The organism is Megasphaera sp. SW808, from assembly GCF_012027795.1.
Taxonomy (GTDB): Bacteria; Bacillota; Negativicutes; order Veillonellales; family Megasphaeraceae; genus Megasphaera; species Megasphaera stantonii.
Genome location: NZ_SJOT01000007.1, coordinates 56,303 through 106,535 on the forward strand (window position 1 = coordinate 56,303; position 50,233 = coordinate 106,535).

The 50,233-nt window shown below is 55.6% G+C and carries 48 protein-coding genes (1 of these 48 only partly in view); 11 read left to right on the forward strand and 37 right to left on the reverse strand.

Annotated elements, in window-relative coordinates:
• The 4 genes from E0L13_RS04315 to E0L13_RS04330 form a co-directional block, all read left to right on the forward strand.
• Positions 1-1,016, forward strand: the 3' portion of a protein-coding gene (locus E0L13_RS04315; RefSeq protein WP_095629077.1) for an MFS transporter. It extends 334 nt beyond the left edge of the window; the window shows 1,016 of its 1,350 coding nt (coding positions 335-1,350); its start codon lies beyond the left edge, outside the window; the stop codon is at positions 1,014-1,016.
• A gap of 189 nt (positions 1,017-1,205) precedes the next feature.
• Positions 1,206-2,144 (forward strand): phosphate/phosphite/phosphonate ABC transporter substrate-binding protein, encoded by a 939-nt coding sequence (gene phnD / locus E0L13_RS04320; RefSeq protein ID WP_095629076.1) that lies wholly within the window; start codon positions 1,206-1,208, stop codon positions 2,142-2,144.
• Between the two features lie 2 nt (positions 2,145-2,146).
• A complete protein-coding gene (locus E0L13_RS04325; RefSeq protein WP_168060580.1) occupies positions 2,147-3,595 on the forward strand; it encodes an ATP-binding protein in 1,449 nt (482 codons plus the stop codon).
• Positions 3,579-4,214 carry a response regulator transcription factor gene (locus tag E0L13_RS04330; RefSeq protein WP_168060583.1) on the forward strand — a complete coding sequence of 212 codons (636 nt, stop codon included), beginning with the start codon at positions 3,579-3,581 and terminating at the stop codon, positions 4,212-4,214. The genes E0L13_RS04325 and E0L13_RS04330 overlap by 17 nt, the downstream gene beginning before the upstream one ends.
• An 81-nt stretch (positions 4,215-4,295) precedes the next feature.
• Here the strand turns inward: E0L13_RS04330 and E0L13_RS04335 are convergent, their stop codons facing one another.
• The 4 genes from E0L13_RS04335 to E0L13_RS04350 form a co-directional block, all read right to left on the reverse strand.
• The gene (locus E0L13_RS04335) at positions 4,296-5,231 is read right to left on the reverse strand and encodes a peptidoglycan-binding protein (RefSeq protein ID WP_233127871.1); all 936 of its coding nucleotides are present in this window, start codon (positions 5,229-5,231) and stop codon (positions 4,296-4,298) included.
• Between the two features lie 285 nt (positions 5,232-5,516).
• Positions 5,517-6,527, reverse strand: coding sequence for a GGGtGRT protein (locus E0L13_RS04340; protein ID WP_087478588.1), 1,011 nt, complete (start codon positions 6,525-6,527; stop codon positions 5,517-5,519).
• Between the two features lie 12 nt (positions 6,528-6,539).
• Positions 6,540-7,232: a hypothetical protein gene (locus tag E0L13_RS04345; RefSeq protein WP_095629074.1), complete on the reverse strand. Its 693-nt coding sequence runs from the start codon at positions 7,230-7,232 to the stop codon at positions 6,540-6,542.
• A gap of 57 nt (positions 7,233-7,289) precedes the next feature.
• Positions 7,290-8,165 carry a LysR family transcriptional regulator gene (locus tag E0L13_RS04350; RefSeq protein WP_168060585.1) on the reverse strand — a complete coding sequence of 292 codons (876 nt, stop codon included), beginning with the start codon at positions 8,163-8,165 and terminating at the stop codon, positions 7,290-7,292.
• A gap of 344 nt (positions 8,166-8,509) precedes the next feature.
• Between E0L13_RS04350 and E0L13_RS04355 the strand changes: the two genes are divergently transcribed.
• The 4 genes from E0L13_RS04355 (at position 8,510) to E0L13_RS04370 (ending at position 12,454) form a co-directional block, all read left to right on the forward strand.
• Positions 8,510-8,989 (forward strand): hypothetical protein, encoded by a 480-nt coding sequence (locus E0L13_RS04355; RefSeq protein WP_087478585.1) that lies wholly within the window; start codon positions 8,510-8,512, stop codon positions 8,987-8,989.
• Positions 8,990-9,129: 140 nt separating this feature from the next.
• Positions 9,130-9,927: a hypothetical protein gene (locus tag E0L13_RS04360; protein ID WP_168060587.1), complete on the forward strand. Its 798-nt coding sequence runs from the start codon at positions 9,130-9,132 to the stop codon at positions 9,925-9,927.
• A gap of 9 nt (positions 9,928-9,936) precedes the next feature.
• On the forward strand, positions 9,937-11,043 hold the full coding sequence (locus E0L13_RS04365; protein ID WP_168060589.1) for an AAA family ATPase: 1,107 nt from the start codon (positions 9,937-9,939) through the stop codon (positions 11,041-11,043).
• 4 nt (positions 11,044-11,047) lie between these two features.
• Positions 11,048-12,454, forward strand: coding sequence for a VWA-like domain-containing protein (locus tag E0L13_RS04370; protein WP_168060591.1), 1,407 nt, complete (start codon positions 11,048-11,050; stop codon positions 12,452-12,454).
• Positions 12,455-12,535: 81 nt separating this feature from the next.
• On the opposite strand, the gene E0L13_RS04375 is transcribed toward E0L13_RS04370, so the two are convergent.
• The 9 genes from E0L13_RS04375 to E0L13_RS04415 form a co-directional block, all read right to left on the reverse strand.
• Complete coding sequence (locus tag E0L13_RS04375) at positions 12,536-13,684, reverse strand: iron-containing alcohol dehydrogenase (RefSeq protein ID WP_107195626.1); 1,149 nt, start codon at positions 13,682-13,684, stop codon at positions 12,536-12,538.
• 11 nt (positions 13,685-13,695) lie between these two features.
• Positions 13,696-14,979: a dicarboxylate/amino acid:cation symporter gene (locus E0L13_RS04380; protein ID WP_168060593.1), complete on the reverse strand. Its 1,284-nt coding sequence runs from the start codon at positions 14,977-14,979 to the stop codon at positions 13,696-13,698.
• A gap of 20 nt (positions 14,980-14,999) precedes the next feature.
• Positions 15,000-16,208, reverse strand: coding sequence for a PLP-dependent aminotransferase family protein (locus E0L13_RS04385; protein WP_168060595.1), 1,209 nt, complete (start codon positions 16,206-16,208; stop codon positions 15,000-15,002).
• 13 nt (positions 16,209-16,221) lie between these two features.
• Positions 16,222-17,103 (reverse strand): 4-hydroxy-tetrahydrodipicolinate synthase, encoded by an 882-nt coding sequence (dapA, locus tag E0L13_RS04390; protein WP_107195623.1) that lies wholly within the window; start codon positions 17,101-17,103, stop codon positions 16,222-16,224.
• A 24-nt stretch (positions 17,104-17,127) separates the two neighbouring features.
• A complete protein-coding gene (gene pdxA / locus E0L13_RS04395; RefSeq protein WP_168060597.1) occupies positions 17,128-18,111 on the reverse strand; it encodes a 4-hydroxythreonine-4-phosphate dehydrogenase PdxA in 984 nt (327 codons plus the stop codon).
• 343 nt (positions 18,112-18,454) lie between these two features.
• Positions 18,455-19,663: a four-carbon acid sugar kinase family protein gene (locus E0L13_RS04400; RefSeq protein WP_168060599.1), complete on the reverse strand. Its 1,209-nt coding sequence runs from the start codon at positions 19,661-19,663 to the stop codon at positions 18,455-18,457.
• A 12-nt stretch (positions 19,664-19,675) separates the two neighbouring features.
• On the reverse strand, positions 19,676-20,443 hold the full coding sequence (locus tag E0L13_RS04405; RefSeq protein WP_087478579.1) for a DeoR/GlpR family DNA-binding transcription regulator: 768 nt from the start codon (positions 20,441-20,443) through the stop codon (positions 19,676-19,678).
• A 170-nt stretch (positions 20,444-20,613) separates the two neighbouring features.
• On the reverse strand, positions 20,614-22,020 hold the full coding sequence (locus E0L13_RS04410; RefSeq protein ID WP_168060601.1) for a Na+/H+ antiporter NhaC family protein: 1,407 nt from the start codon (positions 22,018-22,020) through the stop codon (positions 20,614-20,616).
• A gap of 176 nt (positions 22,021-22,196) precedes the next feature.
• Positions 22,197-23,129: a LysR family transcriptional regulator gene (locus E0L13_RS04415; RefSeq protein WP_168060603.1), complete on the reverse strand. Its 933-nt coding sequence runs from the start codon at positions 23,127-23,129 to the stop codon at positions 22,197-22,199.
• A 173-nt stretch (positions 23,130-23,302) separates the two neighbouring features.
• On the opposite strand from E0L13_RS04415, the gene megL reads away from it, so the two are divergent.
• Complete coding sequence (megL, locus tag E0L13_RS04420) at positions 23,303-24,505, forward strand: methionine gamma-lyase (RefSeq protein ID WP_168060605.1); 1,203 nt, start codon at positions 23,303-23,305, stop codon at positions 24,503-24,505.
• A 62-nt stretch (positions 24,506-24,567) separates the two neighbouring features.
• Here the strand turns inward: megL and E0L13_RS04425 are convergent, their stop codons facing one another.
• The 11 genes from E0L13_RS04425 to E0L13_RS04475 all read right to left on the reverse strand — a co-directional run bounded on the left by E0L13_RS04425 (position 24,568) and on the right by E0L13_RS04475 (position 34,784).
• Positions 24,568-25,551, reverse strand: coding sequence for an MBL fold metallo-hydrolase (locus tag E0L13_RS04425; RefSeq protein ID WP_168060607.1), 984 nt, complete (start codon positions 25,549-25,551; stop codon positions 24,568-24,570).
• An 87-nt stretch (positions 25,552-25,638) separates the two neighbouring features.
• Entirely contained in the window at positions 25,639-25,902 is a 264-nt protein-coding gene (locus E0L13_RS04430) for a TIGR04076 family protein (protein ID WP_168060609.1), read from the reverse strand.
• Positions 25,899-26,678 carry a TatD family hydrolase gene (locus tag E0L13_RS04435; protein ID WP_168060611.1) on the reverse strand — a complete coding sequence of 260 codons (780 nt, stop codon included), beginning with the start codon at positions 26,676-26,678 and terminating at the stop codon, positions 25,899-25,901. Before E0L13_RS04435 ends, E0L13_RS04430 begins: the two co-directional genes overlap by 4 nt.
• Positions 26,678-28,615 carry a methionine--tRNA ligase gene (gene metG / locus E0L13_RS04440; RefSeq protein WP_168060613.1) on the reverse strand — a complete coding sequence of 646 codons (1,938 nt, stop codon included), beginning with the start codon at positions 28,613-28,615 and terminating at the stop codon, positions 26,678-26,680. Before metG ends, E0L13_RS04435 begins: the two co-directional genes overlap by 1 nt.
• 36 nt (positions 28,616-28,651) lie before the next feature.
• Positions 28,652-29,497: a 16S rRNA (cytidine(1402)-2'-O)-methyltransferase gene (gene rsmI, locus E0L13_RS04445; protein ID WP_168060615.1), complete on the reverse strand. Its 846-nt coding sequence runs from the start codon at positions 29,495-29,497 to the stop codon at positions 28,652-28,654.
• Between the two features lie 15 nt (positions 29,498-29,512).
• Positions 29,513-30,247: a methyltransferase domain-containing protein gene (locus tag E0L13_RS04450; RefSeq protein ID WP_168060616.1), complete on the reverse strand. Its 735-nt coding sequence runs from the start codon at positions 30,245-30,247 to the stop codon at positions 29,513-29,515.
• On the reverse strand, positions 30,240-31,079 hold the full coding sequence (locus tag E0L13_RS04455; protein WP_087478570.1) for a stage 0 sporulation family protein: 840 nt from the start codon (positions 31,077-31,079) through the stop codon (positions 30,240-30,242). The genes E0L13_RS04450 and E0L13_RS04455 overlap by 8 nt, the downstream gene beginning before the upstream one ends.
• A complete protein-coding gene (locus E0L13_RS04460; RefSeq protein ID WP_168060618.1) occupies positions 31,080-32,069 on the reverse strand; it encodes an AAA family ATPase in 990 nt (329 codons plus the stop codon). It abuts the gene before it with no gap.
• 102 nt (positions 32,070-32,171) lie between these two features.
• Positions 32,172-32,846 (reverse strand): thymidylate kinase, encoded by a 675-nt coding sequence (locus E0L13_RS04465; RefSeq protein WP_168060620.1) that lies wholly within the window; start codon positions 32,844-32,846, stop codon positions 32,172-32,174.
• Between the two features lie 5 nt (positions 32,847-32,851).
• The gene (locus E0L13_RS04470) at positions 32,852-34,318 is read right to left on the reverse strand and encodes an aminotransferase class I/II-fold pyridoxal phosphate-dependent enzyme (RefSeq protein WP_168060622.1); all 1,467 of its coding nucleotides are present in this window, start codon (positions 34,316-34,318) and stop codon (positions 32,852-32,854) included.
• Positions 34,319-34,328: 10 nt separating this feature from the next.
• The gene (locus E0L13_RS04475; RefSeq protein WP_168060624.1) at positions 34,329-34,784 is read right to left on the reverse strand and encodes an NUDIX hydrolase; all 456 of its coding nucleotides are present in this window, start codon (positions 34,782-34,784) and stop codon (positions 34,329-34,331) included.
• Between the two features lie 171 nt (positions 34,785-34,955).
• Here E0L13_RS04475 and E0L13_RS04480 point away from each other — a divergent pair, with 171 nt between their 5' ends.
• Positions 34,956-35,786, forward strand: coding sequence for a pyridoxamine kinase (locus E0L13_RS04480; RefSeq protein WP_168060626.1), 831 nt, complete (start codon positions 34,956-34,958; stop codon positions 35,784-35,786).
• A gap of 856 nt (positions 35,787-36,642) precedes the next feature.
• Here the strand turns inward: E0L13_RS04480 and E0L13_RS04485 are convergent.
• The 5 genes from E0L13_RS04485 to E0L13_RS04505 form a co-directional block, all read right to left on the reverse strand.
• A complete protein-coding gene (locus E0L13_RS04485; protein WP_168060628.1) occupies positions 36,643-36,879 on the reverse strand; it encodes a hypothetical protein in 237 nt (78 codons plus the stop codon).
• 806 nt (positions 36,880-37,685) lie between these two features.
• Positions 37,686-38,993 (reverse strand): L-serine ammonia-lyase, iron-sulfur-dependent, subunit alpha, encoded by a 1,308-nt coding sequence (locus E0L13_RS04490; protein ID WP_168060631.1) that lies wholly within the window; start codon positions 38,991-38,993, stop codon positions 37,686-37,688.
• Between the two features lie 18 nt (positions 38,994-39,011).
• Positions 39,012-40,310: an amino acid permease gene (locus tag E0L13_RS04495; RefSeq protein ID WP_239386347.1), complete on the reverse strand. Its 1,299-nt coding sequence runs from the start codon at positions 40,308-40,310 to the stop codon at positions 39,012-39,014.
• A gap of 112 nt (positions 40,311-40,422) precedes the next feature.
• A complete protein-coding gene (locus E0L13_RS04500; protein ID WP_095629054.1) occupies positions 40,423-41,097 on the reverse strand; it encodes a helix-turn-helix transcriptional regulator in 675 nt (224 codons plus the stop codon).
• A 318-nt stretch (positions 41,098-41,415) separates the two neighbouring features.
• Positions 41,416-43,029: a gamma-glutamyltransferase family protein gene (locus tag E0L13_RS04505; RefSeq protein ID WP_240924656.1), complete on the reverse strand. Its 1,614-nt coding sequence runs from the start codon at positions 43,027-43,029 to the stop codon at positions 41,416-41,418.
• Between the two features lie 231 nt (positions 43,030-43,260).
• Here E0L13_RS04505 and E0L13_RS04510 point away from each other — a divergent pair, with 231 nt between their 5' ends.
• Positions 43,261-44,205: a diacylglycerol kinase family protein gene (locus tag E0L13_RS04510; RefSeq protein ID WP_168060633.1), complete on the forward strand. Its 945-nt coding sequence runs from the start codon at positions 43,261-43,263 to the stop codon at positions 44,203-44,205.
• 458 nt (positions 44,206-44,663) lie between these two features.
• Here the strand turns inward: E0L13_RS04510 and E0L13_RS04515 are convergent, their stop codons facing one another.
• The 8 genes from E0L13_RS04515 to E0L13_RS04545 form a co-directional block, all read right to left on the reverse strand.
• On the reverse strand, positions 44,664-44,903 hold the full coding sequence (locus E0L13_RS04515) for a hypothetical protein (RefSeq protein ID WP_168060635.1): 240 nt from the start codon (positions 44,901-44,903) through the stop codon (positions 44,664-44,666).
• A gap of 151 nt (positions 44,904-45,054) precedes the next feature.
• Complete coding sequence (locus E0L13_RS04520) at positions 45,055-45,390, reverse strand: hypothetical protein (RefSeq protein ID WP_168060637.1); 336 nt, start codon at positions 45,388-45,390, stop codon at positions 45,055-45,057.
• 79 nt (positions 45,391-45,469) lie between these two features.
• Positions 45,470-45,718, reverse strand: a complete 249-nt coding sequence (locus tag E0L13_RS11760; RefSeq protein WP_206081516.1) for a hypothetical protein — start codon at positions 45,716-45,718, stop codon at positions 45,470-45,472.
• 30 nt (positions 45,719-45,748) lie between these two features.
• Positions 45,749-46,285: an Rpn family recombination-promoting nuclease/putative transposase gene (locus E0L13_RS11765; protein WP_346766162.1), complete on the reverse strand. Its 537-nt coding sequence runs from the start codon at positions 46,283-46,285 to the stop codon at positions 45,749-45,751.
• Positions 46,286-46,446: 161 nt separating this feature from the next.
• Complete coding sequence (locus E0L13_RS04530; RefSeq protein ID WP_168060639.1) at positions 46,447-47,043, reverse strand: sigma-70 family RNA polymerase sigma factor; 597 nt, start codon at positions 47,041-47,043, stop codon at positions 46,447-46,449.
• Positions 47,044-47,130: 87 nt separating this feature from the next.
• Entirely contained in the window at positions 47,131-47,358 is a 228-nt protein-coding gene (locus E0L13_RS04535) for a DUF2922 domain-containing protein (RefSeq protein WP_107195605.1), read from the reverse strand.
• Between the two features lie 35 nt (positions 47,359-47,393).
• Positions 47,394-47,609, reverse strand: a complete 216-nt coding sequence (locus E0L13_RS04540; protein WP_087478557.1) for a DUF1659 domain-containing protein — start codon at positions 47,607-47,609, stop codon at positions 47,394-47,396.
• Positions 47,610-47,970: 361 nt separating this feature from the next.
• Positions 47,971-50,233, reverse strand: a 2,263-nt coding sequence (locus tag E0L13_RS04545) for a YadA-like family protein (protein ID WP_206081518.1), incomplete at its 5' end; no start/stop codon positions are given.

Consider the following 50,233-nt stretch of genomic DNA (forward strand, 5'->3'; position numbering starts at 1 on the left):
CGATGGTCGGCATGGGCCTGGTAAACTCCTTCGTCCCCTTAGCCGTATTATGGGGCCTCAACGGCTGGTTCCAGTCCTACGGCGCCGGCCCGTCCATCGTCGCCCTGAACCAGTGGTTCAGCAATAAGCAGCGCGGCACCTTGTACGGCGTATGGTTTACGAGCCATAACCTCGGTTCTTCCTTTGCCTATTTCGCCATCGCCGCCATCGTATCGGCCTACAACTGGTCCATGGGCTTCGTCGCCGCCGGTATCATTTCCCTGATCGGCACGATCTTCATTTACTTCGGCATGAGCGACCGTCCTGAAACGATGGGTCTTCCCAACGGCGCCGTCTACTACGGCGAAAAGACGCAGGAACAGGTCGACGCGGAAAAGAAAAAATCCGTCAGCTCCCAGCAGTGGAACGCCGTCGTCAAAAACCCGGCCGTCTGGATTCTCGGCTTGTCTTCCCTTTGCGTATACATCGCCCGCTACGCCGTCGAAAGCTGGGGCGTCATCTACCTCACGACGGAAAAGGGCTACGACATCATGGGCGCAGCCGGCGTCATGGCCTACATGCAGGTTGCCGGTATCTTCGGCGCTCTCCTGTGCGGCCTCATTTCCGACAAGTTCTTCAACCACAAGCGCAATAAACCGGCCCTGCTGTACGGCATCTTGTACTCCCTGTCCATCGCCGGCTTCGTCTGGGCTCCCCATTCCTTTACAGTCGACATGCTCTGCATGACCTTCTACGGATTTACGATGGGCGCTCTGGTCTGCTACATGGGCGGCCTCATGGCTGTCGACATCGTGCCGAAGCGCGTTACCGGCGCGGCTATGGGCATGATCGGCCTCCTGAGCTATGCCGGCGCGGCCATTCAGGAATTCGTCACGGGCAAGCTCATGACCATCACCGTCGTTGGCGGCGAAAAGGTATACGACTTCGGCTACGCTACGGAATTCTGGGTAGGCGCAGCTGTCGCCTCGACGCTCCTGGCTCTCCTCGTTTGGAACGCCAAGCCGCAGGAAGATTAATCCCTCTTGCTTTCTCTCTTTCATATACATCTCAAAACTCTTCTAGGGAACTGCTCCGGCAGTTAGAAAAAGAAGCGAAGACATCGTTCTTTGCTTCTTTTTTTATACGGCGCCGTCAGTTTCTCTCTCTGTCATTTCATGATATGATACATATAAAGACTACGTATCATTCTGTGAAGGAGCTATGCTATGAAACGGAGCAAAACCTGGCTTCGCCTGCTCGCTGCGGCGGCGGCAGCCGTCCTGATGTGCTGCGCCGGCTGCGACCGGCCGGCGGGAAACATCGACTTTACCCAGACTCAGCCGCAGACGGCCCCGGCGGCGACGGCGTCGTCCGTCCAGCCCCTGCGCATCGCCTTCGCCTCGGTCATGTCGCCTAAGGAAACGCGCCAGTCGTACCAGCAGTTTGTCAACCACATTTCCCAGGAGCGGCAGAAGCCGGCCGTCCTCCTGCAAAAGCGGACCTACGAGGAGCTGAACAAGCTCATGGACAACGGCGGCGCCGACATCGCCTTTTTCTCCACCGGGGCCTACTCGGCCTACCGGGGCAAAACGCCGATCGAGCTGCTGGCCATGACCCAGACCAACGGGTCCGTACTGTACCAGACCTATCTCATCGCCGCCTCGGACAGCGACATTACCGACTTCAGCCAGCTGCAGGGCCGGGTCTTCGCCTTTACGGATCCCCTCAGCTATTCGGGCCGGCAGGCCATCGACTTTCTTCTGCTGGACATGAATACGTCGGCTTCGGCCTATTTCAAATCGACCTTTTACACCTATAACCACGATAAATCCATTTGGGCCGTCGCCAACCACCTGGCCGACGCGGCCAGCGTCGACAGCCAGATTTACGACTTCGTAAACCGGCGGAATCCCCAGCTGTGCGAAAAGGTCCGGGTCTTCGCCGTCCTGCCGGCAGCTCCGACAGGGCCCGTCGTGATGCGCAGCGATTTGCCCGATGCCGAAAAGGCCGAGCTGCGCCGCATCTTCTACAGCATGGATCAGGACCCGGCGCTGCACGAGGCCATGCAGCGCACCCTCATCGACAAGTTCGTGCCGCCTGAGCCGGAATTGTACGCCGCCCTCCGCCATAAATACAGTATCCGCAACAACGTACCTGGAGAATAACCATGAGAAATTACAGCTTGTACGTAAAATTTAACGCCCTCATCGTCGGCACCATCTTCATCTGCGGCCTGCTCATCGGCAGCCTCCTGCTGTACACGACGAGCTCCGAAATGGAGCGGGAGCTCGACAAGTCGGGCGTCGAAATCGGCCAGACCATGAGCGCCGTCATCAGCAGCGACATTCTCCTGGACGACCGGTTTTCCATGACGGAGCGGCTCATGCAGATCCAGTCCCTGAACGACCAGATCCGCTACATCATCGTCTTTCATCCTAACGGACAGATTTTAGCCAGCACCTTCACGAACGGCATCCCCAAAGGCCTGCCCCTGGTGCGGGAGCCGAAACCCGGCGTCGCCGTAGATACAGTGACCTTTGACAGCAACGAAGGGTATATCCGCGAGGTGCTCTGCCCCATCGACAACGGCCTGGTCGGCTATTTCCGCATCGGCCTGTCGGAAAAGACGATGATGCAGGTCATGCAGCGCCGCTTTCTGGAAATGATCATCCTCATCATCCTCATCTGCCTCGCCTCTTCGTGGCTGGCCACGCGCTACGCCCGCAGCTTCCTCAAGCCCATCCAGCAGATGGCCGCCGCCGTGCGCCAGCTGGGACGGGGCAATTATCAGGTAAAGGTGCCGGAAAAGACGCCTGACGACGTAGGCCGTCTGGCCCGGGCCTTCAACACCCTGTCGTCGCGCCTGTCCGCCCGCGAGCAGGAAAACTCGCGACTCCTCCAGGCCCTGCAGGAAAAGGAAAAGATGCGGATGTGGCTCATCAGCCAGCTCTTTTCGGCCCGCGAAGACGAGCGGCGGCGCATTTCCCGGGAGCTCCACGATGAGACGAGCCAGTCCATGGTCACCATGCTGGCCTACCTGCGCATCATCATGGACAAGACGAGCGACGCCGATGCCAAAGAGCTCCTGTGCGGCGTCCGCGACCTGATGAAGGATACTCTGGAAGGGCTGCGCCACCTGGCCGTCAACCTGCACCCGCCCCTGCTCGACGACCTGGGACTCATCGTCGCTATGGAAAAATACCTCGACACGTTCCGCCGCGCCCAGCCGCACATTCACATTTCCTTTTCCCAAAGCGGCGATTTTTCCCACCTGTCCCATCCGATTTCCCTCTTGTGCTACCGCCTGATGCAGGAAGCCCTGACCAACATCGTCCGCCATTCCCAGGCCGATGCGGTAGATATTACCATCAAAACCGACGACGAGACCCTGACCCTGTCTATTACGGACAACGGCGTCGGCTTCAGCGAAGATACGCTGGAGCAGGCCCGCCTCGACAACCACCTGGGCATCGTCAGCATGCGCGAACGGGCGGAGCTGCTCAACGGCCATTTTTATATCGACAGCTACCCCAACGACGGCACGTGCATCGTCATTACCTTGCCGCTGAAAGATTCATCTGACGAAGGAGGCGTCTCCCATGATCAAACCGATTAACATACTGCTCGCCGACGACCACCGCATCCTGCGCACGGGCCTCAAGCTGCTCCTGTCGTCCCAAGGCGATTTTCACGTCGCCGCCGAGGCCTCCAACGGCCGCGAGGTACTGGACATCTTAAAAACGACGCCTGTCGACGTCGTCCTGCTCGATCTGTCCATGCCGGTCATGAGCGGCCTCGACTGCCTGAAGGAAATCAAACGGCGCGGCCTGGCCGTCAAAATACTGGTCCTCACCATGTACAGCGAGCAGCAGTACATCAAGGAGGTCATGACCCAGGGAGCCGACGGCTACATCTGCAAGGACGCCATCGACACGGAGCTGTTCCAGGCCCTGCGCACCGTCATGGACGGCCGCCGTTACCTCAGCGATGAAGACGCCCACACCCTCTTGAACAGCCTCATCGACCCGCCGAAAGACCCCGTCGACCTGTCGGCCCGCGAGCGGGAAGTCTTGACCTACCTCGTCCACGGCTATTCCCTGGCGGCCATCGCCGATACGCTCCACATTTCCATCAAGACCGTATCGACGTACAAGTCGCGGCTCATGCAGAAGCTGGGCTGCACGACGAAATCAGAGCTCGTCGACTACGCCTTAGCCCATAAACTGCTGAAATGACAAAACGCGCCCTTCTGTACCAGATATCTCTATCTGACACAGAAGGGCGCGCTGTATGTTGCCATATGAAATTCGTGCGGTTTATCCGTTGATGACCCGTTTGGCTCCTACGTAGCGGGACGCCCAGTAGCGGCTGTTGAGGTCGGCTACGCTGACGCCGTCGTTGGAGGCGTTGATAAACTGGCTGTCGCCGATGTAGATGCCTACGTGGGAAATGCCCGGTTCGTACGTCGAGAAGAATACCAGGTCGCCGGGCTGGAGGTTGGACATGGATACGTCGCTGCCGACGCTGTACTGTTCGTCGGCGCAGCGGGGCAGGCTGATGCCTACGGCCGAATAAACATAGCGCGTAAAGCCTGAGCAGTCGAAGCCCGACGGCGTAGAGCCGCCGAAGACGTAGGGCACGCCCTTATACTGGTTGGCGATACCCAGGAGCTGCTTGGCGAGGCGGGAGTTGGCCGTGCCCGTCGCGCTGCCGTAGCCGCCGTTTCCGAAGCGGCGCAGGGGGCCGCCGGGCAGCGCTTCCCCTGTCAGGGCATAGAACGTCGCCTTGCCGACGACGCCGTCTACGTCGAGGCCGTTGTCAGCCTGGAATTTGCGGACGGCCTGTTCCGTGCCGACGCCGAAGACGCCGTCTACGTCGAGGTTATAGCCCTTATTGGCCAAGGCCTGCTGGACGACGCTGATGGCGTTATCCGCCGTGACCAGAGGAAACATGAGGTTTTCTTTCCCCTTGTTTTTAATCGCTTTTTTTTCAATAAAGTGGCTGCTCACGTTTTCCGGCATAGCCGCTCCCATGAGCGCTTCGTAGGTCTGGGCGCCGACAATGCCGTCTACGTCCAGGCCGTGCCGTTCCTGAAAGGCCTTGACGGCTTCCTGCGTCCCCGTGCCGTAATCGCCGTCGACGGCGATGTCGCTGCCGTTGCGGACTAAGGCGTTTTGAATCGCCACGATCTGATCGCCCCGGTCACCGGGATGAAACGTCGCGCCGACAACCGATACAGAAGTCATCATCATGAAACATATCATAGCTGCAATTTTTTTTCTCGTCTTCATCGAATACCCCATTTCACTACTACGTCATTACCGTTTACATCTTGTCTTATTAGCAGGTTATATATGATTTCACAAGAAACAAGCTATCCGCAACAGACCGAAACGCATCTTGCCGGATAGCCTTTTGTCGTTTTATATATTTTTGTCGGGATATATTATATCACAATACTACAGGAGCGTCAAAAAACGCAGCTTCCCGATTGGGAAACTGCGTTTTGCACTTTGCGAATACGAAGCAATGCCGAATTAGAATTTGCCTTCCTTAGCCGCGCCTTCTACGGCTACGGCGACAGCGACGGACGCGCCGACCATGGGGTTGTTGCCCATGCCGAGGAAGCCCATCATTTCTACGTGAGCCGGTACGGAAGACGAGCCGGCAAACTGAGCGTCAGAGTGCATGCGGCCCATCGTATCGGTCATGCCGTACGAAGCCGGACCGGCAGCCATGTTGTCCGGATGGAGCGTGCGGCCCGTACCGCCGCCGGAAGCGACGGAGAAGTACTTCTTGCCCATTTCGACGCATTCTTTCTTGTACGTGCCGGCAACGGGATGCTGGAAGCGGGTCGGGTTCGTCGAGTTGCCCGTAATGGATACGTCGACGCCTTCGTGATGCATGATAGCCACGCCTTCGCGGACGTCGTCGGCGCCGAAGCAGCGGACGTTGGCCCGTTCACCCTTGGAATAGGGGATTTCGCGGACGATGTGGAGTTCGCCCGTTCCGTAATCAAACTGGGTCTGTACGTACGTAAAGCCGTTGATGCGGGAAATAATCTGGGCGGCGTCCTTGCCGAGGCCGTTCAGGATAACGCGCAGGGGCACCTTGCGGGCCTTGTTGGCGTTGCGGACGATGCCGATAGCGCCTTCAGCGGCGGCGAAGGATTCGTGGCCGGCAAGGAAGCAGAAGCACTGCGTTTCGTCCTGGAGCAGCATAGCCGCCAGGTTGCCGTGGCCGAGGCCTACCTTGCGGTCGTCGGCGACGGAGCCGGGGATGCAGAATGCCTGCAGGCCTTCGCCGATGGCTTTCGCCGCTTCTACAGCCGTGCGGGCGTTCTTCTTGATGGCGATGGCCGCGCCTACCGTATAGGCCCAGCCGGCGTTTTCAAAGGCGATGGGCTGAACGGTCTTTACGATCTGGTACGGGTCAATGCCTGCGGCGGCGCAGATGTCGCGGCATTCTTCCACGCTGCCGATGCCGTATTCTTTCAGCACGCCGAGGATTTTATCTATTCTTCTGTCGTAGCTTTCAAACAATTCCATGATGAGCCCTCCTTATTCTTTTCTCGGATCGATATACGAAGCTGCTTCGTCAAAGCGGCCGTAATGGCCTTTGGCGTCTTCCATGGCCTGGGCCGGTTCTACGCCTTTTTTGATAGCGTCCATCATCTTGCCGAGGTGGATGAATTCATAGCCGATGACCTGGTTTTCTTCGTCGAGAGCCATGCGGGTGACATAGCCTTCGGTCATTTCCAGATAGCGCGTGCCCTTAGCTTTTGTGCCGAGCATCGTGCCGACCTGGCTGCGCAGGCCCTTGCCCAGGTCTTCCAAGCTGGCGCCGATGGGAAGGCCGCCTTCGGAGAAGGCCGTCTGCGTGCGGCCGTATACGATCTGCAGGAAGAGCTGGCGCATAGCTACGTTGATAGCGTCGCATACCAAGTCGGTATTCAGCGCTTCGAGGAGCGTCTTGCCCGGCAGGATTTCCGAAGCCATCGCTGCCGAATGGGTCATGCCGGAGCAGCCGAGGGTTTCTACGAGGGCTTCTTCGATGATGCCGTCCTTTACGTTCAGCGTCAGCTTGCAGGCGCCCTGCTGAGGAGCGCACCAGCCTACGCCGTGAGTCAGACCGCTGATATCCTTAATTTCTTTGACCTGCACCCATTTGCCTTCTTCAGGAATCGGTGCCGGGCCGTGATACGCGCCCTTTTTTACGGGACACATATTCTTTACTTCTGTCGAATATAACATGATATTTCACCCTTTCAGAAAACATAACTACTACATCATGAATCAGCGACGCGTCCCTCAGCCTTTGAGCTGATTGTACATCTGCCGGAACATCGCGCTGTACATACTGCCTTTACGCCACAAAAACGTCACGGCGTGGGTAACGGAAAAATCGCGGATGGCGATTTCTTTGAGCCGTCCGTCGTTTACTTCCTGCCGCACGGACTTTTCATATAAAAAGGCGACGCCGCAGTTGCGGCACGTCAGTCCCTTTACGGCCTGGGGGCTTCCCACTTCATGCCGGAAGGGAAAATCGGAAATCGTCAGGCTGTGCTCGGCCAGGCTCCGTTCCAGAAGCTCCCGGGTACCGGCGCTTTTTTCCCTGACGATGAGCCGATAGCGCATCAAGTCGGCCAAAGACATTTCCGACGGCGCGTCGTAATCGGGCCCGCATACGGCGATGAGCGGCTCGTTGGAAAACAGCAGCGTTTCGTACTGATCCTGGTCGAAGAACCCTTCGACGATGGCGAAATCAATAATCCCCTCGTCGACGGCTTTCAGCAGCTTGTCCGTATCGGCGATCTTCATCCGGATGTTCACGTCGGCGTGCTCGTGGAGGAAATCGGCCAGGCGGTCGATGATCTCGAATTCGCCGATCGTATGGGTCGCCCCAAAGGCGACGGATTTATTGTTTTGCTGCAGGTCCTGCAGGCGCTGCTTGAGCATGACGTTGTCATGGCTGATCGTCGTCGCCGCGTTGAGCAGAATTTGACCGGCCTGGGTCAGTTCCAGCCGCTTGCCCGTGTAGTCGAACAATTTAGTCTGGTACTCTTTTTCCAAATGCCGGATATGCTGCGATACGGCAGGCTGCGTAATCTGCAATTCGGCGGCAGCCTTCGTATAATTCATGTGGCGGCAAACGCATAAAAATGTATGGATACGAAAATCTAACATATGAACCAATCCTTTCCCGTATACTACAATATGGTCATCAAGAACTCCATTCAACATTACGGATTTACGTTTTCCATAGGAGTATTTTATGATATTTTCCTTGATTCCGCAAGTGGAATACGGCTGAAAACGCCTTAGTTATCGGGACTGATGCGTTCCCACGAAGACGTTTACAATACCTTGCCATTATATCTATTCTTTATATATTTTTCAATATATTTCTTCCATTTTCCCGCCGGGCTCTGCCATGTCCCGACCGTTTCCGACGTTGCGTTTCTCCGGGAGTATGGTACAATATGTACAATTCACTTATACTATACACTGCGAAGAAAGGATGAAGCTCTATGAAAAAACTTCTCTCCCTCCTGTCCCTGTCATTTCTGCTCCTGGCCGGCTCCGCCGCGTCCCAAGCCATGGATTCGGACACGCTGCTCCAGTCGCCCGACCGCTACCGCGTCGTCAGCGCCCAGAACGACAGCGTCGTCTACGTCGATATCAATACCATTCAGGCCATTCAGACCATGGATTATCCCAACAGCCTCGAAAACCTGTCCTGCACCCTCTACGTCGAAACGTATGCCGACCCCTTAGACGCCGAAGCCTATCAATCGGGCCGGCTGATTCGCCAGATCAACGAATACAAGGCGTCGTTCCACGCCAATAAGCGGGAGCAGTCCTATTCCTTCGACAGCACCCTGACCGGCGTATACGCGCCGGACGGCCAATCTTTTTACGTCAATACATCGGCCGATCCCCTCCGCCTCCGCGACGTCATGGGAACGTTCATCAACATCCATCGCGCAGCGGCGCTGATACGGAAATAAGCCGCCCTTGACAGCAGGCCCAACGCATTTTTCAAAATGTAGTTGCAGGCCTGTTTTTTTTTGTTTAATATAATCATGTATGGGCCTTACCATACGCCCATTGTATTGTTTTATAGTATATGAAGAAAAGGAAGCGTTCTATGGAAACTGAAAAATACATGAAGATGATACGAAACAACCCGTACGTCATCGCCCGCATAGAAAACCCGACCGACGCCATGAAGCTCCTCGCCGTCCAGACCAACGGCCTGGCCCTCCAGTACATCGACAACCCGACGCGGGAGATGGAAGAAGCGGCCATTGCCAACACGGCGCGGGCTATCCAGTTCATCGACAATCCGCCGGAAGACCTGCTGCTCCATGCCGTGCAGAGCGGCTGGAACAACCTGGCCTACGTGAACAACCCGTCGCCGGCCCTCATTCAGGCGGCTCTCTCCCAGTCGGGCTGGGCTATCCGCTACATCCCCAACCCCAGCGAAGAGCTGCAGCTGCAGGCTGTGCGCAAGAATTACGACGCCGTAAAATACATCAAGAACCCCAGCGCGGCCGTACAGGAAGCGGCCGTCGCCGAAAACTATGAGGCCCTGCGCTATATCGAGTCCCCGGCCCCGTCGGCAGTCTTCGCCGCCGTCCAGAAGGCCGAGCAGGCCGTCCTGCTCCTCTCCCATCCGACGAAGGAACAAATGCTGTCCTTCTTCGCCCTCAACCCGATGGTCATGAAATACGTGCCCAAGGACTGCGTTATCAGCCGGGACGAGCTCAAAGAGGTGCTGCGGCGCGTCCTGTCTCAAGACGACGTATCGGAGCCGTACGTCCGCGCCTTTATCAACTGCAGCGCCCTGGACATGAGCCCTGTCGACAAGGTCCTGTTCGTCGACCAGTGGGGCAGCGCCAAGGCCAAAAAAATCACCGTAGACGAAAAATTAACCATAAAATAGGAGACTATCATGAATTTTATCGACACCTTACGAAGCGTAGAATTAGTCCTGGCCGCCGGCGAAGTGCCCCTTCTCGTCGGCGAGACCGGCATCGGCAAGACCTCCCTGGCTCATCAGCTGGCGGAAAAACACGGCTGGACCCTCATCAATATCGACGGCAACCTCCTGAAGGAGGGGGAAATCGGCGGCCTGCCGACGATTGAAACCTACACGCGACGCGACGACGCGGGACAGACCGTCGAAGAAAAGACGACGGTCTACGCCGTCCATTATAAGCTGCGGGCCATTGACGAAGTCATCGCCGGCGGCGGCACCGTACTGCTGTTTATCGACGAAATCAACCGCTGCGAGCACGCCGTGCAGCAGGAATTGATGAACCTCATCCTCAACAGGGAAATCAACGGCTACGTCCTGTCGAAGGACGTGCGCATCGTCGCCGCCATGAACCCGGCAGACTCATACGACTACGAAGCCGTCGCCATGGATGCCGCCCAAGAAAACCGCTTCGTCTGGCTGTATATGGAAGCGGACTACCTGCAGTGGCTGGACTGGGCCGCCGACGCCGGCATCGACCCGAAGGTCATGGAATTTATTTCCACCTTCCCGGAATACCTGGATAAACACAACGACGGCGACATCAACGCCACGCCGCGCAGCTACGAGCGCATTTCCGACCTGTATAAGCTCTACACGCAGCAGGGCGACGTGCCGAAGGCCGTATTCTTCAACGTCATCCGCGGCAACGTAGGCAAGCTCATCGCCGAAGAATTCGTAAACTTCATCGAATCGGACGCCCAGCCCCTCATCAGCTACGACGACGTGTTCTCCGGCCCGGCCCTGAACCCATCCCTGGCAGAGCGCGTCGCCGGCGAAAGCCACACGCGCCTGTACCTGGCGGCCAAGAATATCCTCCGCCGCCTGGACGATGTCATAGACGACGGCCGGGCCGACGAAGCCGTCGACCGCCTCATGGAATATCTGTCCCTCTATCCCGTCGATCTCCTCATCGGCATCATGAAGGACATCAAGGCGACGAACGAGCGGGTCTACGCCTACGCTATCGAAAACGCCAATTTTGTAGACGCCTACTTCAAGGCGTACCGCCCTATCAGGTGATCCTATGGAACACAATCTGACCGTCGAAGCCATCCTGCTGTACCAAAAGGCCTCCCTCGTCGCCGACGACCTGCGGAAGCAGCAAAACCAGGGAAACAGGCCTCCCGTCCCAACAGCCTTCGCCAGGGAATTTTTCACCTTCATCGACAGGCTGAACCTGCGCCTCATGGAGGACAAGGACAATTTCTTCGGCTACTTCCTGTTTCAAATGGGCAAGGAAATCCGCTTCAGCATCGCCGACGCCACCAGCGTCACCTTTAAAGGCACGCGGTATATCCTCTATTTTAACCCCCTCATCTTCCTCGCCCTGTCGCCGGAGCAGATGGAAACGTCCATCAAGCACCAGATCCTGCACGTCGTCTCCATGCACCTCGTCCGGGCCAAAGAGCTGAAGGGCAGCTACAGCAAGCAGGCCATTAACCTGGCCATGGACGTCGTCGTCAATACCTACCTGGACCATTTGCCGCCCTTTGCCACGACTATCGACTGGGTCAACATCAACTTCGACCTCCTGCTGACGCCGTTCGAGTCCTTCGAATACTACGTGGAAAAAATACAGACGGCCCTGGACCTGCGGACGGATAAAAAGGACGCCCCCGAAGAAGGGAGCCGCCGCGACGAAACCATCGCAGTGTCCTACAGCCCCGACCAAACCCACGACACCTGGGACGAATCGGACGACATAGACGAACAAACCCTGCGGAAGTTTACGGCCAAATACATCGATTCGGCCCACAAGGGCCAGCTCTCCAACTACTTGGAAAGCATGATTTCCGCCCTGAAAGCCGAAGACGAAGACCTGCCCTGGCACTGGTACCTGAAAAAGCTGGTCGGCTCCATCGCCAGCGGCAAGAAAAAAACGACGGCCCGGCGAAACCGCCGCCAGCCAGAGCGGCTGGATCTGCCCGGCCACCTGCGGGCCCACGTGGCCAGGCTCATCGTCGCCGTCGACATCAGCGGCAGCATCAGCGACAGCGAGTTCAAGCAGGCCATGCAGGAAGTCTTCCACATCGTCCGCAACTATAAGCACGACATCACCCTCATCGAATGCGACGACGAAATCCGCCGCGTCTATCAGGTCCGCGAGCTGGCCGACATCAAAAACCGCCTCGACGTCCGCGGCGGCACGTCCTACTCGCCGGTCTTCCAGTACGCCAACGAGGCTAAGGACACCGACCTCCTCATCTACTTCACCGACGGCAAAGGCGAAACCAAGCTCGCCGAACCGCCGCGCGGCTACAAGGTCCTGTGGGTCCTCTCCGGCCGCGGCGAAACCCTGTCCGTACAGGAGCCCTGGGGCCTCGTAAAAAAACTAAAAGCCATCAAAGCAGAATACGACCCGGCCCTGGACTTCGACAACGTAGAACGGGGCGGCTTCTCCATGAACAATCAGGAGAGCATGCATTTGTAACAAAAAACGGTAATTCCATGTCACAGGAATTACCGTTTTTTACTGTATCATCGCTTGGGAGGCTATGATATTAAAGTCTTTTTAAAATAGCTTATTATACAAGTATCGGATGTCGTCCAGGCTTAGTTCCTTGCAGTTGTTTACCAAAAGGCGCTGCTGCTGGCTGCCGGCCTCTACGAGGAAATCAATATCTTCCTTTTTTACACCTAATTCTTCCAGATTCGTTGGAATCTGTACTTTAGCGACGATGTCCTTGATTTCCGAAATGATGTAATCCGCCTTCGCTTCGACCGTTTCGGCATATTTTTCCGGGTACACGGCGTCGCAGAGAAGAGCCAGGCGGTCGGCGCAGGCGTCCTTATTGAACTCCATGACGTGGGCGAAGAGGATGGCGTTCGACACGCCGTGGGGAATGTGATATTTCCCGCCCAGCGGGTAGGACAAGGCGTGAACAGCTGTCGTGCCGGAACCGGTAATGGCGATGCCGCCGTAATAGGCGCCGATGAGCAGCTCCGTCTTCGCCTTCATATTATCGGCGTCGGCATAGGCTTCGCGAATGTTGCGGAATATCTTGCGCGCCCCTTCCTTCGCATAGGTATCGCTGAGAATCGTCGCCTTTTTAGACGTAAAGCATTCTACAACGTGAGCCAGGGCGTCTACGCCCGTAGAGGCCACGATCTTCGGCGGCAGCCCGTGAATCATGGCCGCGTCCAAAATAACGTAGTCGGGAATCATGCAGGTATTGACGATGCCCTGCTTGGACTGCTGTTCCGGCACGGCGACGATAGAATTGCACGTCGCTTCCGAGCCAGTGCCGCAAGTCGTAGGAATCATGAGCGACTTGATGTACTTCTTAGCAATCGTCGGGTCCTTTAAGAGATCGCGGACGCCGTAGTCGGCGCCGATGACGATGCTGGCCAATTTCGCCGCATCCATGACGCTGCCGCCGCCGACGCCGATAATCAGGTCAATACGGCTGTCTTCGACTTCGGCGATGACCCGCTCTACATCCTGATAGGAAGGCTCCGTCGCCAAATCGTCGATGACAGTCAAGGCCACGTCTGCACAAAGAGCTTCAATCGGAGCCGTCAAGCCCGTACTGCGAATCCCTTTATCCGTAAACAATAAGACGGAAGAAACCCCTTCTTTTTCTATAATCTCCGAAATTTTTTCAATACTTCCCGGACCGGCATACGTAACGCCGGGAATCGTTAACTGGCATTGATTCATCGTGTTCCTCCTTAATTGAAGTCAATTTTCTTACTCATGTCATAATAAACCGCTTCGTTTAATTCGCCTTCAGAACGACCTACAACGCAAGTGCAAACAGAATCCCCCATGACGTTTAGTACGGTTTTGAACATATCGGTAAAGCGGTCAATACCAACAATGATAGCAATCGCATCCAACGGAAAGCCTACCGACGAAAGCACGGTCAGCAGCGTAACCATAACTACGCCAGGCATACCGGGCGAACCGATTGTCCCTAACGTAGCCGTAATAACAATGGTAATAATCATAGAGGCCGTCAGTTCAATTCCATATAACTGCGCCACAAACATCGCTGTCATCCCCTGCATAATAGCGCTGCCATCCATATTTACCGTAGCACCAAGAGGAATAGTAAAGGAAGATATCTTATTCGACACGCCCAAATTATCACATAGCTTTAAGGAATAAGGGATACTGATATTAGACGACGTAGTGGAAAAGGGAATAATTGCCATTTGAGAGAATTTTCTCAAATAGGGGATAGGACTGACTTTTGCTCCAAACTTTAACAGCGGAATATAAACGATAATCCCAAATAGAACAAATAAGAAAATTTCACAAACAGCATACTTAGCCAAGGCAAAAATGACTGCATATCCCGCCGTTACAACCGTCTTAGCCATCAGGCAAAAAACGCCGATAGGAGTTAACTGCATGACGATATCAACAACTTTGGTCATGATAGCATAAGACGAATCAACGACGTCTTTTACAGGTTTAGCCTTTTCTTGAACTAAGCTGATGACAACACCAATGAGTGTCGCAAATAAGACAACATGTATCATATCGCCTTTAGCCAAGGATTCAAAAATGTTAGAAGGCAACATGTTCAATAAAACGTTTATAAAGGAGATAGACGTAGCTTTAGCCGCAGCAGTTTCTTCCAGAGCAATCGTCCCCATGTCGACGCCGCTACCGGGCTGCAATACGATGCCGCCGAAAATACCAAAAGCAGAAGCTACGATTTCAAAGACAACGTATAACATTAATATTTTAGAGCCGACGCGGCCTACCTGTTTTACATCAGTTGCCGACGACATTCCCACAATCAACGAGCAAAATACGAAGGGAATAATGGTCATCTTTAATAACGTTAAATACGCTTTCCCAATAAATTCGAATACCCCATTGACCAAGAATTCGTCTCGAATCATTCCCGGCGGAATTTGTACTAATACCGCGCCTAATAATAACCCTAATCCTACGCCAATCAAAGATTTAGTCCCAAGGGACATTTTCTTTTTACTAGTCATCAGTCACACCCTCTTTTCCCCTATTTACGGGCTTCCATATAAGATTTTATCAGCGTTCCTAATTCGGCAATTTTCGTTTCGATAACATCCGTATCCAGTGTTGCAAAATTCAGCCGCATTGTATTGAGTCCCTTTTCACCTACGCAAAAGAACGTTCCCGGCACATATGCAATATTTTTGCTAAAAACATAATCAAACATTTGCAGCGTATCAATAGACGGATTTAATTCCAACCACATGAATAATCCGCCTTCCGGCACGACCACTTTCGTATCTTCAGGGAAATAGGTTTTAACAGCCTGCAACATGCAGTCTCTGCGTTCTTTGTATATGCCTTGAATCGTAGCTAAATGCTCATCAAAATTATAGTTGTGCAGATATCCGTATACTTGTCTTTGCGCAATATTGTTAACCTGCAAGTCATCCCTCATTTTCATATATACTAATTTTGTAATGCTTTCTTCGTCTGCAACGATCCAACCTACACGAAGTCCCGGAGCAATCGTTTTAGAAAAAGATCCCGCATATATCACTCTGTTATATTTATCGAAGGATTTGACAGCTGGCATAATGTTACCAGTAAACGAAATGAGACTGTACGGCGCATCTTCATAAATATATGTATCGTATTTTTCTGCCAGTTCTACAATTTGTTTGCGTTTTTCGACCGACATACTGCGGCCGCTGGGATTTTGAAAGTCGGGAATCAGATAAATAAATTTTACGGTATTTCCTCTTAAAACGGCTTCTAATTCCTCTAAATTAATACCGTCGTCATCCATATGAACGCCGATTACAGTCGGGTTATAAGCTTTTATACTGTCAATGGCTCCTACATATGTCGGTGTCTCACATACAACGCAATCTCCGTCTTCAATCAGCCCTTTGGATATATAGTTGAGGCCCTGTTGAGACCCGCAAGTAATGAAGACATTTTTAAAAGTAATATTCGTTACATCAAATTTCTCTTTCATCAAGCGGGCAATCTCTTCTCGTAAAGGAGTATATCCATCTGATGCCGCATATTGAATTACTTCTCCACCTTCTTCTTGGAAGGCTTTAACTGTAATTTCTTCCAATTCCTTTACAGGGAATAAATCCGGCGCCGGCAATCCCCCGGCAAAAGAATCAATTTTGATTCCTTGGCTTGCCTTATCTCTAATTTTTGCAGTAATACTGCGAATTGCCGACGGAGTTAAAGAATCGAGATACGTGCTGGAAATAGACATGATGAATCACTCCTTACTCATACAGTTTGAATACTTCTTTAAGCGCTTGTACTATACTGGGATCCGTACAATTTAACGGTTGCCGGGCCGGCCCTACGTTGTAGCCTCTCATGTTGACGGCTAATTTAACGACCGAGTTGGGATTGCCCATCTGCATGACGTTGCGGAAGGCGCGGATTTTCTTCTGCGATTCGTTCGCTTTTTCCATGTCGCCTGCTTCCCAATAGTTGTAAATGCTGACCATCAATTCGGGGAAGACGTTGGAGCAGCCCGAGATGGCTCCCGTACCGCCAGCCATGAGGGTCCACAGGATGAGAGAATCGCTGCCGGCTAATACACACAAGCGCGGATCCGTATTTTCGATATATTTGAGCATGTTGTCGAAGTTGCCGCTCGAGTCCTTAATGCCGATGATGTTTTCATATGCCGCCAGCTGCTTCACCGTTTTATATTCGATAGAATTTCCCGTCCGGGCTGGAATATTGTACAGGAGAATAGGCATATCTACGCTCTTGGCAATGGCGCTGTAGTGCTCGATGAGATCGCCCTGAGAGGCCTTTGCGAAGTACGGCGTGATGATGGACAAACAGTCTACGCCGCCCATAGCCTGTACAGCTTTGGACAATTCAATCGTTTCTTTCGTCGTCACGCAGCCCGTACCGGCGTAAACGGGAACGCGGCCGTCGACGGCTTCTACAGCAGCTTCGATGATTTCCAATTTTTCTTTGGCCGTAAAGGCGTAAAATTCACCGTTCGTCCCCAAAGGGAAAATACCGTGAACTCCCGCTTCAATCAAATGGTTAATAAAAGATTGATATTCTAATTTATTAAACGCTTCTGCCTCTGTCAATGCAGTAACTACCGGTGTAATAAGCCCTTTCGCTTTAAACGCCATTCTATCCCCTCCCTCAAGATCATCTTATTGTGTAATAAAGTTTTTTCCTAAATCCAAGGCGTACAGCATGCTTTCTTCGTTGGCGATTCCCTTTCCGGCAATATCGAAGGCCGTGCCGTGGTCGACGGACGTGCGGATGATCGGCAGGCCCAGGGTAACGTTGACGCCCGAATCAAAGGCCATCATCTTCATGGGGATATGTCCCTGGTCATGGTACATGGCCACGACGATGTCGTACACGCCCTTATGGGCCTTCAAGAATACCGTGTCCGGCGATACGGGGCCGTCTACGCAAAGGCCTTCCTGCTTCGCCGCTTCAATGGCCGGCGTGATTTCTTCAATTTCTTCCCGGCCGAAGATACCTGCTTCCCCGCTGTGCGGATTGAGCCCGGCGACGGCGATTCGCGGCGACGGTTTTCCCAGCCGCTTCATGGCGTCGTCGGCTAAATGGATGCATTCGAGGACGCGGGCCTTCGTCGCCCTGTCGCAGGCTTCCCGCAGGGAACAGTGCGTCGAAACGTGGACGACGGACATCGTTTCGCACCAGAGCATCATCGTATACGTCTGAGTGCCGGTCAGCGTCGCGAATATTTCCGTGTGGCCGTCGAAGTTATGGCCGCCCTTGTGAAGGGCTTCCTTATTGAGCGGCGCCGTCGTGACGACGCTGATATCGCCTTTCATGGCGTCGTCGATAGCCCGGGCGATATACTGATACGCGCCGTCGCCGGCGGCGGCGGAAACCTGGCCGATTTCAAAATCCTTTCCCACTTCCAGCTCTGCGACGGAAATGACGTTGATGCAGCCCGGTTTAAAATCTCCCACATTGTCGATGCGCGCCAAGGGCGTCTTCATCTTCAGCGCGTCATGATAGTATTTCAACACGCCGTAGCTGCCGTAAATCACCGTAGATTGCTGATATTCCTGATGATATTCCAGAGCTTTTAACGATATTTCAGGGCCGATACCGGCAGGATCGCCCATCGTAATGCCGACAAATTTTGCTGCCAAGACAGCTCCCCCTTTCACAAAGCAACAGATATGCAAGTTTCATGTTGTTTTGTTTTGTTTGTTTTTGTTGCTTTTATTATAAATTTCAACGCCCTATAAGTCAATACAAAGAGCATATCTTTGACATGCTTTTTTGTCATGTGCCGGAACGGCCGATACGCCGCAATAGTTCTGCTCTCCCGGCGATTTTAGTTCACGATTTTGAACTGTCGAAGATAGCTGGGTTATGCGATTTTAATATGAATAAAACATAAATAAACATATTCAAACAAAAACAGGCTGCGAAATGAAGAGTATCTCTCCATTCCGCAGCCTGTTTCGTTCATTTAAGCGTTATGTGCTGTTACAGCATCCGCAAGCGCTGCATGCAGTCCCATATATCCGCCTTGCTGCCGAAGGCCCCGGCTTTCGTGACGACGGCCATGCCGTCCCATGGGCCGCCGCAAAGGCGTCCCTGCACAAATCCCGGCAGGATTTCCTGCTGAATCTGTGAGCCAGCGCACTGCAGGGCCTGAATGACAGCAATCGCCGTGTCTCCGCCGGTCAGGAACAATCCCGCCGCGTCGGCCTCCTGCAATAACTGCGGGACGGCCTCGCTCAGGGTGCGCTTCGTACATTCGGCCAAGGCATCTGTCGACAAGCCGATCTGCTGTCCATAGGCAACGAAATCTTCATAGTCCTGCCGGCAGGCCGCCGCCGTAATGACGACATCCGTACCGCTCTGCAGGAGCGCCGCCGCCTGAGCAATCTCTTCCCGTATGCTGCCGGTCTGATGAGCCTTCGCCATGTCGATGCGAACGACAGGCATGCCCTGGGCCCGGCAATAGGCGATTTGCTCCATCGTCTTGCCGCTGATGCTGCCGACGACGGCGACGGCCGGTTTCGGCGGATACAGGACGTTCAACAAAGCTTCCGCCAAGCCGGCGGAACCAATCCACAGAATCCGGCGGCCTGAATCTACGGCCTGCCGGGCGATATACGTCAAATGCTCCGGCGACACGGCGTCAAACGTATAGGCTCCCGCGCCAATGCCCACGGTCTCTCCCTCTACATCGGACACGGCATAATGGTGAACCGGTCCCGTACAGGGCTCCAGCAGCTCGGCAATATTATCGCACTGCAGCGGATTGCGCGGGTCCTTGGCGATTTCCGTATCCAGCAGCGCCGTTCCCTGCACATACAGCCGCTTTCCCTGTACCCATCGTCCCTGGGCCGGATAGGACGGCGCGAAAAGAATCGTTTCCGGCTCATAGGCGTCCATAGCGGCCCGGACTTCTTCCCGTATATGGCCGCGCAGGGTAGAATCCACCTTTTTGTACAAATAGCGGCAGCCGCCGGAGGCCATGACGGCCTTTACGGCGCCAAAGACCTTGTCGTACGCTTCCTGGGGCGATACGACGCGGCTCTCCGTATCGATGACGAGGCTGTCTTCGCTGCCGGCAACCTGCGCCGCATCCAATACTACCTGCACGGGAATCCCCTTCTTACAGATCTGGACGCCCGTATCGTTCGCGCCGGTAAAATCGTCGGCAATTACAACAAATTCATGCATGATATCCCTCCGTTACACGTGTATAAACGTCACGTTATGCTCTTGAAACAGCTTTTCTTCCTCCGGCTCCAGAACGTAATCGCTGATGACGACGTCCATGGCCCAGATGTCAAAAATATAATGCAGCTTGTGCTTTTTGAACTTGGAATGATCTGCCGCCAGCACGGTCTTGTCGGCAGCTTCTACGCAGGCCCGCTTCAAATCAATTTTCTGGGCGTTGGCCGTCATGACCCGCCAATCGGGCGTCACGGCCTGGGTCCCCAGGAAGTTCAAGTCGAAATGCATCTGCCGGACCATGTTCGTAGCCAAGGCGCCGCAGGTCGACCCCGATTCTTCGTCGACGTAGCCGCCCAGCATAATCACGTCCAGCCCCGCCGCCGGCATCAATACCTGGGCGATGGCCAGGTCGTTCGTGACGACGGTCAGCCCGTCCCAGCGCTTCTTGGCGATCAATTCGGCCAATTCGTAATTCGTCGTCCCGGCGTCCAGATAAATGCTCATGGACGACTCGATGAGCGGCAGGGCCGCTTCTGCAATCTGCCGCTTTTCTTGTATCCGCACCAGCTTGCGGTTGTGATACGTCGCTTCCTTGACCAGCGATTCCGTCAGCACGGCCCCGCCGTGGCTCTTTTCCACCAATCCGTTGTCTTCCAGCAGCTGCAAGTCCCTTCGTATGGTCATCGTCGTGACGCCGAGCTGCTGCGCCAGCTCATTTACTGCCACGGCCTTGTTCTTATACAGTTCGTCCAGAATGAACTGCCGTCGTTCTACAGGCAGCATGGGTACTCCTCCTTTAGGGTATATAGCCTAGATTTCTAAATTTTATGTTTTTATTTGTTCTTTTATGTTACTCATTATAGCAAAGTATTCTTTTTTCGGTCAACTGGTTCACACAGAAAAAACCTGCCCCCGGCAATACGAGGGCAGGTCTGCACGAACGTCCTATGAAATTACAGAGCCGACTTGCTCTGCGGCTTCCCCGTTTCAAAGTTCCACGGGTCTTTCTTGATAAAGCCGTCGGAAAAGGGAATGAAGACCGAAACGATAGCTGAAATGGCTAAGAGGTAAATAAACCAGGCGTAAGGGATGACTTCCAGCGGCGAGACTCTGCCGGCGGCGAAGCTGGTCACGATGAGCATCTGGGCGCCGTAGGGAATGAGGCCCTGGAAGATGGAGGAAAAGGTGCTGAGCAGGGCGGCGCTGCGGCGCGGGTCGACGTGGAAGGTATAACAGATTCCCTTGGCGACTTCGCCGTTGATGATGATGGCCACGGTATTGTTGGCCAGGGCGATGTCCGTAATGGACACGAGGGCCGAAATCCCCAGCTCGGCCGAATTCTTCCCGTGGATAAAGCGCTGCACCCGGTCCAGCAGGAAGGCGATGCCGCCGGCGCGGCTGACCATTTCCGCCAGGCCGCCGGTGAATAAGGACAGGAGGAAAATGTCGCTCATGCTGAGAAAGCCCTTATAAATGGCCTGGGCAAAGGACAATGGAGCCAGCGCGCCGTACCACAGGCCGATGGCTCCGGCCAGGAAAATGCCGCCTACGAGGACGACGAACACATTCACGCCCATGACGGCCGTCACCAATACGGCAATATACGGCAAGACCTTGATCCAGTCGAATTCGTAAGGCCCCGACGTCGCGCCGGCTCCCGATTCGCCGAAGGCGATGAGCAAGATGACCGTAATGACTGCCGGCGCTAAGGTCAGCCAGAAATTCAGCTTGAACTTGTCCTTCATTTCGCAGCCCTGCGTCCGCGTCGACGCGATGGTCGTGTCGGAAATAATGGACAGGTTGTCGCCCAGCATGATGCCGCCGATAACGCAGCCCATGATAAAGGGCAGGGAAATACCCGCCTTGTCGGCGACAGCAATGGCGATGGGCCCGACGGCGGCGGCGCTGCCGCAGGACGTGCCCGTAGCCGTCGCGATGAAGCCGGAAATGATAAAAATCCCTGCGGCCAGGTATTCTGCCGGAATGTAGGTCAGGCCCAGGTTGACCGTCGAGTCCAGGCAGCCGCTGGCGCTGCACACGGCGGCAAAGCCCCCGGCCAGCAGGTAGATAATGCACATGATGAGGATGTTCGAATCGCCGCAGCCCCGGACGAAGGTCTCAAACTTCTCGTCAAAGCTCCCGGCCAGAAGGATAAAGGCGGCCATGACGCCGATAATCGCTGCCAGCGGCGCCGGGAACTGATAAAAGGCCATTTCCGCCCCCTGATATTCCAAGATGACGCCGCAGCCTAAATACACGATGACAAAAATAGCAAATGGAATCAGAGCCTTTCCGCTCGGCTCGACGGCGGACTGGCGAAGCAGCTTTTTCCCCATTTTGATTTCTTCTTTAATATCCATGTATTCGCTCCTTTCTGCATAAAAATAACTTTCTTACCTACGTAGGATACACATACGTCCACTGCACATGTATTTTTCTTCATGATATCATCAAAAGCCCGAAACGAAAAATATATATAAATGACAATATTACATAGATATTTTATATGGATATGACAGGTGTCCCAAAACATAGCTTATGTCCGGACATGGGCTACCTGGCACAGCGATTCCCGCAGGAGGCGGATGTATTCTTCCATTTCCGCGCTGAGGGACATGTTCTTGAGCTGTATCCAGCCAATAGTCATGCCGCCGAATTCCCCCTTGAGGGGAATAGCCGTAATGTCGTCGCTGGCAACGGAAGGAATCAGGCAGCCCGTGCCCAGGTTGTAAGCATCCGTATGGGACAAGATGCTGAACATGGTCGAGCGGTCCGTCACGTAAACGACTTTTTGGGAGCAGATTTCCGGTATGACGAATTCTTCGGAAAACTGATAGGGATCGCCGCCCTGCTCATACCGCACATAGGGATAGCGGGCCAGCTTCTGCACGGTCAGCGATTTCTGCCCCGCCAGGGGATGACCTTTGCTGAGATAGACGTAGGGCGGGAATTTATAAAAGGGGATAAACTCCAAGTTGTTTTTCTCAAACAGCCGGTGCATATACGAGGCGATGAGGTCGGACACATATAAAATCCCGATCTGGCTGTCCTGCACGAGGACGTCCTGTACGACCTGCAGCGTCTTGACCTCCCGAATGCGCGCGACGTAGCCCGCCGCGCCGGCCTTCCGCTGCATGAACCGGATCAGCGCGTCGACGGGGAACATGTAGTGCTGCGACGATACGGACAGATAGATATCCTTTTCCTTGGGCTGGTCCTGGGAGAAATACTCGTAGATGTCGTCGGACGCGTCCAGGACCCGGTGGGCAAACTGGAGAAATTTCATGCCGTCCTCCGTAAACGACGCGCCGTGACGGCCCCGCTTCAAAATCGTAATGTGAAATTCGTCCTCTACGTCCTTAATGGCCTTGCTCAGGCTCGGCTGGGCAATAAACAGCCGATGTGCCGCCTCCGTAATGGACCCGCACTTATACACCTCTACGATGTACCTAAGCTGCTGCAGCGTCATATCTTGTCGCCTCCTCGTTATTCCATAGTTTTTATCTATGGTTTATTTGTATTACCCGATATTATTCAAGTCAAAGTATAGCTGATATACTGGGAGATAGCAAGAGGTCCCGATACGCCCTCGCCATTCGGATGTATATACGCGCAGACACCATGACAAGGAGGCTGGTACTTATGAAACGAGAAGAATTGATGAAGTTAGGATTTGCTACGCGGGCCATTCACGGCGGAGCCGCACCCAATACGTTCGGAGCCTTATCCGCCCCGATCTATCAGACGTCGACCTTCGTGTTCGACTCGGCCGCCCAGGGCGGCAGCCGCTTCGCCCTGCAGGAAGACGGCTACATTTACAGCCGCCTGGGAAACCCGACCTGCGCCGTCGCCGAAGAAAAAATCGCCCTGCTGGAAGGCACGGAAGCCTGCGTGTCTGCCGGCTCGGGCATGGGCGCTATTTCCTCGGCCCTGTGGACCCTTCTGGAGCAGGGCGGCCACCTCGTAGCCAGCGAAACGCTGTACGGCTGCACCTTCGCTCTCATGAACCACGGCCTGACCCGCTACGGCGTCGACGTGACCTTTGTCGACATGACCGATCTGGACGCCGTGCAGAAGGCCCTGCGCCCTGACACGAAGGCTGTCTACCTGGAAACGCCGGCCAATCCGACGCTGAAAATCATGGACATTGAAAGCATCAGCGCCATGGCCCACCAGATCGAGGGATGCCAGGTCGTCGTCGACAACACCTTCTGCACGCCCTACATCCAGCGGCCCGTCGAATTGGGCGCCGATATCGTCGTCCACTCGGCGACGAAGTACCTGAACGGCCACGGCGACGTCATCGCCGGCTTCGTCTGCGGCCGCAAGGACTACATCGACCAGGTCCGCCTCTTCGGCATTAAAGACATGACGGGCTCCGTCCTGAGCCCCTTCGACGCCTTCCTCATCGCCCGCGGCCTGAAAACGCTGGAAATCCGCATGGAACGGCACTGCGCCAACGCCATGAAGGTCGCTGCGTTCCTGGAAGGCCACCCGGCCGTAGCCTCGGTCAGCTATCCCGGACTCAAGAGCTTCCCTCAGTACGACCTGGCTAAGAAGCAGATGTCCCTGCCCGGCGGCATGATTTCCTTCGAGCTCAAGGGCGGCAAGGCCGAAGGGGCCGTCGTCATGGACAACGTCAAGCTCTGCAAGCTGGCCGTGTCCTTAGGCGACGCCGAAACCCTCATCGAGCACGCCGCATCCATGACCCATTCGACCTACACGCCGGACGAATTAAAAATGGCCGGCATCAGCGAAGGGCTGGTCCGCCTGTCCGTAGGCCTGGAAAACGCAGAAGACATCATTGCCGACCTGGAACAAGCCCTGAACTTGATTGCTAAATAAATGTCCCCTCTTCATAAAAAGACTCGTACGCTTCCGTGCAGTACGAGTCTTTTTGCATTCCCTTATACGGGATAATAGCGGAACACTCCGCCCTGCTCTTCCCGGCGCAGCCGGCCGTGATGGAGCAGGTATTCGATGTGGGCTAGGGTCTCGCCCATGGCGAACCATTTCTGCGTCGGCGGGAATTCATGCCATTTCTTGCCGCGCATGGACCAGGTCATATGAGGGGCGATGTCGTAGGCCGTCGAGCCCGGCCGGGCGGCGGCGATGGACAGGACCTCGTTCAGGCGGCGGCGGTGGTGTTCCTTGATTTCGTCGATGCGCCCGACGATGGACGTATTTCCCTTGCGGTGTCCCGGCAGGGCCATTTTGACCGGCAGGCTCCGCACCTTTTCCAGGCTTTCCAGGTAATGGTCCAGGGAATCGCTCATGTTGGGCCACACCTGGATGTTCGGCGTAATGTCGAAGAGGATGTGGTCGCTGGTGAAGAAGATTTCCTGCTCCGGTAGGTAGAGGCAGCAGATGCCCTTCGTGTGTCCCGGCGTGTGAATGATGTGAAAGTCGATGTCGGCCAGGCGCACAACATCGCCGTCGGCTACGGCATGGATGGGAAAATCGATGCGCGGCGAGTAGCGGCGGGCCTGATTGGTGAACTGGCTCTTGATGTCCTCCGGCGGCATGCCTTCCTTCATGTACGTGTCTTCGATGAACTGCCAGGCTTGTCCGGCGTGTTCGTCGCACAAATAGGTATAGTCTATTTCATTCATGTATACGGGGCAGCCGGCGGCGGTAAACAAGCCGACGAGGCCGCTGTGGTCGCCGTGGAGGTGGGTCAGAAACAAGTCCGTCCGGCTCAGGTCGACGTCCAGCTCGCGCAGGCCGCCGCACAAGGCCGCCTGGCATTCGGGCCGGTTGAACCCCGTGTCGATGACCAGGTGGCGCGTCGGCCCCTTGACGACGTACGAGTTCAGGTATTTCAGGGGGTTGTCCGGCAAATCTACGTGAATCTGGTAGATGTCGGGGTTGTGATACAGCTGTTGGATCATGCCGATTCGCTCCTTTGCAGCAAATGAATGGTACAGGATACAGCAGAGCAGCAGGCTGCCCCGCGGGACCGGCCTGCTGCTTCGTTGTTATTCCGTTACGATTTCCGCCTTGAATACGTTGATGACGTCGGCGTCGGGGCAGCAGAACACAGCTGTGCCCTCAGGCTGTCCCGGAATGGCGCCGCCGTAGCGCAGGATATCGACGTAGGGAAAGGCGACGTGCATCGCCATGGGGCAGAGCCTGCCCCGCTCCGTGTCGTAGTCAAAGGTATCGCCGACGCGGTGGCCCCGATGACATCCGCAGGGGCCCTTTTTATCGATGAGCGTCAGCCTGATCTTCGGCCGCGTCATCCTTCGTCACCGGTGATGCCGAAGATGCGCTTGCCGTTTTCCAGGGTAATCTGCCGCACTTCCTCCGTCGTCATGCCGCGCAGGCGGGCGATTTCGTCGGCAACGTACTGGACGTAGGCCGGCTCGTTCCGCTTGCCCCGGTACGGCGGCGGCGTGAGGTACGGGCAGTCCGTTTCGATGAGGATGCGGTCGATGGGGAGCTCAGCGGCGATGCGCTTGAGCTTCGTCGACTTCGGGAAGACCATGGTGCCCGTAAAGCCGATGTAATAGCCCATCTTGATGAGCTCCTCGGCCATTTCGAGGCTCCCCGAATAGCAGTGGAAGACGCCCCGCGTCCCCTTGCCGTATTTGCGCAGGAGATCCATCGTGTCGCCGTGGGCTTCCCTGTCGTGAATGTCCAAAGGTATATCAAACTCAAGGGCCATCTTGATCTGCTCGATAAATACTTCCTGCTGGATTTCATGGGACGGCTCAGGCCAGTAGTAGTCGAGGCCGACTTCGCCGATAGCTACGACCTTCGGCTCCGTCTTGAGCCACTGGCGAATCTGCTCGAAGCCTTCGGGAGTCGCCGATGCCGCGTCTTCGGGATGGATGCCGACGGCGGCGTAGACCTCCTTGTACTGATGGCTCAGGGCGACGGCCGCCGCAGACGACGGCACGTCCGTGCCGGGGCACATCATATATTTCATGCCGGCGTCAAAGGCCCGCTGGATCATGTCTTCCCGGTCTTTGTTATACGAGCCCGACGTAATGTGGCAGTGCGTATCGAATAACATCAGCGCACCCGGCTTCCCGGCGCCATGCCGTCGGCGAAGACGACCTGCAGATTGCCGTTGCCGTCGGAGGCTGCCAAAATCATGCCCTTCGATTCGACGCCGCACAGCTTCACGGGCTTTAAGTTCGTCACGACGACGACGCTCTTGCCGACGAGGTCCTGCGGTTCGTAGTATTGGGAAATGCCGCTGACGACTTGGCGCGTTTCCGTGCCGAGGTCGATCTGCAGCTTCAGGAGTTTCTTGGCCTTAGGGATTTTTTCGCAGGCGACGACCTTGCCGACGCGGAGGTCCACGGCGCCGAAATCGTCGATGGAGATTTCCGGCTTCGTCGGTTCCTGAGCAGCCGGGCAGGCCTGAGCCGCCTTCTTGGCCGCTTCGTCTTCGGCAATTTCTTCCTTCAGGTCGTACCGCGGGAAGAGGGCATTGCCCTTGCAGACCTTCGTCCCTGCCGGATAGCCGCCCCAGGTCTGGCCGTCGGAAAGGAGGGCCTTGTCGAAATCGGACAGGCCGAGCTGCTTCCACATGTCGGCGGCGCTGACGGGGATGAAGGGGCTGACGAGGAGGGCGATGACCCGCAGCGATTCGAGGAGGTTGTACAAGACGGTCTGGAGACGTTCGGCCTTGGCTTCGTCTTTGGCCAGGACCCACGGCGTCGTTTCGTCGATGTATTTATTGCTGCGGCGGATGAGGCCCCAGACGTCGTTGATGGCGTCGTTGATCTTCATGTCGTCCATGAGTTCTTCAAACCGTTTGGCCGTTTCGACGGCGCAGGCTGCCAATTCGTCGTCGACAGGCTCTTTCACCGTCGGGCCGGCGGCGACGCCGCCTTCGTATTTTTCGACCATGGCCAGGGTACGCTGTAGGAGGTTGCCCAGGTCGTTGGCCAGGTCGGAGTTGATGCGGTTGATGAACGACGGCAGGGAGAAGTTGCCGTCCTGGCCGAGGCGCACTTCCTTGAGCAGGTAGTAGCGCAGGGCGTCGGCACCGTACCGTTCGATGAGGGGAATGGGGTCGACGACGTTGCCCAGGGACTTGCTCATCTTCGTGCCGTCGACGATGAGCCAGCCGTGGCCGAAGACCTTCTTCGGCAGGGGCAGGCCGCAGCTCATGAGCATGATCGGCCAGATGATCGTATGGAAGCGGACGATTTCCTTGCCGACGAGGTGCAGGTTGGCCGGCCAGAATTTTTCAAATTTTTCCGGGTCGTCGATGTAGCCCGCCGCCGTCAGGTAGTTTGCCAGGGCGTCGAACCAGACGTATACGACATGCTTCGGATCCCAGGGCACCTTGATGCCCCAGTCGAAGGACGTGCGGGATACGCACAGGTCTTCGAGGCCGCTCTTGACGAAGGCGATCATTTCGTTGCGCCGCGATTCGGGCTGGATGAAATCGGGATTTTCTTCGATGAATTTCAGCCAGCGGTCGGCGTATTTATTCATTTTCAGGAAGTAGGCTTCTTCCTTGACCAATTCGAGGGGACGGCCGCAGTCCGGGCAGATGTGCTGTCCTTCAGGCAGCTTGTTTTCCGGCCAGAAGGATTCGCAGGGCGTGCAGTACCAGCCGGCGTATTCGCCCTTGTAGATGTCGCCGTTGTCGTAGGAAATCTGCATGAGCTTCTGTACGACCTTTTCGTGCCGTTCTTCCGTCGTGCGGATGAAGTCGTCGTTGGAAATGTTGAGCTTTTTCCAGAGCTGCTGGAAGAGGGCGACGATTTCGTCGACGTATTCGATAGGTTTGACGCCTTTCGCTTCGGCGGCACGCTGGATTTTCTGGCCGTGTTCGTCCGAGCCGGTCAGGAAAAAGACGTCGTCGCCGCGGAGGCGGTGAAAACGGGCCAGCGAGTCGGCGATGGTCGTGCAGTACGTATGCCCGATGTGCAGCTTGGCGCTGGGGTAGTAGATGGGAGTCGTAATGTAATAGGTCTTCTTTTCAGCCATGAGTTCTTTTCCTCCTATGCCGGCAAATGAGCCGGCTTATGATAACGTGAGCGCAGCCTGATAGACGCTGCGTTTCGGCGCGCCGCAGCGCTTGGCTACGATGCGGACAGCTTCTTTTTTATCGACGCCCTGATCCATGAGCTCCCGGACCTGGGCGGCGTAATCGCCGTCGCCGGCAGGCGTATCTTCCGAATCGGTCGCCCCGGCGACGAGAATGACAAATTCTCCGCGCGCCCCCTGTTCGGCCAGCTCCTGCGTCACCTGGCTCAGGGGGCCGCGCATATATTGTTCGTACCGTTTAGTCAGTTCCCGGCAGATGACGGCCTGCCGGTCTCCCAGGACGTCGATGAGCTCCCGGAGCACCGTCTGGATGCGATGGGGCGCTTCGTAAAAGATGAGCGTCCCGCCGTAGCTCTTCACGCGCTCCAGCACGGGCCGGCGATGCTTCTGCGTCTTGGGCAGAAAGCCGATAAAGGTAAACTGCGTCGTGTCCATGCCCGACGCGATGAGGCCCGTCAGGCCGGCGTTGGCCCCGGGCAGGGGCACGATGGGGATATCGGCCTCGATAGCCAGCCGCACGAGGTCGCTGCCGGGGTCGCAGATGGCCGGCATGCCGGCGTCGCTGACCAGGGCCACCATCTGCCCCTGGCGGAGCAGGTCGATGAGCTGGGGCCCCTTTTCAGCCTTGTTATGCTCATGATAGCTCGTCAGGGGCGTATCGATACCGTAGGCCGCCAGAAGCTGCTTCGTATGGCGCGTGTCTTCGGCGGCGACGACGTCGGCCTCGCGCAGGCAGCGGACGACGCGGTACGTAATATCTTCCAAATTTCCTATGGGCGTCGCGCACAAATAGAGCGTTCCCTTTTGAAAAACTTCAGCCATCGTATCTCCTTTCCCCTATTCCTTTCCGTACATATCCAATACGGCCCGGCTGTACGAGCCGTCTGCTTCGTGGACGATGAGGGGCGGCCATATTTCTAAGCCGGCGCTGCCGCCGCGGACGCCTTCGACGAGAAAGAGCTTGGCCTTTTTATCGGGCCGTCCGTGAATCATCTGCAGCGCCTTGGGCTCTACGCCGTGGCGGCGCATGGATTCCAGTATGTCCGTCAGCCGTTCCGTAATGTGGACCATGCGGAACCGCCCCCGGTATTTCAAGGCGTATTTGACGGCTTCCATCACGTCGTCCAAGGTAGCCGTCTCTTCGTGGCGGGCCCGGCGTATGCCGTCGGTCTCGCTGTAGGCGCCGCGGCTCTTTTCCCGGTACGGCGGGTTGGCGTAGACGACGCTGTAATAGCCGCTGGGCGACCATTCCTTAATGCGGCGGTAGTCGCCTTCGACGATGCGTATCCTGTCGTCCCGCCCGTTGAGGGCCGCGTTGCGGCGGGCGATGTCGGCCATGACCGGATTGAGCTCTACGCCCGTCACGTCCGTCGCCCCGCGGGCCGTCAGGATGAGGGGGATGGCCGCCGTCCCCGTCCCCAGGTCGAGAGCCGGGCCGCGCAGGACCGGGCCGAAATGGGCCAGGAGCACCGTATCGATGGAGAAGCAGAACTGGTCGTCCCGCTGGATGAGCTTCATGCCGTCCAATACGAGGTCGTCGAGGCGCTCGTGGGGCCGCAGTATATCAGTCATGTTCCACTTCCGCTACGTCGGACCAGGACACGTTGATGGTATGGCCGTTTTCCAGCTGTACCTTGACGGTGTGGTCCTTCATGTGGACCCGCAGGACCGTGCCCGTCCCTTCGTCGGTAATGACCTTGCGGCCTACGGCCGGCGGCTTCTGCTGCTCCGCTTTCTGCTGGCAGCTTGCGCATTTCAGCTCGCCCGACGTGTACAGGGAGTTTTCATAGCGCAGGCAGCACATGAGGCGGCCGCAGATACCGGAAATCTTCGTGGGATTCAGGCTCATGCCCTGGCTCTTGGCCATGCGGATCGACACGGGCTTGAAATCGCCCAGGAAGGTGGCGCAGCACAGGGGCCGGCCGCAGCAGCCGATGCCGCCGACCATCTTCGCTTCGTCGCGCAGGCCTATCTGGCGCAGCTCGATGCGGGTGCGGAACACGGCGGCCAAATCGCGGACCAGCTCGCGGAAGTCGATGCGCCCGTCGGCCGTAAAAAAGAATATGATCTTGCCCATGTCGAAGGTGTAGTCCACGTCGATGAGCTTCATGGGCAGCTTATGCTTGGCAATTTTTTCCTGGCAGATGCCGAAGGCTTTCTTTTCCCGCTCTTTGTTGCGTTCCACCTGGCGCAGGTCCTTGGCCGTGGCCTTCCGGATGATCGGCTTCAAGGGCTGCACCACCTCGGCCGAGTCGACGCTGCGCGGGGCGATGACGACGGAGCCGTATTCCATGCCCCGGGCCGTCTCGACGATGACGCCGTCTTCCAAATCCAGGGGAATGCCCGTCGGATCGAAATAATATATCTTACCAGCAGGTTTAAATCGTATACCTACTACTATCAACTAAATACCTCCTTTGGCCTGTATGCACTGTATACAGACGTAATCCCATACAAGGCGCGTATTGACGTGGCGGCCTGCCGCTTCCATGCCTTCGTCGAAGGCCCGGAGCATGGCGAATATGGCCTCGTCTGTCCAATAGGTCATGAGCTTCATCATGTCTTCGGTATGCCGTTTCAGCCGCAGCAAGGACGGCTCGGCGCCGCTGCGCAGCACAGCCATATCCCGCAGGAACATGCCGGCCCAGCGCAGCGTTTCTATCGTTTCCGTTTCGGTCATATCGGCGCAGACGGACAGCCACTTGGCGTAGGGGCAGCGGTGCGTCGCCGCGATGCGGAGAAATTCCAGGGCCCGCGCCGCCTCCTCACCCCCGCCGCCGTCCAGATGGGCCAGGACGGACTGGACGATGCCGCCGCCCCAGGCCACGGCCTGCTCGTAGTCGGCAGGCCGGCCGCCGCGCAGGCGAAGGAGTCCTTCCGTCAGCTCCGCGTCGCCGACGGGCTCGAAGGCGATCTCAGCGCAGCGGGACACGATCGTCGGCAGCAGCAGAGACGGCTGGTCCGTCACGAGGATGAAGCAGACGCCCTGCGGCGGTTCTTCCAATATTTTCAGCATGCGGTTGGCAAACTCGGCGTTCATCGTCTCTACGTGGTCGATGATGCAGACCCGCATGCGGCCGGCCCGTCCCTGCAGTATCAGCCGGCTCTGGAGCTGGCGGAACTGGTCCACCTTCAGCATCGCGCCCTGCGGCGCTACGTAATAGGCCTCGTCGCCGTCGGCCGCGAAGGGCCCGTCGCCTTTCATGTCCTGACCGGCAAAGACACGGCGGCCGGCCAGGGCCGACGCGACGGCAAAGGCCATCATCGTCTTGCCGACGCCGGACGGACCGGCAAAAATCATGGCGTGAGGCAGGCGGTCCGTTTCCATCAGGCGGATCAGCCGCTCTTTGATGGCGCCGTGGCCGATAATATCCTGAAAATACTGCTCGTACATGGCCTGCCTCCTGTCGCCGGAAAAATCATCTTAACTAATTCATTATAAAAAAAAATGGCGGTAAAGTCTAGGTTCACCGCCAAATTCAGCCGTTTCCGGCCCTTATTTCCACAAGGCCCGGACGGCCTCGTACACGTCGTCGCAAATCGCCTCAGGCGTGCGCATCGCCAGGCCGTCGGCGCAGGCAATGCGCTGCCAGCCGTACCGCTTCGCCAGCACGTCGTAGGCGTCGTGGCACTTCCGCAGAAAGCCTTCGTTTTTCTCGTGGATGTCGCCGGTGCGGCCGCCGGTCTTTCCCGTCCGGCCGGCCATGAGCCGTTCCGTCACCGCCAGGGGCACGTCCAGGAGGACGACCATGTCCGGCTCGGGCAGGCCCAGCTTGCCGAACTCGAAATCCCACAGCCAGTCCAGGTAGGCCTCCTGCGCCGCCGCGTCGTCTATTTTAATCATCTGATACAGCATGTTGCTCGTCGTATAGCGGTCGGCGACGACGATGCCGCCGTCCTGCAGAAACGATTTCCACTGCGTCTGGTACGACGCGAAGCGGTCGACGGCGTAAAAGGCCGACGCCGCATAGGGGTTGACCCCGTCGGCGTCGCTGCCGAAGTCGCCGCGCAGGTACATCTTGACCAGCGCACTGGAATCGCTGTCGTAATCGGGAAAGCTGACGGACCGCACCGGCCGGCCTTCCGTCGCCAGCCGCTCGACGAGCATAGCCGTCTGCGTCGCCTTGCCGCTGCCGTCGCCGCCTTCGATGATAATCAATTTTCCGTTCATATGCATCATCCTTTTTGTATCACGCGAATCGTGCCAAAAGTCCCGTCGGCCGGGCCGTTGGGACTGTAGCCTCGCGCTAATTTTTCCTTTATATATATCATGACATCGGCCGTAATCTCTTCTCCCAGCCCGACGGCGGGAATGCCCGGCGGATAAAAGGTCACCGTCTCGGCGGCGACGCGGCCCAGGGACTCGGCAAAGGGCACGGCCTCCGTCTCGGCATTCCAGGCCTCCTGAGGCGGCACGACGACGCAGGGGACCGGCAGGGGCAGCTCTGCCATCCGATGACTGGTTCCTGCCGTCCGTCCAGATAGCCCTTCGGCGACGCGGCGGCACGCCCGGCACAGCGTCCGGGCTGTCTCTTCATCGTCGCCCATCGTCATGAGGGTCAGCACGTGATTCCCTGCCGTCAGCTCCGCCTCGACGCCTTCCTGCCGTAGGAGCTTTTCAGCCTGCCTGCCGTCCAGACCCAAGCCGGAGAAATCGATGGTCACCTTCGTCTCGTCGAAGGCCCCCACGGCGTCGTAGGCAGTAATTTCTGTCCCGAAGGAATACAGGCCGTCTATGCCGTTGAGTTCCGAACGTACCTGGCGGGCCAGCCCGACGGCCTGCCCGACGAGTTCCGTCCCATGAAGGGCCAGCTGCCGGCGGGCGCTGTCCAGGGATGCCAAAAACCAATAATGGGGACTCGTAGACTGGACGAGGGCCATGGCCGCGGCGACCTTATCCGTCAGGGGAAAGGCGCGGCGGCAGTGGAGCATAGACGTCTGCGTCAGGGAGCCCGTCAGCTTATGGGTGCTCTGAGCCGTGCAGTCGGCGCCGCAGGATAAGGCATCCTTCGGCAAATCGCCGCAAAAGGGCAGGTGAGCCCCGTGGGCTTCGTCGACGAGGACGAACATCCCCTGTTCATGGGCATAGCGGGCCATTTCCTCCAGATTTCCGGCAACGCCGTCATACGTCGGGTAAGTGAACAAGACGGCCTTAGCCTGCGGGCAGGCGGCAATGGCGGCCTGCAAGCTTTCCAGGTCGGGTCCCAAAGAAATTTGCTCTTTTTCGGCAAAGCGGCTCTCCATGTACACCGGTATGGCGCCGCTCAGTATGAGGCCGCCCATGACCGACCGGTGAGCCTCCCGCGGAATGATGATATAATCGCCGCGTCGGCAGACAGCCAGTATCATGGCTTCGATGCAGGCCGTCGTGCCGTTGACGGAAAAGAAGGTCCGTCCCGCGCCGTATAGGTCCGCCGCCAGCTCCATGGCCTCCTTCAGCGGCCCTTCAGGCTGGAACAAATCGTCCAGCGCATACATCAGCCCCAAATCGCGGCGCAGGGCGTCGCCGAACAGGCCGCGCTGATAGGTTGAGCTGCTCCGCCCGCCCTTGTGCCCCGGCGTGTGAAAGGGCGTCATGCCGAGCCGGCAGTAGGCTTCCAGCGCCTCGACAAAGGGAGCCCGTTCCTGTCTCTTTCTATCCATTTGCATCTCCTCAATCGATCGCTAAAAAATCGCGCAGCAGCTCGTAGCTCCGCTCGTAAGCAAAGCCCTTCATCTGCCGCAGGGACCGCCGCAGGGAGCCGTGAATCCGGTAGGTGTGAAACTCTTCCGGCGACACCCAGCGATAGGCCAGATGCTCGTCCGACAAGACGACGTCGCCGCTGTCTGCCAGGGCCGAAAAGATGACGCCGTTTAAAAACTGGCCGTCCCGCTTCTGATAGCTCCAAATGCCGACAGGCGCTTCGAGATCCACAGTCAGTCCCGTTTCCTCCCGCACCTCCCGACGCAGACCGGCTTCGAAATCCTCCGTAAAATGCAGTCCGCCGCCGGGAAATTCCCAGTGGTGGAGCCCTTCGGCGTCGTTTTTCTGCAGCAACAGCAGCCGCCCTTCAAAAAATACCATGGCTTTTACGCTCAGTCCCATAATTACCCGTTCCTCTTGGGCCATCCTAATTCCTCCATCTCCATGCCAACAGATTTTCTGTTATTATATCATAGGACAGACGCCGCGAGTAGATTGGCCGCGAAGAATACAGAATCGCCCCTATCTGTCTCATTTACTCCTGCCAGATAATGCGGTAAAATGGGTATACAGTTTACGCGAGGAGGCGCGATATTTATGGCAACCAAACGAGTGCTTGCAATTCACGACATGTGTTCCTTCGGCCGCTGTTCCCTGACTGCCGCCATTCCCGTCATTTCCGCCATGGGAATCCAGGTATGTCCCTTTCCGACGGCCATGTTCAGCAATAATCTTACCTACGGAAACTACACCTTTTCCGATTTTACGCCCCATATGAACGGCTTTATGGATAAATGGCAAGAGCTGGGCCTTTCCTACGACGCCATCTACAGCGGCTTTCTGGCCGACGCCGGCCAAATCGCCATCGTAACCGACGCCATCCGCCGCTTCGCCAGCGAAGATACGCTGATCGTCGTCGACCCGGCCATGGCCGACAACGGCGTCCTGTACCCCGTCTTTACGCCGGATATCGTCACGGAAATGAAAAAGCTCGTCAGCCGCGCGACCATCGTCACGCCGAACTATACGGAAGCCTGCCTGCTGCTGGGCACATCCTTCGACGAAACGGTTCCCAATACGCAGCGCATCCGGGAAGTATGCAGCGGACTAGCCGAGCTGGGCCCGCAGAAAATCGTCGTCACCAGCGTGCCCGCGCCAAACGAAGAAATCAAAGTCGCCAGCTACGACGCGGCGACGGCTACCTTCGACGAAAGCTCGACGCCCCGCATCCCCTTCAGCACCTGCGGCACCGGCGACCTCTTCGCCAGCGTCCTGACCGGCGCAACGATGAACGGCGCGTCGCTCCACGACGCAGTGCTGCAGGCGATGGACTTTGTCAGCCGTGCCATCGAGTACACCTATCAATCCGGATCGGACTACCGCGAAGGCGTCCAGTTCGAACCGTGCCTGTCCCGCCTGATACGATAAGGCCGGTCAGATAGGCATAGGCAGGCGGCGAATTTCCTTGACGAGGATTTCCATACCCGATATAATAAAGGTGAAATAAAAAATGAGGCATTACACCGACAAACGGTTATAAGCCCCTAATAGTAACAGTAGAAATATACCGCCAACGTTTAGCGACTATGGGCGGTTATTTCTTTTGCGTCAAAAGAACCAAAACGATGAGCAACAATAAGAAAATGTTCATATCGTTCATGGGCATCACCCCCATTCCGTTCAAATGGATAGGGGCGATATAACCGCCTGCCGTTGTGTATGTAATGCCTGTGGCAATATGATACATATGCCGACGCTAATTTTCCTTGACAGCCTTCTCGCTGCCCGATATCATAAAGATGGAATAAAAACGAGGCATTACACCGACAAACGGGTACAGCCCCTACAATTTTAAGCAAGAAATATGCCGCCTAAGTTTGGAGACTGAGGGCGGTTATTTCTTTTGTAAAAGAACCAACAAGTGAACAGCAACACCAGATAAGCTCCTTCTCCGCCTTACAGTATGACGGGGAGGGAGCTTATTTGGTTTATGCCGCAGGGATGCGGTTTTATATACACGTAGGGGGTATTTTCCAAATATGCAGGGGGTATCTGGAAAAGGGCGTCATTCCATGTCGAAAGACAAACAAGGTAACATACCGAGACAGAAAGAGGTGTCTGCCCTGCAAGGGAAATGAGACGGCATGAGCATAATGCCCTGTATGACAACGGCAGTACATAAAGCCAGCAGCGAACTCACAAACGCATCGGGCTCAGATACATACCTGAACCCGATGCGTTTGCGTTGTTAGTATCCTAAGAGATGGTTCCCTGTTACACGGAGTTAGTTCTTATCATTCGTGCCTTCCGTATCCTTATTCTTCAACTGTTCGAGCTCTGCCTTCAGCATTTCGATTTCCTGCTTCATCGCTTCCATCTGCTGCTTCGTTTCAGTATCCTGAACAACTGGAGCTTCCGATGCGCCTTCGCCGACGCGGAAGGTTACGCCGACATTGGCCGCCGTCTTGCGTTCGCCTTCAAAGGAGGTCGAGCCGCCGATGGCCGCGGCCAATCTGCCCAAGCCAGCAAGACAGCAGACAGGAAAATACAGCGTTTCTCCCCTGTTTGCCTATCGAAAAAGGCACTGCCAGCCATATATCATACAAGCCGATTCGACATGGCAAGCAGGCCTTAGCAATCACTGCAACGCAGCAGTATGCCGTACCGATCTTCACCTTTATTGCCGCAGGGCAAGCATACTACCTAAAGGGGGATAGCGGCAGATACGTCATACAGGCTATACGGATCTCATTTCTGTAAAACCAATATGTGGCATGGGATATACAAGACTTTCTCCTTTGTTCCCGAACATGAAACACGCCTGATAGGTATCTCCACCGCGATGAGTAGGTCATACACCTCCTTTTCTGTAGCTGAACCCCCGGAAAAGCCTCAGGTTCAGCAGCAAGATATAAAAACGGATTGCATTCATCGGCACGGCATCGCCGCATACACGCGTCGTCAGCCATGCGGCCCATGTCCTATAAAGACAGCAACTTGGGGTGTTCCAACAAATCAGCCGTCAGCTCCTCCCTTTACGGATAGACGGCAAAGCCCCAAAACGCAGAGCAGTACAGACACAATAAAAGGCAAGGATACAAAGAAGAACAATCCATTCTCCCACGCCCCCTATTTCCGCCATCCCCCCATTGCCGCGCCATAGGGTGCCATAGTTTTAATTCCTATGCCTAGTTATTTCTCTAAAGTCCAGCCTTCCGCCTTCCTGAATTTTTTACATAACAAAAAAACACGAGCGGGAAATATCCCGAGCTCGTGTTTCTTTGTTATGTATTATGAAGGGTGTAAGGTATCAGTTACTCTGCCAAATTAGCAGCCTTTGTTTTTGTGGAGCATGATGTTGAGGATTTCGTCGTCCGTTACCTTCATGCCCTGGCAGGCCAGGCAGCCTACGTTGCGGACGCATTCGTCTACGTCGTGGGCTACGAGGCCGTCGTCGCCGCCGACGCGGATGTTGTCGAGGGCCAGCATGACGGAGCGGTATGCCGACGAGACGGCCGTGACGACCTTCATGGAGCAGCTGTTGGCCGCGCCGTCGCAGACCATGCCGATGGCGTCGCCGGTCATGCTGCAGATGGCGTTGCTGATGGTCTGTTCAGCGTGTTCTCTGTCGAGGAGCCAGGCCATGCCCGACGCCGAGCCCATCGATGCCGTCAAGGTCGCGCACAGGGCGGACAGCTTCGGCAGGAAGGAATGGGTGTAAATGGCCATCATGTGGGACAATACCATGGCGCGGAGACGGTCTTCGTCGTTGGCTTTGACATAGTCGGCTACGACGACGACAGGTTCCGTCGCCGAAATGCCCTGGTTGCCCGAGCCGGAGTTGGTCATGGCCGGCAGGGGAGCGCCGCCCATGCGGGCGTCGGAGGCAGCGACCGTGCGGATGACGACTTCGTTCATCAGGTCCTTGCCGACGAAGCCTTTTTCCTGCTTGCGCTGGAGGGCGCAGCCGATGGCCAGGCCGTATTTGCCCGTCAGGCCTTCTTTGGAGAGGGCGTCGTTCAGGGCTTCGGCCTGCTTCATGAAATCGACCTGTTCCAGAGGAACGTTTTCGGCGAATTCGATGATTTCTTTCACGGACAAGCCGTTGAGGAAGGCGTTCTTTTCTTCCAGGCTGTTGTCTTCTTCCTGTTCGGCGTTGAAGATGACTTCGCCGTCTTTTTCAATGCGGATGACGTTGGTGTGGGAGTCGGCGATGCAGGCCTTGACGGTGTGTTCCTTGCCTTTGACCAGCGCTTCCGAATAGAGGACGTTGGGAACTTCGCGGGCAATGCCGACCGTAACAAGACCCGTATCTACCATTTGCTTGCCGGCTTCTACGATGTCTTCGGCAATGCCGTTGAGGACCTGGAGGCCCTTTTCCGGGTCGCCGCCCAAGGCGCCGACAGCTGCGGCGATATATAAGCCGGGACGGCCCGTGCCGGGCACCATGACGCCCATGCCGTTTTTCATCAGGTTTGCCGATACGCGGGCTTCGATGGACTGGACCGGTTCGCCCAATTCACGGGCAGCCGTAGCCGCAGCGAAGGCCAGCGATACAGGTTCCGTACATCCCGTTGCCGGAACGACGTCCGTCTTCATGATTTCAATCATTCTTTCCCATTTTGCGTTTATCATACTATCATGCGCTCCTTTTTACGAAAATGCCAAGAACGGAGAAATAACTAACAAGATGCCGGTGAAGATGATGATCTTCAGACTGAGATCCTTAAACTGATGCAGCATCGGCACTTTATAAACTAAGTAAGCCGGAATCAGGCAGCCGACGAGGCCGAAGATGGGGCTGCAGATGGACGTAAAGCTGAGGACCGGCGCGTTGAGCACGATAGCGCCCCAGGATACGAGGACGGCGAAGATGAGGATGCCGAATTTCAGAGCGCCCTTATTGATACGTTCTTCCGGCATCATGCGGCGCAGGCAGTTGAGGGCGATGCCGTGGCAGGCTTCGCGGAAGCCGAGGAATACGCTGAAGTATGCCGTCATGACGGCGAAGATGTTCAGAACCAGGCTCATGATGCGGACGGAGTTGCCTTCAAAGCCCTGTGCGGCCATAGCCAGGGAGGAAATATTCTTGGAGTACGCTTCAACGGCCTGGTCGTGACCCATGGCGAGGTTGAAGGAAATGGCATAGAAGAATACGACGACGAAGAGGATGCCGAAGGCGATGTTCATCGCGCGGATCGCCTTGTAGCGGGCGACTTCGATGGACTTGTTGTGGGCCCGGTAGGAAATAACCATGGGGCTCAGGCTCTGGATGAACAGGATAGACGTAAGCGTAAAGGGCAGCATGATGATCGTCTGCTTGATGAGGTATTCAAAGTCGGGGAAGGAGCCGAAGTTGGCCAAATCCCAGTGCTGTACCATGATGACGCCCAAGATGGCAATAACGCCGATTTTCGTCAGAACCATGCCCGTAGACAGCTTGAAGAGCAGCTTTTCACCGCGGGAAGCCAGGGCTACGAGGATGCAGATAATGGCTAAGCCATAGAAGGGGTTATCTGAAAGGACCGTGTCCGTCACGCCGAAGGTATGGAGGAAGGACGCGCTGTCGTTGGTAATCGCCGTAGAATATACGAATACCCAGATAACCAGCATGATGAAATACAATACGCCGAGGAAGAAGCCCCAGTTCTTGCCGAGGTAGCCGGCGATGATGCTGGGATAGTCTTCTGCTTTTTCTGCGGCAGCCAAGGTATTAATAAATAATTTCTGGAACAAATACATGGCCGGATAGCCGATAACAGAAGATAACAAATAAATCCAAATCCCGGCGATACCTACCTGTACGGGGAGAAATACGATACCGGCGCCGATAGCCATGCCGATGCTCATAATGACCCAGCCCCAGTCGGTGCCGTCAAACTTAATCGCTTCTTTCCATTCCGCTTCCGTCATGCCAGCTTTCTGGGCGTGAGTCAACTTCGTTGTTGCCATGTTAAAAATCCATCTCCTTTACAAAATATATGACAAAAATATAAATAAATACCGGCTTCGTCCCCTATTCCAAATCCGATACATTAAACCAGTTTCAAATCAGCTCGTCCGCTTATTCTTCCCGGCGGATGCGCTGCAAATACCGATATACCGTCGGCTCCGACACCTCCAGCCGCTCGGCGAGGGCTGAAATCCCGCCTTTGAGCAGGAACAGGCCGTCTTCATTCAAATCATGGCTGACCTGAATGCGTTCTTTCATGGACAGGCGCTTCGGCTCTACGGGATATTCCGCCAGCCGCTTGTCGATCATGCTCTCGATGGCGTCGCCGGCGTTTTTATACAAATTCTCGACGGCGTCGGCAGGCACGGCGTCTTCGTGGCTTGCCGGAAGGAATTCTTCCAGCTTCAGGCCTTTAAGGATTTCCTTATCGATGATCTCCCGGGCCGTGATGTAAGGCTGCACGTCGTAGTTGAGGCACAGCACGCCGATGATCGAGCCTTCGTCGCCTCGGATAAAATAAGAAGACGAGCGAAACAGATGACCCGTACTTCCCTTGCCGTGGTAATTGACGACGTACTGCGTTTGTTCTTTGTCGCCCTGGCGAAGGAGCTTCAGCACCATATCGGTCAGCGAGCCGCCGATACTGCGTCCGCTTAGATGTCCATTCGCAATAGCCACGATAGAATGTTCCGGATCGCTTACATCATGTAATACTACTTCACAATGTTCCCCTAAGGCTTTTCCCAAAAATTCTACTAATGGTATATAGGTCTCTAATTTTCTCATGTCGTCCCCTCCTTTCTTATTTCGATAAGATTTTATCATCGCAATAAATTTTTTGCAATGTCTTTTGCAAAAAATATTCGCCATATACTAAAATCGCAATTACAGGCCATAAGTAATGCATTTATAGTATATTTTGTCCTTTCAGGACATGACAAAAAGACTGACAGCGTACGCAGGCGCCGTATGCTGTCAGTCTTGCCAAAGAAATGTTATGCCTAATTTTTTATTGTCATGCAAAAAATTTGTCTGTGAAAAACGGTACAAACAAGGCCTTGTTTCCCGTCGGAAGAACCGGGACAGGCTCGCTGGCTCCGTCCCTTACCAGGCGGCGACGACGCCGTCAGCCCGGGGTTCTGTCGCTCCCATGAGGACGCCTTCGTCATTTCTCCAGATGATCTGGCCCCGTCCGTACGAAATGATGTTGGGATTGACGACGACGTCGTGTCCCCTGGCCCGCAGGCCTTCTACGATTTCAGACGGAACGGCCGGCTCTACTTCGATGCGCTTGCCGCCGACCCACTGCCAGCGCGGCGCGTCGAGGGCCGCCTGGGGGTTGAGGTGGTAATCGATGGTGTTCATGAGGACCTGCATCTGTCCCTGCGGCTGCATGAAGCCGCCCATGACGCCGAAGGGGCCTATGGGCTGCCCGTCCTTGGTCAAGAAGCCGGGGATGATCGTGTGGTACGATTTCTTGCGCGGGCCGACGCAGTTGTCGCTGCTGCGATCCATACTGAAATTGCTGCCCCTGTCGCTCAGGGCGATGCCCCGTCCCGGAATGACGATGCCCGAGCCGAAGCCGTCGAAGTTGCTCTGGATATACGAGACCATATTGCCTTCCGCGTCGGCGGCGCACAGGTAGACCGTGCCGCCGTTATTGGCGTCTGTCGGCGTCGGCAGCACCGCTTCTTCGCCGATGAGGCTGCGGCGCATGTCGGCGTATTCGTCAGACAGCCAGTAGGACACGTCGGTCTTCATGAACCGCGGGTCGGCAATGTACTGGCGGCCGTCCGTAAAAGCCAGCTTCATGGCTTCAATCTGCCGGTGGAAGGACTTGACTGTATCCCGCTCAGCAAAATCGAAGCCCTTGGCGATGTTCATGGCCATCAGCACGACTAGGCCGTGGCCGTTCGGCGGAATCTCCCACACGTCGTAGCCCCGGTAGTTCGTATGGATGGGCTCGACCCACTGGGGCTTGTATTCCGCCAGATCGTCCCTGCGGATATAGCCGCCGGTCCTGCGCGACCAGTCGTCTATGGCGTCGGCCAGCTCGCCATCGTACAATGCCCGGCAGCGCGTATCACGCAGCAGGCGCAGCGACGCGGCATGATCGGGAAGGCGCAGGATTTCCCCGGCCTGGGCCGGCCGCCCTTGCGGGAAAAAGGTGGAAAACAGCCCGGAAAAGGCTTCTTCCTCCCGGTAGGGCGCGAAGCTTTCCCAGCTTTCGGCCAGCATGGCCGCCAAATTCGGCATGACGGCATAGCCGTGTTCAGCGTAATAGATTGCCGGCTCAAAGAGAGCTTCAAAGGGCAGCTTGCCGAACTGCTCGTGGATTTCCGCCCAAGACGCCGGCGCGCCCGGCACCATGACCGGCGCCCAGCCCCGGTGCGGCACGGCGTCTAAGCCTTTATCATGCAGGCTGTCCCACGTCAGCCCCTGGGGCGACCAGCCGCTGCCGTTCAGGCCGTGGAGCCTGCCCTTCGTCCAGATGAGGGCGAAGGCGTCGCTGCCCAGGCCGTTGCTCGTCGGCTCCAGGACGACTAAGCTGATAGCCGTCGCCAAGGCGGCGTCCACGGCGTTGCCTCCCTGCTTGAGCATATCGAGGCCCGCCTGGGCGGCCAGGGTCTGGGACGTGCACACCATGCCGCGGCGGCCGTATACGACCTCCCGGCGCGAGGCGTAGGGGTAACAGGCCGCGTCAAATTGTATATCCATTGTCATTCCTCCCTTATGATACGCGTTGCTGCCGCTATATTTTACTATAATATGTAGTTCGACGGCAGGCGGTCAACTCCTTTTCCATAGCCGTCATGTTTTGGCTGTAAAAATTTTTTTACAAATCCCCCCTTCCCGTCTTCACTTGCGAATCGTTTCTGGCTATAATAATAGTACATTATTACAGCCTACAGCTACGGCGTATTTTAACAGCATGGAGGGATATGTACTTTGGAACGGTGTATGCTGATCATCAACCCGACAGCCGGCCGGGAACGGGCCAAATATCATAAGGACGCACTGAAAGCGCAGCTGGAGACTATGTTTGATTTCGTAGAGCTGAGACAGACGGAGAAAGCCGGCGATGCGACAGCCTGGGCGAAAGAAGCCTCCCTTGACGGATTCCACGCCGTATTTTCCATGGGCGGCGACGGCACGCTGAATGAAACCATCAACGGCTTGGCTCAGGCCAACCGCCCCATCAACTTCGGATTCATCCCTCTGGGTACGGTCAACGACCTGGCCAGGGCCCTGCGCATTCCCCTGCACCCTGAAGCAGCCATTGCCATGCTCAAGCACTGCCGGACGACGAAGGTCGACATCGCCCGGGCCAACGACTGCTATTTCGTCAACACCATCGCCGCCGGCATCATGCCCGAAGCCGTCGGCCACGTCTCCATCGAGCAGAAAACCCGCCTCGGGCCGTTGGCCTATTTCCTCACGGGCATCAAGGCCCTGCAGAACCACCAGACGTCGCTGTTTAAAATCGAAACGGACGATGGCAAAATGATTTACCGCTCGCCTCTGCTCGTCGCCATGCTGACCAGCTCCGTCGGCAGTTTCCGCAACATCGCCCCCCAGGCCCGCGTAGACGACGGCAAGATCTGGCTGGCCGTATTCAAGGATTTTACCTATTTGGACCTGCTCAAGCTCGTGCCGGAATTTCTCGCCGGCGCGCCCCTGAGCAGCGAATACATGACCCTCATGACGACGACCCGGGCCAAGATCTCCATCGTAGACGACCATCCCCTGTCGACCAATATGGACGGCGACGAAGGGCCGGCCTTCCCCCTCGATTTGGAAGTGCTGCCGTCGTTTTTGACGGTCTACGTACCGGACACGCCGGACGCAGCCCGTCCTCACGCATTTCCCCTCAACATACCGGGCATCCCATAAGACTTATACAAAACCAATGAAAGTAAAAAAACAGACCGAAAGACGACCCATGTTCCTCGTCCTTCGGTCTGTTTCGTATGTTCTGCGCCGGGGCATGGCGTATGCTCTGAGAAAAGAATCACGCAGCCCTTCACCGTTATCTTCCCACGGATGCCAAACGCATGCGTCCTCAGCATCCGGCACAATAGTCCCGATGAAATATCGCCCCATTCCCGATCCACTGAGACGGCTCTCAATTGCTGCGTCGCCTCGCCGTCTACGTACCGCAAAACACCTGCATAGCCTTCGCGCTGTCGCTTTTACAAAAGGCCTGCACAAAGGCCCCTTCCGCCGCTTTTCCATCGACGTACCGCAGGAACGCCCGTATATCCGGGTCCAACGCCTCGCTGTCGTCTGTGCAAAAACGAAATTCTATCTTACAACATAAGGCGTCTACTCCCGCAGGCACCTTGCCCAAATTACAGCAAATGATTCCTTTTTCCTAATTCTACTACATACTCAACCGATACACGCGCACATCTAGCAGTAGTCTCTTTAGAAATACCTTCACGCAGCATTTCTAATATCATCATTGTCTCTTTCTTTTGCTCGCCCGTTCTCTCGCCTTCGGCAAACATTCTCTTTAACTCCATCGCCAACGTCATATATTCTCGCCTCGTTTCTTTATGCTGCTTGATAGCTTTCACTTCCGTATCCAAGGCCTGCACAAACGCCCCCTCCGCCGCTTTTCCATCAACGTACCGCAGAAACGCCTGCACGTCTGAGAGCCAGCAGCTCCTGTCGTCTTTGCAAAAACGAGATCCCATCTCATGAAATAAGGCACCCGCTTCCGCAAATGCCTTACTCAGATTACAACAAATGATTCTTTTTTCCTAATTCCATGATATATTCTACCGAGGTTTGCGCACATTCTGCAATGCTCTCTACGGAAAATCCCTTCCGCAGCATCGCTAGTATCATTTTTAACCGTTCTTCTTGCCGCCCTTCTTCTCGCCCCTCTTCTCGGCCTTCTTCTCGACCAAATTGTCTTTGTCTCTTTAACTCCATCGCCAACGTCATATATTCTCGCCTCGTTTCTTTATGCTGCTTGATAGCTTTCACTTCCGTATCCAAGGCCTGCACAAACGCCCCCTCCGCCGCTTTTCCATCGACGTACCGCAGGAACGCCCATATATCCGGGTCCAACGTCTCGCTGTCTCCCTTGCAAAAACGAGGCCCTGCCTCACAACATAAGGCGTCCACTCCCGCAGATGCCTTATTCAGATTACAATAAGTGATTCTTTTTTCCTAGCTCTGTAACATATTCCACAGAAACACGTACATATTTTGCTATGATTTCTTTAGCAACACCGTCTTTCAGCATGTTCAAAATAATCGACGACCGCTCTTCTTCTCGGCCTTCTTTAAACTTCGCCAGCTCGCGCCGTTTAATTTCCATTGCGTACGTCATATATTCTCGCCTCGTTTCCTTGTGCTCCTTCACTCTCATGACTTCGTCTTCTACGGCTTTCATAAAGCTCCCCTCCGCCGCCTTTCCGTCTACCTATCTCAAAAACGCCCGTACATCCGGGTCCAGCGTCTCGCTGTCGCCCTTGCTGTTCAGGAATATCTTCGTCGCCTCGTCGTTCAGCTCCAAGCCGTCTTCTTCTACGCAGCGGTTCCGAAAGGTATACATGGGCCGGCCCTTGGCAAAGGCGTCGAAGGTACAAATAAATATAATATACGATGGCTTTAAGTTATCATATACGTCGCCTTTATTCAAGAGCTCCATGTCGATCATTCCCTGATAATACCGCGTCCGTTTGGCCAGGCCGTTGTTCGCTTCGTTTTCGCACTGCATTTCAATGTCGTAGACCCGGCCCGTTTCGTCCTTGACGTATACGTCGAGGCGAACGCTCTTGCTGTCCCAGCGGACGTCGATGCTCTTTTCCGTGTCAGGGTAGGTAATCTCGACGATCTTGATTTGCAGTATTTTCTCAATCAGATGCTGGCACAGCCTTTTATTCTGCATGACCTTTAAAAACAGGAAATTGCTTCCCAGTCCTTGATTCGCTTCACGGCCTCGCCGCCTTCTACTTATAGTATACTAAACATATGTACGATTCGGCAACAAATGACCTATGCCAAAAACGGCACCTTCCCCCTGTTCCAGGCACAAAAAAAAGAGCCTCTCAGCTCCCCCGTCTTCGCCACGTTCGCTCTGATGCCGGACGCACGAGCCCGCATCATCCGGCACAGCTGTCATGGCGAAATATCCTTGTATTCCTGGGCCGTCATGGCCGATTTTAATTTATGTTCCGCCCCCTTGATGACCTTACATACCTGCGAGGGCGACAAGCCGTGCAGGGCGGCGATAGCTGCCAGCGTCATATCGGCGACGTAGCGCAGATGCAAAAACCGCCGTTCCCGCTCGCTCAGGCGTCTCAGGTGCAGATCCAGGTCGTCCCGCAGGCCGACGAAGTCCATGTAGTGATGCGGGTCCGGCGCCAGCTCGTCGATAATGGGCGGCAAATCCGTCGCCGCGTCCTCACCGACGATGTTCTTCTCCACCCTCGCCCAATACACCTGGTTCTGGCGGCTTTCCCGGCGAAACCGGCTCTGAATCGTGCGGTTGAAGGCCCGCGGCGCATCCTCGTCGCTGTTCAGGTCAAAGGCGTGGATGCAGTCGATAATCGCCAAATGGGCCGTCGAACGAGCCTCGTCCATCGAGTCGTAGTGGTGGCGGTTCTTCCGAGAATGCTTGCAGATGAGGGGATGAAACTGCTCTAAAATAAATTCGACAGCTTCGGTGCTGCCGTTTTGGGCCTCGCGAATCCAAGGCCGCAGCGCTTCGGTCATTTCGAACTCCTCCAATCGATTCACATAATATGCGCCGGCAGGCGGCCTCAGGCCTTGGGCCCGAGACATGCCGCCCGGCGCGTTTTTTTACTCGTCGATGGTCTCGACGCTGCGGGTCACGATCTGGCCCTGCTTCAGCGACGCCAGGTCGCCGTCAGCCGTCGCGAAGACCTTCTTCTCGACGATCGTCTGGGCCGCCGCTTCGACCGTCGCCTTGTCCAGGCCCTCTTTCGGGTCCTTCAGGGAGTAGACGACGCTGTTGCCGCCCCCGTCGAGAAATTCGAGCTGGAGCGTTCTCGTTTTCGTCACAGCCATAGCCGGTACCTCCTTTCCCTAGTATAGTCGGGCCCTTAGGCCGAAATCTCGTGTTCCACTACTTCGCGGATCGCCGTAAACGGGTCGTCCTGCAGCGTGCCGAGAGCCGTCACGACGTCGACGATATTGGCCGGCTCTGCGCCGGACTTCAAATGAGCCAACGTGACCTGACGGGTCTTCTGCGCGCCGCTGCCGTCCTGATACGACACGGTCAGCTTCAGCTTGCTGGAAACAGGCGTACGTTCTGCCATCGGTCCTTCCTCCTTTCCCTTCACTTAGGATACGTATACTTCCGGTGAGGCGCGCCGTCCTTCCTGCTCGCCCCTCTACTGTATATGGGACATGAAGAAATATATTTATTTCCTTAAAAATCTAAATTTCCGCAAAAATCCGAAAAGGAATAGAAAGAAATAAGAGGAAATCCTTAGCATACATACGAAGCAAAGGCCAGAACATCGAAAAGATTAAATGCTATGCAGGCATATACCTTATATTTTCTGAACTTTTTATATTTCAAAAATTATTTTTGCCCAGAAAAAACGGGCCGGAGGACATCCCCCCGACCCGTATTCTCTTGCCTTCGGTCAGCCCGTCGAGGCTGCCCGTATCGTCTTACTGCTGCGGCTGCGCCGTATCTGCGCCGTCTTCCTTCGGCTGTGTCTGGCCGCTCTGTTCCATGAGGAGCTCGACCATAGCCGTCAGCTTGTCGATCTGTTCGCGCTGCTGCGCCAACTGGGCGTCCTGCGTCGCTACGACTTCCTGCATAGACTTGAGCGACTTGGCCATAGCCGTCCGAGACGTCGTCGCGCTGCCCGAGCCTGCGCCGACCTTGAAGGAAACGCCGGCGTTCACCATGTCTTCGCCGCCGCCAAATGCGCCGCCGACGCTGAACATGACGTTTTCGCTGGGACGGTAGAACGCGCCTATAGCCACGGCGCTCGCGCCGCGGTAGTTACCGAAGCCCGCCGCAAAATCCAGCTTGTTATCCGGATCAAAGTCCAGCGGATGCAAGGCCGCCAACGCCGCTGCCCCTGCGCCGACACGCTCGATGCGGTCGCCCAGCTTGTTGACTGCGCTGCCTAAGATGCCGATGTTTTCCGTGTTGCTGTTGATCTGCTGCCATGCGTCATGGAGCTGGCTGCCGTTTACGGCGTCCGTCGAATCAGCAGAAATTTCACCGGCCGCTACGCCCGTAATCTTGTTGTTGTTCATGTTGAGCGTACCGTGCATATTCGTTTCGCCCTGAACATCCAAATCGCCGCTGACATTGACGTTGCTGCCAAAGTTCGCTTCACCCGTCACGTCCAGAGTTCCGCCAACGCTTACGTCTCCCGTCACATTCAGGTCATGATCCATCGTCTGGGATTCTCCATCGTGCGTCGAAGAACCTTCCGAACCGCTGCTCGGGCCTCTGTCCGGTCTGCCCGACGGATCCCCATTGGCTGCCGGAACACTGCCGTCTTCGGACAGCGTAGAAATCGCCGCAAGGTCGTCAGCACTCAACGACGAAAGCGTATTGACTGCGCTCATATCCATGTTGCTGAGAGCGCTGAGGGTGCTGATGTTGGAGCGGGAGAAGGTAGAAAGAGTATTGCTGGCGTTTTCCAAGGTCAAAACACGTCCGTCTATATTCTTAATCGCACTTACGACACTTTCACCTTGTGCAATACTTGAACCTGTCCAATCAATCGTAGTCGAAAGCCCTCCTTCAGGAGTTACACGAACACCTACTGCATTTGCTACTGCGGAAATTGTGGTATCAAGAGTCCGAGCAGCTTGGGTCAAATCAGAACCACTAGCTATGTAATTCATACCGCTATTAAAATCCATCGATCCAACAGCTTCATTTAGCGTGCCAAGTGCTACTGTTACAGATGGCTGTTCACCTTTTAATACATTTTGTTGAGTAAAGGTTAGATCGCCAATTTTTAAATCTAGTGCAGAAATAGTATCTGTTATGCTACCATAATTTTGTCCAGTGGTGTTAGTTTCTAATACGCCTTGTCCAGTATAATGGTTATTACCAATAGCCTTATCCAACGCGCTGGCAGCGTCCGTTAAATTCATGCCGCCACTGGCTGTTTTATCTGTCAAGAAATTATTGGACGAGTAGTCGCCGTCGCCGACAATCTGATTCGTAGCATACAACTGTCCGCCATTGACAGCATCCATAGAAGTTGCCTTACTAATATCTCCAGCAGCCACGTTAGTAATCGTAGTACCATTACCGTTATTGTAGGATAAATCGACTGCTTGCTTATCTTTATTCCTATAAGTTACAGCCAAATCGGAAATACCTTGGATGTCTTGCTGAACTTCCCAAAGCTGGCTTCCATTAATAGCCTCGGTCGAATTCTCACTCACAACGCCGTCAGTCAAACCAGTAATCTTTCCACCGTTATTTGCATTGATAGTAATATTACCGATAGTGGCGCTACCATTCGTCGTAGAAAAGCTTCCCGCCGTGACGGCTCCTGTCGCGGTCAGCGTTCCCGTTTCTATGCTCGCAAGACCAGTCAAGGTTGTGGACAGACCCAATCCGTTTGTTTCATCCAGCGTTAGGTTGCTGCCGTTGACTTTGACCTGTACCTTATCGTCGGCAATTTCCAATCCTTTGCCAATATTGACGGATATTTTATTGTCGTCTCCGGCAATCATAATCCCATCACCGTCTGCATACGTCTTAATGGACTGCTTCACGTCATACAGTTGTCCGGCATTGACGGCATCTTTCGAACCAGAATCCAGATTACCGTCTTCTACATTCGTAATCTTCTGGCTGTTTGCATTCAGTCCCGTACTCGTAATATAGGTCTTGTCTCCTACTTTGAAGCTGGCCGCCGTAACGTCTCCCGTAGCCGTCAGCGAACCCGTA

Excerpts from the sequence above, each read along its gene's own strand:
- E0L13_RS11760 (WP_206081516.1), bottom strand. The coding sequence starts at position 45,718 with ATGAAAGCCGTAGAAGACGAAGTCATGAGAGTGAAGGAGCACAAGGAA.
- E0L13_RS04345 (WP_095629074.1), bottom strand. The coding sequence starts at position 7,232 with ATGTTATATTCGACAGAAGTAAAGAATATGTGTCCCGTAAAAAAGGGC.
- E0L13_RS04380 (WP_168060593.1), bottom strand. The coding sequence starts at position 14,979 with ATGACTAGTAAAAAGAAAATGTCCCTTGGGACTAAATCTTTGATTGGC.
- E0L13_RS04410 (WP_168060601.1), bottom strand. The coding sequence starts at position 22,020 with ATGGATATTAAAGAAGAAATCAAAATGGGGAAAAAGCTGCTTCGCCAG.
- E0L13_RS04385 (WP_168060595.1), bottom strand. The coding sequence starts at position 16,208 with ATGTCTATTTCCAGCACGTATCTCGATTCTTTAACTCCGTCGGCAATT.
- E0L13_RS04400 (WP_168060599.1), bottom strand. The coding sequence starts at position 19,663 with ATGCATGAATTTGTTGTAATTGCCGACGATTTTACCGGCGCGAACGAT.
- E0L13_RS04335 (WP_233127871.1), bottom strand. The coding sequence starts at position 5,231 with ATGATGATGACTTCTGTATCGGTTGTCGGCGCGACGTTTCATCCCGGT.
- E0L13_RS04470 (WP_168060622.1), bottom strand. The coding sequence starts at position 34,318 with ATGGATAGAAAGAGACAGGAACGGGCTCCCTTTGTCGAGGCGCTGGAA.
- E0L13_RS04450 (WP_168060616.1), bottom strand. The coding sequence starts at position 30,247 with ATGACTGATATACTGCGGCCCCACGAGCGCCTCGACGACCTCGTATTG.
- megL (WP_168060605.1), top strand. The coding sequence starts at position 23,303 with ATGAAACGAGAAGAATTGATGAAGTTAGGATTTGCTACGCGGGCCATT.
- E0L13_RS04490 (WP_168060631.1), bottom strand. The coding sequence starts at position 38,993 with ATGATAAACGCAAAATGGGAAAGAATGATTGAAATCATGAAGACGGAC.
- E0L13_RS04500 (WP_095629054.1), bottom strand. The coding sequence starts at position 41,097 with ATGAGAAAATTAGAGACCTATATACCATTAGTAGAATTTTTGGGAAAA.
- E0L13_RS04425 (WP_168060607.1), bottom strand. The coding sequence starts at position 25,551 with ATGATCCAACAGCTGTATCACAACCCCGACATCTACCAGATTCACGTA.
- E0L13_RS04475 (WP_168060624.1), bottom strand. The coding sequence starts at position 34,784 with ATGGCCCAAGAGGAACGGGTAATTATGGGACTGAGCGTAAAAGCCATG.
- metG (WP_168060613.1), bottom strand. The coding sequence starts at position 28,615 with ATGGCTGAAAAGAAGACCTATTACATTACGACTCCCATCTACTACCCC.
- E0L13_RS04355 (WP_087478585.1), top strand. The coding sequence starts at position 8,510 with ATGAAAAAACTTCTCTCCCTCCTGTCCCTGTCATTTCTGCTCCTGGCC.
- E0L13_RS04405 (WP_087478579.1), bottom strand. The coding sequence starts at position 20,443 with ATGCTGCCTGTAGAACGACGGCAGTTCATTCTGGACGAACTGTATAAG.
- dapA (WP_107195623.1), bottom strand. The coding sequence starts at position 17,103 with ATGGCGTTTAAAGCGAAAGGGCTTATTACACCGGTAGTTACTGCATTG.
- E0L13_RS04330 (WP_168060583.1), top strand. The coding sequence starts at position 3,579 with ATGATCAAACCGATTAACATACTGCTCGCCGACGACCACCGCATCCTG.
- E0L13_RS04370 (WP_168060591.1), top strand. The coding sequence starts at position 11,048 with ATGGAACACAATCTGACCGTCGAAGCCATCCTGCTGTACCAAAAGGCC.
- E0L13_RS04375 (WP_107195626.1), bottom strand. The coding sequence starts at position 13,684 with ATGAATCAATGCCAGTTAACGATTCCCGGCGTTACGTATGCCGGTCCG.
- E0L13_RS04505 (WP_240924656.1), bottom strand. The coding sequence starts at position 43,029 with ATGGATATACAATTTGACGCGGCCTGTTACCCCTACGCCTCGCGCCGG.
- E0L13_RS04535 (WP_107195605.1), bottom strand. The coding sequence starts at position 47,358 with ATGGCTGTGACGAAAACGAGAACGCTCCAGCTCGAATTTCTCGACGGG.
- E0L13_RS04350 (WP_168060585.1), bottom strand. The coding sequence starts at position 8,165 with ATGTTAGATTTTCGTATCCATACATTTTTATGCGTTTGCCGCCACATG.
- phnD (WP_095629076.1), top strand. The coding sequence starts at position 1,206 with ATGAAACGGAGCAAAACCTGGCTTCGCCTGCTCGCTGCGGCGGCGGCA.
- E0L13_RS04360 (WP_168060587.1), top strand. The coding sequence starts at position 9,130 with ATGGAAACTGAAAAATACATGAAGATGATACGAAACAACCCGTACGTC.
- E0L13_RS04435 (WP_168060611.1), bottom strand. The coding sequence starts at position 26,678 with ATGTTATTCGATACGCACTGCCACATTACGTCGGGCTCGTATAACAAA.
- E0L13_RS04460 (WP_168060618.1), bottom strand. The coding sequence starts at position 32,069 with ATGTACGAGCAGTATTTTCAGGATATTATCGGCCACGGCGCCATCAAA.
- E0L13_RS04365 (WP_168060589.1), top strand. The coding sequence starts at position 9,937 with ATGAATTTTATCGACACCTTACGAAGCGTAGAATTAGTCCTGGCCGCC.
- E0L13_RS04530 (WP_168060639.1), bottom strand. The coding sequence starts at position 47,043 with ATGACCGAAGCGCTGCGGCCTTGGATTCGCGAGGCCCAAAACGGCAGC.
- E0L13_RS04465 (WP_168060620.1), bottom strand. The coding sequence starts at position 32,846 with ATGAACGGAAAATTGATTATCATCGAAGGCGGCGACGGCAGCGGCAAG.
- E0L13_RS04495 (WP_239386347.1), bottom strand. The coding sequence starts at position 40,310 with ATGGCAACAACGAAGTTGACTCACGCCCAGAAAGCTGGCATGACGGAA.
- rsmI (WP_168060615.1), bottom strand. The coding sequence starts at position 29,497 with ATGGCTGAAGTTTTTCAAAAGGGAACGCTCTATTTGTGCGCGACGCCC.
- E0L13_RS04415 (WP_168060603.1), bottom strand. The coding sequence starts at position 23,129 with ATGACGCTGCAGCAGCTTAGGTACATCGTAGAGGTGTATAAGTGCGGG.
- E0L13_RS04540 (WP_087478557.1), bottom strand. The coding sequence starts at position 47,609 with ATGGCAGAACGTACGCCTGTTTCCAGCAAGCTGAAGCTGACCGTGTCG.
- E0L13_RS04480 (WP_168060626.1), top strand. The coding sequence starts at position 34,956 with ATGGCAACCAAACGAGTGCTTGCAATTCACGACATGTGTTCCTTCGGC.
- E0L13_RS04430 (WP_168060609.1), bottom strand. The coding sequence starts at position 25,902 with ATGACGCGGCCGAAGATCAGGCTGACGCTCATCGATAAAAAGGGCCCC.
- E0L13_RS04325 (WP_168060580.1), top strand. The coding sequence starts at position 2,147 with ATGAGAAATTACAGCTTGTACGTAAAATTTAACGCCCTCATCGTCGGC.
- E0L13_RS04340 (WP_087478588.1), bottom strand. The coding sequence starts at position 6,527 with ATGGAATTGTTTGAAAGCTACGACAGAAGAATAGATAAAATCCTCGGC.